Consider the following 52827-nt stretch of genomic DNA (forward strand, 5'->3'; position numbering starts at 1 on the left):
ATGCGAAACGCATCCCGGTACAAAGTTCGCCCTTCAAGGGTGCTTGCAACCAAGGACTGAGCAAATCGCTTGCTGACGCGAGCGACAGTGGTTCGATAGAAATCGCCGCCTCCTGCATTGCGCTCAGCCAAACTCCTCAAACGCGCCTCTTCATCCCGATAAGCCCGCCAGAACGCCGCTCTATCGAGATATCCCACGTCCCACATCCGTCGCAGAAGCACCAAGGTGCTTACCTTGAAATGTCGTGCCAGCCGCTTCAATGCGGCATCCAGCGGCTCATCGGCGCGAAGCGCATCAAGAAAGTCCGCCCGGGGAACAAGCAGTTCGGCTGCTACCTGGTTGCACCATACTTCCACGGCGTAATCGGAAACTTCCGATATCCGAGCATCCGACAAAGCCGACTGCCCCAGCCACAAATGCGCAAGTTCGTGCGCCAACGTAAACATCTGGGCAGCCTTGCTATCCGCCCCGTTGATGAACACCAAGGGTGCCAGCTTATCCGCAAGGGCAAAACCTCTAAATTCACGGGGGTTCAGCTGCCGGGTGTTGTTGTTCATCACCACCCCACTGACCATCACCATCACACCTGCTTGCTCGGCCTGCGCAATAAACAGGCGCAATGCCTCAGCCCACGTGGGACATTCAGAACGAGCCTCCACGCTGAACCCGAGCACCTCGCGGATTCGTTGCGCCACTTCCATCGGCGGCGTTTCCATCGTCACGCAGGCGACGAAGGGCAGTGGCTTCTCGCCGTTAACCAGGGCTTCGTCCCGATACCAAGTTTGTCGCGTTTGACAGGTGAAAATCACATCCAGCAGATCGGCAGTCAGGCGTGGCGAATCTCGGCCCATTGTCCGAAAATCGGGAATCGGCAAGTCCTCTCGCGGAGGCTCGGGAAGGAAGAAATACCCCAACGGCGCGTGCGTAGCCTGCGCGAACTGTTCGAGTTGGCGCAAAGTGGGCTGGATAGCGCCGGACTCCCACTCCATAAGGCGAGGAAAACGCGCCAGCAGCACAGCCTCATCCATCTGGGCGCGCTGGCGGGCCCAGATGAACATGATTGGTTGTATGGAGACGCGAGTCATGCCTGGAGTTTATATCGCAGCAATGTTTCGCACATCAATTGGCCGGTCACTGGAGTGTCCTGAAACGAAACACAAAAACGAACGACCACCAAAGGTGGCCGTCGAATTGTCTTGCTGGACGGTCGATGCGCCGTAAGTCAGCCGTGCCTCAAACGTCAATATTCCCCGCCATCAACGCATGCGTCTCGATGAACGCGCGGCGCGGCTCGACGTGGTCGCCCATCAGCGTCGTGAAGATCTCGTCCGCCGAAATCGCGTCCTCGATCTGCACCCGCAGCAGGCGGCGCACGGTGGGATCCATGGTGGTTTCCCACAGCTGCCCGGGGTTCATCTCGCCCAGGCCCTTGTAGCGCTGCTTGGACAGCGAGCGTTCCGCCTCGGCGCGCATCCATTGCATGGCTTCGCGGAAGTCGGCCACCGGCAGTTCCTTGCGCTTGTCGCCTTCGCCGCGCTCGATCTTCGCGCCCGGGCCGATCAGGCCCTGGAAGGTCTGGGCGGCGTTGCGCAGCACGCTGTAGTCGGGGCCGTCGACGAAATGCTGGTCGATCACGCTGACGCGGATATTGCCGTGGTGGTTGCGATGGATCTCCAGCCTGGACTGCTGGGTTTCCTCGTCCACCGAGACCTTGACCTGCACCACGCCGGGCATGGACGGGTCTTCCAGTTCGGCCTGCAGGCGCTGGCGCGACAGCTCGGCCTGGTCCACGGACGACAGGTCCGCCTCGAAGCCGCGCACGATGGCCGACAGCGTGGCAAGGTCCACGAAACGCGACAGGCGCTCGATCACGGCGTCGACCAGGTTGTACTGGCGCGCCAGTTCCTTCAACGCGTCGCCGGCGATGGGCTGGGCGTCGGCGGAGGGGAACAGCCGGGCATCCTTGAGCGAAAGCTCGAGCATGAAGGCGGCCTCTTCGGCGTCGTCCTTCAGGTAGCGCTCGTCGCGGCCGACCTTGACCTTGTACAGCGGCGGCTGGGCGATGTAGACATAGCCATGCTCGATCAGCTGCGGCATCTGGCGATAGAACAGTGTCAGCAGCAGCGTGCGGATGTGCGCGCCGTCCACGTCCGCGTCGGTCATGATGATGATGCGGTGGTAGCGCAGCTTGTCGATGTTGAAGTCGGGTCCGATGCTGGTGCCCAGCGCGGTGATCAGGGTGGCGATCTGCTCGCTGCTGATCAGCTTGTCGAAACGCGCCTTCTCGACGTTCAGCACCTTGCCGCGCAGCGGCAGGATGGCCTGGAACTTGCGGTCGCGGCCCTGCTTGGCCGAACCGCCGGCGGAATCGCCCTCGACGATGTAGATCTCGGACTTGGACGGATCCTTTTCCTGGCAGTCGGCCAGCTTGCCGGGCAGCCCGGCGCCTTCCAGCACGCCCTTGCGGCGCGTCATCTCGCGCGCCTTGCGCGCGGCCTCGCGGGCGCGGGCGGCCTCGACGATCTTGCCGCACAAGGCCTTGGCGTCGATGGGGTTCTCGAGCAGCCAGCTCTCCAGGCTGCGCGCCACGGCGTCTTCCACGGCGGGGCGCACTTCGCTGGATACCAGCTTGTCCTTGGTCTGGCTGCTGAACTTGGGCTCGGGCACCTTCACCGACAACACGCAGGTCAGGCCCTCGCGCATGTCGTCGCCGGTGGTCTCGACCTTGGCCTTCTTGGCCAGTTCGTTCTCGTCGATGTACTTGTTGATGATGCGCGTCATCGCCGCGCGCAGGCCGGTCAGGTGCGTGCCGCCGTCGCGCTGCGGGATGTTGTTGGTGAAGCACAGCACGCTTTCGGTGTAGCTGTCGTTCCACTGCATCGCCACTTCCACGCCCACCGGCACGCCGCCGGCCGACGACTCGGTGGCCACCGCGAAGACGTTGGGATGCAGCACGGTCTTGGCGCGGTTGATGTACTCGACGAAGCCCTTGACGCCGCCGCTGAAAGCGAAGTCTTCTTCCTTGCCCTGGCGCTCGTCCACCAGCTTGATGCGCACGCCGTTGTTCAGGAACGAGAGCTCGCGCAGCCGCTTGGACAGGATCTCGTAGTGGTATTCGACGTTGGTGAAGATTTGCGAATCCGCCAGGTACTGCACCCGGGTACCGCGCTTGTCGGTCTTGCCGGTGACCTTCAGCGGCTCGACGCGTTCACCGCGGCGGAACTCCATCTGGTGCAGCTCGCCGTTGCGCCGGATGCTGAGACGGAGCCATTCGGACAGCGCGTTCACGCAGGATACGCCCACGCCGTGCAGGCCGCCCGAGACCTTGTACGAGTTCTGGTCGAACTTGCCGCCCGCGTGCAGCTCGGTCATGACGATCTCCGCGGCGCTGCGCTGGAATTCGTCGTCCTTGTGCACGGCGGTCGGAATGCCCCGGCCGTTGTCGGACACCGAGATGGAGTTGTCGGCATGGATGGTGACGATGATCTCGTCGCAATAGCCGGCCAGCGCTTCGTCGATGGCGTTGTCCACGACCTCGAACACCATGTGGTGCAGGCCCGTGCCATCGGACGTATCGCCGATGTACATGCCCGGCCGCTTGCGCACGGCCTCCAGCCCCTTCAGCATCTTGATGGAGTCGGCGCCGTAGCTGTCCACCACAGGGGCAGCGGCCACCACGGGCGTCCCGTCAAGGCTGTTATCGATCTCGCCCGACTCGGGCGTAGTGTTCTGTTCGGTCATAGATATCCAACCATCCACTCTGCACAGGCAATACCCCACCCGCCAGAAAAAACAAAAGTGGGCGCCCACTCAGGCCACCCACGGTTGCCCCCCAAAGGAACAACCTAAAAAACCACCGCCCCACCCCAAGACATCCTCCCCAGACCCAGGGCACAGCGGATCCGGCTTTGCCGGTCCGCCAGTGCCGCCCCTGGGGGCGCGCGTAAGCGCGTAGGGGGGGCCTTAAATGCGCATAGGCATCACGACATACTTGAAGTCCGTGTCGTCGGGCAAGGTGATCAGCGCCGAGGAGTTGGCGTCGCCCACGCTCCACTGCACCGTCTCGGCCTTCAGGTTGCCCAGCACGTCCAGCAGGTAGCTGACGTTGAAACCGATGTCCAGGGGCTCGAAGCCGAAGTCGATCTCGAGTTCTTCCTGGGCCTCTTCCTGTTCCGCGTTGCTGGCGGAAATCTTCAGGACATGATCGGCCATCTGCATCCGCACACCCTTGAACTTGTCGGTGGTCAGGATGGCGGCGCGCTGCAAGCTGCGCTGCAGGGCTTCGCGGGCGATCGGGAAATGCTTGGTGTAGCCGTTCGGGATCACGCGCTGGTAGTCGGGGAACTTGCCTTCGACCAGCTTGGAGATCAGCTCGACGTCGCCGAAGCGGAAACGGATCTGATTGGCTGCCACCGAGATCTCGATGGGCTCCTCGCTGTCGTCCAGGAGGCGCAGCAGTTCCAGCACCGTCTTGCGCGGGACGATCACTTCCTGCTTGGGGGCATCGGCATCGATGGCGACCGCGCAATAGGCCAGGCGGTGGCCGTCGGTGGCGACGCAGCGCACGTTGTTGCCGTCCAGCACCAGCAGCATGCCGTTCAGGTAGTAGCGGATGTCCTGCTGCGCCATCGCGAAGTGCACCATGTTCATCAGGTGCTTGAACGACTTCTGCGTCATGGTCAGCGAAGCGTTCCACGAGGCCGGCTGGGCCACGGTGGGGAACTCCTCGGCCGCCAGGGTCTGCAGCGCGAAGCGGCTCTTGCCGGACTGGACCGACAGCTTCTTGTTGGCCAGGGAAAGGGACACGTCGCCGGTGTCGGGAAGGGCGCGCAGGATGTCGAGCAGCTTGCGGGCTGCCACCGTGGTGGACTCAGACGCATCACCCACGCCGAAATCGGCATGGGTGGTGATCTGAACCTCGATGTCGGTGGACACGAACGACACGCGGCTGCCTTCCTTGCGCAACAGGATGTTGGCCAGGATGGGCAGGGTGTGCCGCCGTTCCACGATGCCTGAAACGGTCGCGAGCGGCTTCAGCAATGCATCGCGTGAGGCTTTGACCAATTGCATATCCAATCCTTCTTTGGGTTGGTAGTTAATAGGACCCTGTGAATAACTGGAATTTCTTCAAAAAACTATTATAAATCAAGAACTTGTCCAGTTTTTAGCGAGTGGGGAACCGGCCTGGAGAATAGCGCACAACCATGAACAACTTTCGATCGAAAAAAACGGCGTCGGGTTGTCCAGAAATGCTCCACGGTTTTTCCACACTCCAACTCACAGGGTCCCGGATGGGGTTCGTCGCGGTTCGTCATCCTTTCAGGGTTTGTTCGAGCACGTGCAGCGAATGGTTCAGTTCCGCCTGCTTGGCCCGGGATTCCGAAATCTTGCGCACCGCGTGCAGCACCGTGGTGTGGTCGCGGCCCCCGAAGAGCTCGCCGATCTCGGGCAGGCTCTTCTGGGTGAGCTCCTTGGCCAGATACATGGCGATCTGGCGCGGCAGGGCAATGTTGGCGGGCCGCCGCTTGGAATACATGTCGGCGACCTTGATCTTGTAGAAGTCCGCCACGGTCTTCTGGATGTTCTCGACGGTGATCTGGCCGTTGGACACGGACAACAGATCCTTCAGGGCGTCCTTGCAGACGTCCACCGTGATGGCGCGGCCGTGGAACTTGGCGTAGGCCAGGACCTTGCGCAGCGCGCCCTCCAGCTCGCGCACGTTGCTGCGCAGGTGCTTGGCGATGAAGAAAGCCACTTCCTCGGGCAGGTGCACGCCCTCGGTCTCCGCCTTCTTCAGCAGGATCGCGACGCGCATTTCCAGCTCGGGCGGCTCGATGGCGCAGGTCAGGCCCGAGTCGAAACGCGAGATGAGCCGGTCGTCGATGCCGGACAGCTCCTTCGGGTAGGTATCGCTGGTGATGATGATCTGCTTGCGCAGCGCCACCAGGGCCTCGAAGGCGTAGAAGAACTCTTCCTGGGTGCGGTTCTTGCCCGAGAAGAACTGGATGTCGTCGATCAGCAGCAGGTCCAGCGAATGGTAGTAGCGCTTGAAATCGTCGAAGGCCTTGCGCTGGTAGGACTTGACCACGTCGGACACGAACTGCTCGGCGTGGATGTAGCGGACCCGCGCGGCGGCGTTCTCGGCCATCATGGAATTGCCGATGGCGTGGATCAGGTGGGTCTTGCCCAGGCCCACGCCGCCATACAGGAACAGCGGGTTGTACGAGGTGCCGGGGTTCTCGGCCACCTGCAGCGCGGCGGCGCGGGCCAACTGGTTGGCCTTGCCGGTGACGAAGTTCTCGAAGGTGAGCTCGACGTTCAGGCGCGACCGTTCGTAGATGCCCGTGGCTTCGCTGGCTTCGGCCTTGGCCGGAGCGGCGGGACGCGGCGCGGGACGAGGCGCCTCGGTTGCCCGCTGCGCCGCCCGGGCCGCCGCGGAATTGACCGCGGCGACCGGATCGCCGGGAAAGCCCAGCGGCGCCTGCGCAGCCTGGCGCGGCGCAGCCTGGCGCGGCGCGGCATGGCCGTTGCCGGCGTGGCCGTTCCCGTTGGCGGCAACGGCAGCGGGGCTGGGCGCGGGCGGCCGCAGTGGGGCCACCATGCGGGGGGTATCCAGTTCGAACTTGACTTGCACGGGGCGCTGGAACCACTGCGCCGCCAGAGATTCGATACGGCCGGAGAAATTGCTGCGCACCCAGTCGAGCTTGAAACGATTGGGCGCCGCGACCCGCAGCACCGCCTCGGCTTCATCGAAGGCGAGCGGGACGAGGGGACGTATCCAGGCGCTGTACTGCTGAGGAGTGAGTTCCTGCTCTAGCGTCTGGGCGCAGGTTTGCCAAAAATCTTCCATGAATCTCGCTAATAGGACCGGTGCGCCCACGCAGGACAGGGGGCGCGAAGGATGTTCTAGTGGCCGATCCCGAAACCTCCGATTCTACTCCTCCGGGCGGAAGTTATCCACAGGCGCGCCCGGTCCATCCCGGCTGCGCCGCGCCTAACTGATTGACAACATTGGATTTATTTGACACCATGGAGGGCTTTCCGAATTTCACGAAGAGATTCGGGCTGAATCCAAGACCCTGGGTTGGCAGTCTTTCCAAGGATGCATGCCGGGCTTCGCGCGCGCTTAACTTCAAGCTTTGCCGGGCCGCACGCAGGCCGGGACTGCGCAAGCTTCCGGGGCGGCTTTCATACCCATACCGGAACTCAGGAACTGTCATGAAACGTACTTACCAACCTTCCGTCACCCGCCGCAAGCGTACCCACGGTTTCCGCGTGCGCATGAAGACCCGTGGCGGCCGCGCCGTCATCAACGCCCGCCGCGCCAAGGGCCGCAAGCGCCTGGCCATCTGACGGCAGTGCCGGCCGTCGTACAGGCCGGCCACGCAGCGTTACAGCATTGAATCCGCGCGCGTCGTTTCCCGGCACCGCGCGGTTGCGCAGCCCGGCGGAATTCGCTCCTGCGCTGAAAGGGCGCCGCCTTGCAAGAGGGGCGCTTTTTGTTTTGAGCATGGCGCCGTCGGCCCAGCCCCGGCTGGGCCTGGTGGTGGGCAAGCGCTACGCCCCCCTGTCGGTCAGCCGCGCCGCCCTGAAACGCGTCGCGCGCGAGGCCTTCCGGCTGCGGCGCGCGGAACTGCCGGCCGGCGATTATGTCTTCAGATTGCACGCCCGCATTCCTTCGTGCTCGCTGACCGAACTCAAGCGCCAGGCCAGGCAGGAAATCGACGCCCACCTGGCCCGGGCAATGAAGGCGAACCGCCCCGGCTAGACCGGACGGACGGCCGAAGGCGGGCGTATTTCCCGCAACAGGGGCCCATCGTGACGGAAACCCATAGCAACGCGCTGCCCACCGGCTCGACGCTCCCGCGCCGCCTGCTGATCTGGCCCATCCGTTTCTACCGGTACTTCCTGAGCCCCTGGATCGGCCAGTCCTGCCGCTTCACCCCCACCTGCTCCGCCTACACGATGGAAGCCATCGACCGCCACGGCCCTATCCACGGCACCTATCTGGGCCTGCGCCGCATCTGCCGCTGCCACCCCTACGCCCAAGGAGGTCTGGACATGGTCCCCCCCCTACGCGCTGACGCGCCCCCCCCAGGGGGCGGCACTGGCGGACCAGCAAAGCCGGATCCGCTGTGCCCTGGGGTAAAACCAGGCTGGCGACGACTGGCGTTTTGGATAAGAGGAAACCGGTAGGAAGACACGAAACAGACCCAGGATGCGGTGGATCCGGCTTTGCCGGTCCACCCGCATCGCCCCCACGGGACCCGGCGCCGGGCCGCCCCAAGCCGGGTCCCGGCCCCCTCGGGGGGCTGCCGCGTAGCGGCTTGGGGGGCCCACCATTCGGGGCGCGCGTAAGCGCGTAGGGGGGGGCCTTGCTACACTAGCGGACTTTGCCGCGACGACGATTGGAACTATCCGTCCATGGACATGCAACGCACCATCCTCTGGATGATCTTCTCGCTATCCCTGCTTTTCCTGTGGGATGGCTGGCAGAAGTACAACGGACATCCCTCGATGTTCGGCTCCACCCCCGCCAAGACGGCGACCGCGCAGGCTCCGCAGGCCCAGCCCGACCAGGCCGGCGTGCCGTCCGCGACGCTGGCGGCCACGCCCGCGGCCGGCACAGACGCCGTTCCCGGTAGCGCGCCGCAGGCCCAGCAGCCCGCGCCCGCCGAGAAAATCGTCGTCACCACCGACGTGCTGCGCCTGACCTTCGACACCGTTGGCGCGCAGATCGTCAAGGCCGAACTGCTCAAGCACGCCGACATCGAAGACCACGAGCACCCCACCGTGCTGCTGGACGATTCCGCGCAGCGCGTCTACCTCGCGCAAAGCGGCGTGGTCGGCGCGGCCAACGGCGCGTCGTTCCCGACGCACCGCACGCCCTTCCACGTCACCACCCCGGCGCGCGAACTGGCCGGCGACAAGCTGGAGATCTCGTTCGAGGCCGAGAGCGGCGGCGTCAAGCTGATCAAGACCTTCACCCTGCACAAGGGCCAGTACGCCATCGACGTGCGCCACAACCTGGCCAACGTCGGTACCGAGCCCGTCTCGCCCTCGCTCTACTTCCAGCTGACCCGCGACGGCAACAAGCCGCCCGGCGAAAGCCATTTCTACAGCACCTTCACCGGCCCGGCCATCTATACCGCCGAGCACAAGTTCCAGAAGGTCACGTTCTCGGACATCGAGAAGGGCAAGGCATCGTTCAACAAGTCGGCCAACGATGGCTGGCTGGGCATGATCCAACACTACTTCGCCGTGGCCTGGGTGCCGCCCGAAGGCGTGGCCCGCACCTACGACATGTCCAAGGTCGGCAATAACCTGTACGCCGTGCGCGCCATCGAACCCGTCGGCACGCTGGCTCCCGGCACCGGCAACACCGTCGACGCCAAGCTGTGGATCGGCCCGCAGGACCAGTCCGCCATGGCCGCCGTGGCCCAGGGCCTGGACCTGGTGGTGGACTACGGCTGGCTGACCATCATCGCCAAGCCGCTGTTCCTGCTGATGACCTGGCTGCACAAGCTGCTGGGCAACTGGGGCTGGACCATCGTCGCGCTGACCGTCATCATCAAGGCGGTGTTCTTCCCGCTATCGGCCGCCGGCTACAAGTCCATGGCGCGGATGAAGAAGGTCGCCCCGCGCATGCAGGCGCTGAAAGAGAAGTTCGGCGACGACCGCCAGAAGCTCAACATGGCGATGATGGAGCTGTACCGCACCGAGAAGATCAACCCGGTGGGCGGCTGCCTGCCGATGATCGTCCAGGTGCCGGTGTTCATCGCGCTGTACTGGGTGCTGCTGGCCAGCGTGGAAATGCGCAGCGCGCCCTGGATCCTGTGGGTGCATGACCTGGCCTCGCCCGACCCGTGGTTCATCCTGCCGGCGCTGATGATGGCCACCATGTTCCTGCAGATGAAGCTCAACCCCACGCCGCCCGATCCCGTGCAGGCCAAGGTCATGATGATCATGCCCCTGGTGTTCGGCGGCATGATGTTCTTCTTCCCCGCAGGCCTGGTGCTGTACTGGGTGGTGAACAACTGCCTGTCGATCGCGCAGCAGTGGTTCATCACAAAACAAGCGGCTAGATAACCCCCCCTACGCGCTCACGCGCGCCCCCCAGGGGGCGGCACTGGCGGACCGGCAGGGAAGCCCACCCCCAAGCGGCCTTAGGCCGCTCCCCCTCAAGGGGGCGGCACTGGCGGACTGGCAAAGCCGGATCCGCGGTGCCCTGGGTCGAGTGCTGGCAGTAGGCCGTTCCGGGGAACCGGGGCGGCCTTTTGTTTTACAGTGCGGGGACGGGTTGCCCTGATGCGCTTCGCCGCCTTTTCCGAACTTCGCCCATGATTTCCGACCAGGATCCCATTGCCGCCATCGCCACCGCCGCCGGACGCGGCGGGATCGGTGTCGTGCGCGTGTCGGCGCGCCGGCCGCTCGATGGACTGATACAGGCGCTGCTGGGCCGCGCGCTGGTGCCGCGCCATGCGCACTACCTGCCTTTTCGCGATGCCGACGGCGGGATCATCGATGAAGGCATCGCGCTGTCCTTTCCCGCGCCGCATTCCTACACCGGCGAACACGTGCTGGAACTGCAGGGCCATGGCGGGCCGGTGGTGCTGCGGCGCCTGCTGGCGCGCTGTCTGCAGGCGGGCATGGAGATGGGCATGCGGCTGGCCGAGCCCGGCGAGTTCACCCGTCGCGCCTTCCTGAACGACCGCATGGACCTGGCCCAGGCCGAGGCCGTAGCCGACCTGATCGACGCGTCGTCCGAGGCAGCCGCCCGCAGCGCGGCGGCCTCGATGACGGGCGTGTTCTCGGCCGAGGTCAACGGCCTGGCCGACCGCATCGTGCACCTGCGCATGCTGGTCGAGGCCACGCTGGACTTCCCCGAGGAAGAGATCGAGTTCCTGGAGAAATACCAGGCCCGCGAAACCCTGGCCGCGATCCAGGCCGACCTGGCCCGGCTACTGTCGCAGGCGCGCCAGGGCGCCATCCTGCGCGAAGGGCTGCACGTCGTGCTGGCCGGCCAGCCCAACGTCGGCAAGTCCAGCCTGCTCAACGCGCTGGCCGGCTTCGACGCCGCCATCGTCACCCCCATCGCCGGCACCACGCGCGACAAGGTCGTGCAACAGATCGACATCGACGGCGTGCCCCTGCACGTGGTCGACACCGCCGGCCTGCGCGAGACCGAGGACACCGTCGAGCGCATCGGCATCGAACGCACCTGGGCCGAGATCGGCAAGGCCGACGTCATCGTGCACCTGCTCGATGCCACGCGCCCGGGCCCCGAACTCGACGCCGCCATCACCTCGCGGCTGCCGCCGCGCACCCCGGTGCTGGAAGTGGTGAACAAGATCGACCTGGTCGAGGACGGGCAGGTCGGACAGGCCCAGGCCGCGGGCGCCAAGCGGCTGCCCGTGTCGGCCAGGACCGGGCAGGGCCTGGGCGCATTGAAGCGCGAACTGCTGGCGATCGCCGGATGGAATCCCTCGGCAGAATCACCTTATCTGGCGCGCGAGCGGCATATCCATGCGCTGCTGACGACGGCGAATCATCTGGAACTGGCGGCCGGGCATGCGGCGCAAAGCGATCGGGTGCTGGATCTGTTCGCCGAGGAATTGCGGTTGGCGCACGAGGCGTTGACCTCGATTACCGGGGAGTTCAGCAGCGATGATCTGCTGGGCGTGATTTTTTCGCGGTTCTGCATCGGGAAGTGAGCGCCGCGGCTCAACGCAGCTCATACCAGGTTCCGCGACCAGCACCATGCTGCATCAGATGGCCCTGCTCCACCAGGGTCCTGAAGTGCTGCTTCAGCGTGTTGCGATTGCCGCTGGTCAGGCGGATCGCCTCGGCCATGGTGATGCGACCGTGCTCACGCACGAATTCGACGATCTGCAACGCCAGATCCGGCAGCCTGGCCAGCACCAGTTTCTCGCGCTCGACCTTGCGTTCCAGCCGGCGTACCTGCTGCGATAGCGCGCGCAGGAAGAACGCCAGCCAGGGATGCCAGTCGGGATTGTCGGTGCGGATGCTGCCCTGGGTCTGGCGCAGCGCGAGGTAATAGGTCTCCTTGTTCTGCTCGATGACGCTTTCGAGCGAGCTGTAGGGCACGTAGGCATAGCCGGCCCGCAACAGCAGCAGAGTGGTCAGCACCCGGCTCAAGCGGCCGTTGCCGTCCTGGAAGGGATGGATTTCCAGGAACACGACCACCCAGATACCGATGATTAGCAGGGGATGCAGGCGGCCGGCGCCGAGCTCCTCGTTGAACCAGGCGACCAGCTCGGCCGCCAGGCGCGGTGTGTCGAAAGGCGTGGCGGTTTCGAACACCACTCCCAACGGTTTGCCTTGTTCGTCGAACGCGGCCACGCTGTTGGTGGTTGTCTTGTAGTTGCCGCGATGCCAGGCGTCCTTGTCGCTGTAGGCCAGCAGGTCGCGGTGCAACTGCCGGATGTGATTCTCTGTCAGTGTGATGTCCTGCCAGGACGAGAACACCAGCTCCATGACCTCGGCATAGCCTGCCACTTCCTGCTCATCGCGGGTCTCGAACGACTTGATCTGCAGGTTAGAGAGCAGGCGTTCGACTTCGCGGTCGGACAGCTTGCTGCCCTCGATCCGGGTCGAGGAACCGATGCTTTCGATGGTCGCGACCCGTCGCAGCGCCGACAATCGGTCCGGCGCGAGCGTGCCCAGGGCGCGCCAAGCTCCCTTGAACTCATCGATGCCGGCGATCAGGCGAAGTATCTCCGGGGTGATCTGGAGGGTGTCGGTACGAATCATGGCATCCAATCCTACACCCATTTACACCCAATTATTGGTTTCTATCCCATTACCACACCCATTTACACCCGTTCTGCAGAAAATGCGATCATCCTGAATCACCTCGACACCAACGCCATCATGAATCCCCTCCGCATCTGGGTCGACGCCGACGCCTGCCCCGCCGTCGTCAAGGACATCCTGTTCCGCGCCGCCGACCGCTGCGCCGTCCAGGTCACGCTGGTCGCCAACCAGATGCTGCGCACGCCGCCGTCGCGCTGGGTGAACGCGGTCCAGGTGCCGCGCGGCTTCGACGTGGCCGATGCCTACATCGCCGGACAGGCGGCAGAGGGGGACCTCGTGATCACGGGCGACATTCCGCTGGCGGCCGAGGTGCTGAAAAAGGGCGCGGCGGTCCTGAACCCGCGCGGCGAGCGCTATACCGAGGCGACCATAGGCGAGCGCCTGGCCATGCGGGACATGCTGGAGGAACTGCGGTCCAGCGGCGTGGCGACCGGCGGGCCGGCGGCGTTCAGCCAGGCGGACCGGCGGGCGTTCGGCAATGCGCTGGACCGGTTCCTGCAAAACGCCGCGGCTGGCCGGCCTCGCGGGACACCGCCTTCAGCCTAACCCAAGCCGGACGGCGCCGCGGCCTTCGCCACCGCCCGCCGCATCCAGCGGAACTGCAACACGACGAGCGTCCCCAGCAGCGCCAGATTCGCCACATTGGACAGCACGCCCGTGAAGAACGCCGGATCGTACGACGCATACCGGTCGTACATGTAGCCCGCCAGCCACCCGCCCACCGCCATGCCGCATCCGCTCATCAGCATCAACGACGGTACGCGCCAATAGGCTTCCTTCGCGGGAAAGGCCTCGCGCACGGCCAGCACATAGGCCGGGATCAGCGCGCTGAAACCCAGCCCGAACGCGATGGAGACGGTGAAAAGGCCGAACTGTTCGGTCACGTACAGGTAGCCGGAAACGGCGGTGGCCTGCATCACGGAGCTGATCAGCGCCGTGCGCAACCCGCCGATGCGGTCGGCGACGAGCCCCCACGCCTGCCGGCTGATGAAGGCCGCGGCCAGCAGGACCGAGAGCATCGCGGCGCCCACGGCCGCCGGCAGGCCGCGGTCGGAGCACAGCGCGACGAGATGGCTTTGCGGCATGGCCATGGGAATGCAGCAGAGGAAGGCCGCGCCCGCCAGCATGGCGAAGGCGATGTTGGGACGCAGCCCGAATACGGTGGACCGTTCGCCGCCCTGGCGATCCGCCGCGCGGACGGCGGTGTCGGCGACGGGCCGCAGGAAGCGCGATGCCAGCATCAGGACGATGCCGGCCTCGAGCAGGCCGTATCCCATCATGGTCGCGCGCCAGCCCCAGGTGGCGATGGTGTGTTCGAACACCAGGGGCCAGACGACGCCGGCGATGTAGCTTCCGCTGGAGAGCAGGGCCAGCGCGGAGCCGCGCCGGCGTTCGAACCATTGGCTGACGTAGACGTACAGCGGCGCGTTCAGGCCGCCCATGCCGAGGAATCCGATGAAGACGCCGTGGCCGATGTACAGCAGCCAGGGTTCGCCCAATGTGGAGATGAACAGCCCCAGGCAGACCGACACGGAACCGGCCATCACGGTCCAGCGCACGCCGAAGCGATGCGCGAGCCGGCCCATCATCACGCCGCCCACGGCGGAGCCGAGCCAGGCCAGCGAGCCTCCCAGCGCGGGCACGGATCGGGCGCCTCCCATTTCGCCGGCGATGGCCTTGAGCCCGACCGTGGAGATGAGCGGAGCGCCGAAGGTCATGCCCAGGCAGCAGAGGGCGGCGGTAGCGATGATCCAGGACGCCCTGGAATCGACCAGTGGAGGGGAAGCCATATCGTCAGACACCCATGCTGGGCCCCGCGCATCAGGCGCGAGGACGACGGCCTGGCGGAAGGCCTGCGGTGGGCTTCCGTCGTCCGCCGGGCGCCAGGGTACCACGATGGGTCCGGGCGCCGCGCGGTAGAATTCGCATGATTTTGTCCCGCAATCGACCGATGTCCGACATCATCCCCGAACAGCCCACCCTCGATCCCCTTTTCATCGCGCTCGGCGAACGCTGTGCTGAAACCCACGAGCATTGCGGCCGCGTGGGCCGACTTGCCTGGATGCTGGGCAGCGCCTGCGGCCTGCCCGCGAACGAACTCGGACTATTGGCCGCGGCCGCGCGCTTCCACGACATAGGCAAGATCGGCATTCCCGACGCGGTCCTGCACAAGCCGGGCCGCCTGGATGCCGAAGAGCGCGAGCTGATGATGACTCATTCCGAGCGCGGCGAGCGCATCTTCGCCGCCGTTCGCTGCGGCGATGCGGGCGTGGTCGCCACGGCCATCCGCCATCACCACGAATGGTTCGACGGCGCGGGCTATCCCGACGGCCTGCATGGAGAGCAGATCCCGCTGCTGTCGCGCATCGTGAACCTGGCCGACAGCTATGACGCGATGGCCTCGACGCGGCCCTACCAGCGGCCGCGCACGCACGGGGACATCATGCGGATCATGCGCGAGGAACGGGGGCGCAAGAGCGATCCCCGGTTGTTCGACCTGTTCGAGCAGCTGACGCAGCAGCAGGCCTAGCTTCCTGCCGGCAAGAGCACGTCCTGCGCCAGCGGCCGCAGCCGGGGCGACGCCAGCAGATCGCTCGGCAACAGATAGCGTCCCGGCATCAGGGGCAGCGCCAGCGGAGTGAACCGTACCTCCAGGTCCAGCCCGGCATCGCGCCAGGCCTTCCAGACGAGCTCGGTGCAATAGGTCCCCGCCGGATCGGCGATGCGGAACGGACGTCCACGCATGGACAACGCCAGGCCGACGGCGCGCCGGCGCGCGTCGTCGCCGGCCTGGACGTGGTAGACCGCATGCCGCCTGGACCGCCGCGCGTCGGTGAAAAACGCCAGGGTATCGACCACGACGCCGTCGGGCCGGCCGCGCACTTCGGAGGGCGTGGCGTGCACGACCCGCCAGCTTCCCGGCTGGCCCACCAGCATGCCGACGTGGCTGTAGGCGCCACGGTCGACCGCCATGACGGCGGCGCTGACCGCCTCGGTGCCTTCGCGAAAGATCAGATCCCCCTCCCGGGCGCCGGGCGCCAGCGCGTCCGCCGCGTGCGCCGCCGCGCCCAGCAGCGCCAGCAGCAACGCGCCGCCCGACCGGCGCAGCGCGGCGCGGGCGGACGTCACTTGAGCAGGATCTTCCAGGTTCCGTCTTCGTTGACCAGCTTGTGGACCTGGGTCTGGTCCTTGCCGTTCTTGTATTTGATGCGGGCCCGCACCTGCGCGGTCTTGCCCGCCTCGTCGACGGTGACCTGGTCCATCTCGATCTTGTCCAGGCCGTCGTTGGCCTTGATGCGGTTCTGCATTTCGCCCACGATCATCTGGACCTTGCCCTTGGCCTGCACCATCTGCGCGGCGGGCACCTGGGCGAAGGAGATCTGCTCGGTGGCCGTTTCCACGTCGCCCTTGGCCGCCGCGCGATAGAAATCCTCGATGGCGGACTCGGGCTTGCCGCCGGAGCAGGCCGACAACAGCAGCGCGAACAGGGCGAGCAGGAAGATCGAATAGGGACGGGAGGCGAGGCGCATGGGGTTCCTTGTTCTTCGAGATGCCGCCGGACATCCGGCAAACCCCGCAATGATATCGCGCGATTACTGACAGTAACTACCCACTTTCAATGATCGTTCACCATCCGGGCGGCCTTCCTGGTCCTGATGGGCCGAAAACCGATATGCTGTCCGGGCCGGCGCGCGGGCCGGCCCCCACGAACCGGAACCGCTCATGAAGCTCGACCTTCCGAGTCTGTTCAACGTCCGCCGCGGCGAGATCCTTCACGTTTCGCTGGCCGTGGGCTTCTTCTTCTGCGTGCTGACCGCGCTGATGATGCTGCGCCCCGCCCGCGAAGCCCTGGGCATGCGCGGCGGCCTGGATGCCGTGCGCTGGCTGTTCGTGGGCACGGCCGTCGTCACGCTGCTGGTCAATCCGGTGTTCGGCCTGCTGGTCAGCCGGTTCCGGCGCATGCAGTTCATCGGCGCGACCTATCTGTTCTTCGCCGCCAGCCTGGCCGGCTTCTACCTGCTGCTGGCCTGGGCGCCGGCCGCCGTGGGCACGGCCAGCGGGCAGGTGTTCTACGTCTGGTTCAGCGTGTTCAACCTGTTCTCGACCATGGTGTTCTGGGCACTGATGGCCGACCGCTTCACGCTGGAGCAGGGCAAGCGCTTCTTCGGCCTGATCTCGGTGGGCGGTACGCTGGGCGCGATCTTCGGGCCATGGCTGGCGTCGGTGCTGGTGCGTGCCGTGGGGACGGCGGGCCTGCTGCTGGTGTCCGCGGGCTTCCTGCTGCTGGCGCTGGCGCTGGGCTGGGGCATCGTGCGCCAGCCGTCCGCCGCGGCCCCCGCCGGGCGGAAAGCCCATGACGCGGAGCGCATCGGCGGCGGCGCCTGGGAGGGCATCAAGGCCCTGGCGCGGTCGCGCTACCTGGCCGGCATCGCGGTCTACGTGGTCATCCTGGCGGTGATGGCGACCTTCCTGTATTTCACGCGGCTGCAGATGGTGGCCGCGCTGGGACACGAACTGGACGGACGCACCGCGCTGTTCGCGCGCATCGACATGCTGACCCAGACCGCCACGCTGGCGATCCAGCTCGTCCTGGCCGGACACCTGATGAAGCGGCTGGGCGTGGCCGTGACGCTGGCCCTGCTGCCGCTGACCACCGCGCTGGGCTTCGTCGGCCTGGCCCTGGTCGGGTCGCTGGCCGCGTTGATCGCCTTCGAGGCCGCGTTCCGCGCGGTGCAGCGGGCCATCATGCGGCCCGCCCGCGAAACGCTGTTCACCGTGCTCGACCGCGAGGACAAGTACAAGGCCAAGGCCTTCATCGACACCTTCGTCTATCGCTTCGGCGACGTGGCCGGCGCGCAGCTCGAAGGCGCGCTGGGCCGGCTGGCGATGGGGTTGTACGCGATCGCCGGCGTGGCCGTGCCGCTGGCCTTCGCCTGGATCGGCCTGGCGTTGTGGCTGGGCCGCGCCCAGCAGCGCATGGCGTCGGCCACTCCGGGCACGGAGCCAGCGGCTTCCACCGCCTTTCCCGTCTTGCAGAAAAGGACCGAACCATGATTACTCGCCGCGCATCGCTGAAACTCGCGCTGGCCGCCACCGCCGCGCCCGCGTGGTCCTGGGGGGCCGATGCCTCCGCGCCGGTCATCACCCGGCCCATCCCCCGCTCCGGCGAACGGCTGCCCGTGGTCGGCCTGGGCAGCTCGGCCACCTTTTCGAGCACCGCGGCGGGCGACGAGAAACAGCGGCTGCGCGAGGTCTTCGCCGCCATGATCGAGCAGGGCGGCACGGTGTTCGACACCGCCCCGGCCTACGGCGCCTCGGAAGAAGTGGCCGGGCAGATCGTGCGCGAGAACGACATGGCCGGCAAGCTGTTCTGGGCCACCAAGCTGAACGTGGCCCGGGGCGGACGGGCCGACCTGGAGCAGGCACGGGCGCAGGTCGAGGCCTCGTTCCAGCGGGTCGGCAAGCCGGTGATCGACCTGATCCAGGTCCACAACATGGGCGACGTCGCGACGCAATTCGGCCTGCTCAGGGAATTGCGCGACCACAAGCGCATCCGCTATGCCGGCGTCACCACCACCTTTCCCCGGCAGTACGACATGCTGGAGCAGGCCATGCGGCACGAACCGCTGGACTTCATCGGCGTGGACTACGCCATCGACAACCGCGTGATGGAAGAACGCGTCCTGCCGCTGGCAGCCGACCGCGGCATCGCGGTGCTGGCCTACGCGCCGTTCGGCCGCACGCGGCTGTGGGACAAGGTGCGCGGCCACGACGTGCCGCCCTGGGCGGCCGAGATCGGCATACGGTCGTGGGCGCAATTCTTCCTGAAGTTCGTGATCGCCCATCCCGCCATCACCTGCGCCACCCCTGCCACCAGCCGCGCCTCCAACGCCATCGACAACCTGGGCGCGGCGCGCGGCGAATTGCCGGATCGCGCGATGCGCGAGCGGATGGCCGCGCACATCGGCAAGCTTTAGCGCGGCCGCTGTCCCGCTCCCGCCGGGAAGGATGGTGGACCAACCCGGCGTCAACGGGATCAGCCCGACATCCGGTGTATCGTTCACTCCCACGCCCGCCCCGGCGCTGGCCATGGCCGCGGGCGAGATCCAGCCCATACAGCCCGAACCCAGAAAGGAAGCCCCGAGATGGACCAGCACGCCGCGCCGCCACGAAGCGACCTTCGCCTGCTACGCCCGATGGGCGGACCGTATCCTGCGCCCGTTCCGACATCGCGGGGGGCCTGACCGTGGCTCCCGCTTCCTTCGAACTGCCCGCCGCGCGGGCCCGCGCGATCTGGCTGCGCGCGCAGCGGCTGGATGCAACGGCACCCTTCGGCGCCGGCCCCGGGGCTGTGGGCCGGGCCATCGAACATCTCGGCTACGTGCAGATCGACACCATCAACGTGATCGAACGCTGCCACCATCACATCCTGTATTCCCGCATTCCCGGCTATCGCCGCGCCGACCTCGAGCAGGCGCAATCGGCGGACAAGAGCGTGTTCGAATACTGGACCCATGCGCTGGCCTACGTGCCGACGGCCGACTACCGGCAATTCGTCGCCGCCATGGACGCGCGCCGCGCGCGGCCCGGGCCCTGGATCGCCGGCGTGGACGAGACGGACTACGCGGCGCTGCTGCGGCGCATCCGCGATGAAGGCGCCCTGTCCATCCGCGACATCGACGAAGCCCTGGTCGAGAAGACCCATCCCTGGGGCAGCCGCAAGCCCTCCAAGCGCGCGCTGCGGCTGGGGTTCTTCGTGGGCGACCTGACGGTCAGCAAGCGCACGGGCATGCTCAAGACCTACGAGTTGTCCAGGCGCCACTTCGGCTGGACACGCCGCCCCCGGCCGGTGGGCGAGGCGAAGTATGCCGAATACCTGCTGCGGCGGGCGCTGCGCTCGCAGGGCATGGTCGGGCTGGACTCGATCTGCTATGGCGACGCCGGCGCCAAACCCGCGGTGCGCGCGCTGATCGACACCCTGGTCAAGAAGAAGGCATTGGTCCCCGTGCACATCGCGGGCCAGGCCAGGACCCAACACTGGATCGAGCCCGCCGCGCTGGACACGCCGGCGCCACCGGCCACCGCCACGCATATCCTGTCGCCCTTCGATCCCCTGGTCATCCAACGCAAGCGGCTGCATGCCTTCTTCGACTACGAACACCGCTTCGAGGCCTACGTGCCGCCCGAGAAGCGCGTGCTGGGCTATTTCGCGCTGCCGGTGCTGGTGGGCGACCAGGTCGTGGCGGCGCTGGACCTGAAGATGGACCGCCAGGCAGGCCGGCTGCTGGTGCAGAAATGGACCTGGATCGCGGCGCAGCGGCCAGCGTGGAAGACGGCCATCGACGAGGCGCTGCACGGGTTCGAGCGTTTCCAGCGCGGGTAACGCTGCCCGGCGGGCCGTCTGCCGTCACTGCGCCAGCTTCACCTGCCCGCTTTCGATCATCGCGCCATAGCGCTTGGACGCCTCCTGCACCACATTGCGGAAATACGCGGGCGTGCTGCCCACCGGCTCGTAGCCCATGGACGCGAAGGATGCGCGCACGGACGGCGACTGGATGGTCTTGACCAGCGCCGCGTTCAACCGCTCCAGCACCGCCGGGGGGATGCCCGCCGGGGCGATGAATCCGACCCAGCCGTCGGTGGTGAAATCCATGCCCGCCTCCTTGAAGGTCGGCACGTCGGGGTAGGCCTCGACCCGCTTCTTGGCCGCGACCGCCAGCGCGCGCACCTTCCCGGTGTCGACGAAGGTCTTGGCGCCCTGGCCGGCCAGCATGTAGTCGATCTGCCCGCCCGCCAGGTCGGCCAGCGCGCCGCTTTCCCCCTTGTAGGGCACGTGCACGGTCTGGATGCCGGCCAGGTTGGCGAAATAGACGTTGTTGAAGTGGAAGCTGGTACCGGCCCCCGGCGTGCCGTAGTTCAACTGGCCCGGCCGGCTCTTGGCCAGGGCGATGAACTCCTTCAGTCCGCCCGACGGCAGCAGCTTCTTGCTGGCGACCAGCACCATGAACGTATCGACGGCGATGGTGACGGGCGCGAATTCCTTCAGCGGCTCGATGCCGTAGCCGGGATCGGTCAGCGGCAGGGTCACCATGGTGGCGGGCACGGCCAGTCCTATCGTGTAGCCGTCCTTGGGCGCCCGCCGCAGCTGGTCCATGCCGATCTTGCCGCCCGCGCCGGGCTTGTTCTCGACCACCACCGGCTGGCCGAGTTCGCGCGCGGCGCCCTCGGCGACGGTGCGCGCCACCGCATCGGTCAGCCCGCCGGGTGCATAGGGAACGACGATGGTGATCGGCCGGGTGGGCCAGTCCGCCCGCGCCGGGCCGGCGGCGGCCACGGCAAGCGCGGCGATGAGCATGGCGGTGCGTATCATGTATGGGTCTCCTTCCCGCGGGTCAGGCTGCGGTGCCTGCCTCGCTTCCATGGACGAGGATTCTTGGTCACCGGCGGCGGGTTGACGACAGCAACCCGGCCCCGTTCCGGCATGCGGATCTGGCATGATTCCATGCGCAGGCCGGACACGGTTGCGCGTTGTGTAGTCGGAGCCTTCATGGCCATCATTCCCGATATGCGGAAATCCTCTCCCGGCAAGACCCGGACCGCCGGCATCGATGGCCGGCGCGGCGACTTCATGACCTCGCTGGCCAAGGGGCTGGAGATCCTGGCCGCCTTCGAGGTCGGCCATCCCCTGGGCAACCAGGAACTGGTGGCCATCACGGGCCTGCCCAAGACCACGGTCTCGCGCATCACCGGCACGCTGGCATCGCTGGGCTACCTGCGCCTGGACGAACAGAGCCGCAAATACGCCATGGGTGCCCGGGTACTGGGACTGGGCGCCAGCGTACAACGTCACATCGGCCTGCTACGCACGGCCCGTCCCCACATGCAGCGCCTGGCGGACGAACTGGACATCGCCGTGGTGCTGGGGGCGCGCGACCGCACGGGCCTGGTATTCCTGGAAGTGATCCATCCGCCGCGCAACGCGCTGACGATCAACACCGACTCCGGCTCGGTGGTGCCCATCGAGCGTACGTCCATCGGGCTGGCATACCTGGTGGCCGCTCCCGTGACCGAGCGCGTGCACATGCTGCAGGCGCTGCGCGACGCGCATCCCGACGACTGGGAAGACATACGCGGCGTGGTCGAGCGGGCCCACAAGGATTACCGCGAGCGCGGCTTCGTGGTGTCCCAGCGCGGCCGGGGCGGACTGATCAGCGGCGTGGGCGTACCGATGGTGCTGGGCCCGAACGGCGTCTTCTCCTTCGCCTGCGTGGGGCCGTCCATCCAGCTGTCCGAAGTCCGCCTGGTCCAGGTGCTGGGGCCGCGCCTGGTGGAAACGGTGGCCGCCATCGGGCAGGCCATGCGGGCGGCGGACCGCGGATAGGACGCACCGCCCGCCATTCCGATCCGGATTGCGGAACTCGGCCGATGCGGCCGTTTCCCCCGTGGCGGCCGCTGCCTAGAGTTCGAAGCGTACTGATTTCCCCAACGAGCGCTTCGATGAACAGATACCGCCTGCCCGATCACGCCGTCAGCGGCGACTCCGACACCACCGTGTTCCTGCTGCATGGCGCCTACGGCTCCAAGGACTATTTCCGGGACCTGACCGCCACCCTGGTGCAGGCCGGCTATCGCGTCGTGGCCTGGGACGCGCCGGGCTACGGACTGAGTCCGCTGCCCGCGAACGGGCTGTCGATCGAGCGCCTGGCCGAGGCCGCGGCCCGCCTGATCGAGCACACCGGCGGCCGGCGCAATGTCGTCATGGGACACAGCATGGGCGGCATCACGGCGCCGCTGGTCACGCGCCTGGCGGGCGACCGGGTGCACGGGCTGGTGATATCCGCCACGCTGGGCTCTTTCGCCCGCAAGTCGGCCGAGGACAAGGTGACCTTCCTGAAAGAACGCATCGAACCGCTCAAACGCGGCGTGCCTTTCCGCACGGCGGCCGAGGCGGTGGTGCGGTCGATGTTCGCGCCCGGCTCGGCCGGTCCGCTGGTGGACCAGGTGCGCGAGGTCGCCCTGTCGATGTCGGCCGACACCTTCTGCGCGGCCATCGAAGCCATCGTGAACTACGACGGCCTGCAGACGATGCGGGAAGTCAGCGTGCCCGCGCTGCTGATCGCCGGCGCGCAGGACAAGGTCGGCCGGCCCGACGGCATGCGCGAGCTCACCGCCGTCATCCCCGGCGCGCGCTTCGTCTGCATCGAGGGCGCCGGCCACTATTCCTTCGCCGAACAGCCCGGGGCCTTCAACGCCGCGCTGCTGTCCTTCCTGGACGGCCTGCCGCAACGCGCCGCCGCCTGAGCGGCCTCCATTCCTCCCGGTGCCTACCGCCATGACGATACAGACCCTGCCCGGCGGCGTGATGTCCACGCTGCAGCCCACCGACCATCCGTTCCTGAACGGCCCGTTCCGGCCGATGTTCAACGAGTACATCGCCGACACCCGCAGCCTGCAGGTCATCGGCGAGATCCCCCGCGACCTGGACGGCATCTTCATCCGCAACACGCACAACCAGATCCACCAGCCGCTGGGCATGTTCCATCCCTTCGACGGCGACGGCATGCTGCATGCCGTGCACTTCCACGACGGCCACGCGACCTACCGCAACCGCTTCGTGCAGACCACGGGCTTCCTGGCCGAGCAGGCCGCCCGCCGGTCGCTGTGGTCGGGCCTGCTGGAACCCGAAAAGGCGTCCCGGCGCGGGTCCGGCGCCATGGGCGCGATGAAGGACAACGCCGGCACCGACATCATCTGCCACGCGGGGCTGCTGCTGGCCACGATGTCGCAGGGCAGCGAACCGTGGCGCCTGGATCCCGTCACGCTGGACACGCTGGGGCCCGACATCAACTGGGCACGCAAGATCCCCGACGGCATCAGCTCGCACTACAAGGTCGATCCGGAAACCGGCGAGATGATGTTCTTCAACTACCCGGAACACTGGCCATACATGCACTACGGCGTCATCGACCGGAACAACCGCCTGGTGCATTACGTGCCGGTGGAGCTGCCGGGCGCCCGCTGGCCGCACGACCTGGGCATCACCAGGAACTATTCCATCCTGCACGACACGCCGCACTTCTTCGATCCCGAGCTGCTCAAGCGCGGGCAGCACAAGATGACCTTCCATCCCGAGATGCCCGCGCGCTTCGGCGTGATCCCGCGCCACGGCGACGGCTCGCAGGTGCGATGGTTCGAGGCCAAGGCCTGCCACATCCTGCACCTGGCCAATTGCTACGAGGACGGCGACGAGATCGTGATGGACGGCTGCATCATGCCCGAGCCCAAGCTGCACCCGGTGGGCGCGACCGACGGCAAGGACATCTACGCCCGCATCAAGGCGCGGCTGGACAAGCACAACAACCCCACCATGATGCACCGCTGGCGCTTCAACCTGCGCACCGGCGCCACCACCGAGCAGTACCTGGACGACGAGATCACCGAGTTCCCGGTCGTCAGCAACGACTACGTGGGCCGGCCCTACCGCTACAGCTACAACGTGCTCTACCAGCCGGGCGAGTGGCTGTTCCGCGGCCTGAAGCGCTTCGACCTGCACACCGGCGCCGTGCAGCGCTACGAATACGGTCCCGGCCGCTACGGCAGCGAACCACAGGTAGCGCGCCGCCTGGGCGCGCGCGGCGAGGACGACGGCTACGTGACCGTGTTCGTCACCGACATGAACCAGGACCGGTCCGAATGCCTGGTGCTGGACGCCCGCGACATCTCGCGCGGGCCGCTGGCCACCATCGTGCTGCCGGAGCGCATCCCCGTGGGCACCCATGCCTGCTGGGTGGAAGGCGACCGCATTCACGGCGAACATCGCGATCCGGCGGCCTGGGCATGACGCCGGCCGAGCTGGTCCTGCTGCCGGGGCTGAACAATACGGCGGCCGTGTTCGATGACGTGAAGGCGGCGCTTCCGGACACCCTGCGCGCGCACTGTCCCGACTTGCCCGCGCTGGACACGGTGGAGGATCTGGCCGACCACGTGTTGCGTGACGCCCCCCCGCGCTTCTGGCTGGGCGGCTTCTCGTTCGGCGGCTACGTCGCGATGGCGGTGCTGGATCGGGCGCCCGAACGGATCCAGGGCATCGCGCTGATCTGTTCCGGGCCGGCGGCCGACACGCCGGTCCAGGCGGCCAAACGGCGCGAAGCCATCGCCGGCGCGCGCCAGGGAAGCTACCTGGAGACGGCCGCCGCCTCGACCGCCCCCTTCCATCCGGACAGCCTGGCCCGTCCCGATCTGCTGGCCCGGCGCCGGGCCATCGTGCAGGCCTATGGTGCGCAGCGCTATATCGCGCATTGCCTGGCTTGCATTGCCAGGCCGGATCGCACCGGGCTGCTGGACGGCCGCCACCCGACCCTGCTGGTGACCACCACCCACGACCGCGTCGTCGCGCCGGAGAACCTGGCGCGCCTGGCGGCCGACGTGCCGGGCAGCCGGCTGGAGATAGTGGCGGATGCCGGGCACCTCGTGCCGCTGGAACAACCCCGCGCGCTGGCCGGGGTCCTGGCGCGATGGATCGCGCATGGAGACGCATCATGATGCCGCTTCCCCTGCAGGGACTGCGCGTCTTCGACCTGAGCCAGGGCGTGGCCGGCCCTTACTGCACCATGCTGCTGGCCGCGCAAGGCGCCGATGTGGTGAAGGTCGAACCCTTCGAAGGCGACTGGATACGGTCGGGGCGTAACCAGCATCGCGGGCACACGCCGGCCTCCATCACCGTCAATCTCGGCAAGCGCAGCATCGCGCTCGACCTGAAACATCCCGACGGCCCGGACGTGGCGCGCCGCATCGCCGCCGGCTGCGACATCGTGATCGAAAGCTTCCGTCCCGGCGTGGCCGCGCGGCTGGGCCTGGACGATGCCACGCTGCGCGCCGGCCGGCCGGACCTGATCTACGCCTCGGTCTCGGGCTTCGGCCAGGACGGGCCGCTGAGCCGGCGCGGCGTCGTGGACCAGATCATGCAGGCATTCTGCGGCTGGATGACCCTGAACGCCGATGCCGCGGGCCAGCCCCAGCGCACGCGCAACGTCGTGCTGGCCGACCAGGTCACCGGACTCTACGCGTACCAGGCCGTCGGCGGCGCCCTGATCGGCAAGCTGCGCCACGGCAACGGCGCGCGCCTGGACATCTCGCTGATGGGCGCCATGGCAGCCTTTCTCGCGCCGCGGCTGGTGGCCGCCGGCACCGGCGGCGGCGAGGCCGGACAGGTCTATTTCGCCGCCCCCACCGGCGAATACCCCACGCGCGCCGGCACGTTGATGCTGGCCGCCCGCAAGCCCGCGGAGTACCAGCGCTTCTGCGAGGCCATCGGCCGTCCCGACCTGCATACGGACGAACGCTACGCCACGCAGGAAGCGCGCAACCGCAACGCCGCCGGGCTCGACCGCGAGATCGCCGCCAGCCTGTCCACGCGCACCGCCGAGGAATGGGAGACCCTGCTGAACGAGCGCGGCGTCATGGCCAGCGTCGTGCGCAGCGTCGGCCAGTTCATGGCGTCCGAACAGATGCGGTTCGCCGGGCTGGTGGAAACGGTGGACGTGGCGGGCGTGGGCGAGTGCCCGCTCGTGCGGCTACCCGGCGCGCCCGCCTGGTCGGCGCGGGCGCGTGTACCCGCCGTGCCCGCGATCGGACAGCACGGCGGCGACATCCTGCGCGAAGCCGGCCTGGCCGAGCGCGACATCCGGCAACTGGCCGCCGCCCGGTGCGTGCGCCTGCCCACAACGCAAGAAGAAGTGCCCTCCCATGTCTCGTGAACTCCTGCGCGGCCTGCGCCTGCCCGTCGTCTCGGCTCCCATGTTCCTGCTGTCCGGGCCGGAACTCGTGCTTGCCGCATGCAAGGCCGGCATCGTGGGCGCCTTCCCCACCCCCAACGCGCGTCCGATCGACGTGCTGGACCAATGGATGCGCGCCATCACCGAAGGCCTGGAAGCGGCGCGCGCCGCAGATCCTCACGCGCGGCTCGGCCCCTGGGCGGCGAACCTGGTCACCCATTCCTCGAACTCCCGGCTGCCCGAGGACCTGGCGCTGGTCGCCCGCTACCGGCCGCCCATCGTCATCACCGCGCTGGGCAGCCCGCGGCCCGCCATCGACATCGTGCACGGCTACGGCGGCATCGTGCTGGCCGACGTGATCGACCTGCGGCTGGCCCGCAAGGCCATCGCCGCCGGCGCCGACGGACTGGCCTGCGTCAGCGCCGGGGCGGGCGGCCATACCGGCAGCCTGTCGCCCTTCGCCTTCATCAGCGCCGTGCGGCAGTTCTTCGACGGCATCATCGCGGTCGGCGGTGGCATCGCCGACGGCTGGGGCGCGGCCGGCGCGATCGCCGCCGGGGCGGACCTGGTCTACATGGGCACCCGCTTCCTGGCGACCCGGGAAAGCCGGGCGACCGAAGCCTACAAGCAGATGGTGGTCGAGTGCGACACCGAACAGTTGATCGTCAGCAGCGGCATCACCGGCACGCCGGCGAGCTGGCTCAAGCCGTCGCTGGCGGCCAACGGCATCGATCCCGATACGCTGGCCGCCAGCAGCACCCGGCACTACGACAGCAACACGCCCTTCGCGAAGAAACGCTGGCTGGACGTGTGGGCCGCGGGGCAGGGGTTGGGGGTGATAGGGGACGTACCGGACGTGGCGGAACTGGTGGATCGGCTGGAGCGGGAGTACCGGCAGGCGGGCGAGCGGTTCGATTTGCTGCGCGGCGCGGCGGAGCCGCTCTTCGGCGCGCATCGGAAGTCTGGTTCGGCCGGGCGTTGACAGCCACTCACACCGCGATGATAATGCGAACCATTCCTATCTTCTAGACGCGACAGGTCAGCCGTCTGTTTCCAACGCCGCCGGTCGATGGGACGCCCATCCCATGGTCCTGGACGCTTCGTGGTTGCCCACTACTACAGAGAACTGCTGAATTTCTGTGCCCGAGCGGTCAACAACCGCGATGCGGCGGCCGACATCGTGCAGGAATGCTATGCGCGCTTCCTGGCCATCCAGCGCAGGCAGCCGATCGCGGAGCCCCGGGCGTTGCTGTACCAGACGGCGCGCCATATCATGGTGGACCAGCATCGGCGCGAGCTCGTGCGCGGCCACGAAAGCATCGACTTGCTGGCCGAGGCCGAGCATCCGGCGATACCGTCCCAGTCGCAGCCTGATGCGATCCTGTCATCGACTCAACGAGTACGAGCCTATGTCTCCGCCATCGAGGCGCTGCCGCCCCGTTGCCGCGAGGCCTTCGTCCTGCACGTGTTCGACGGCCTGTCGCACACCCAGATCGCCCAGCGCATGAATACCTCGGTCAGCATGGTGGAAAAGCACGTGGCCCGCGGCCGGCTGGCTTGCCGCGCCTGCGAAAAACGATTGCAGGGACAGGATGCTCCGCAAGCCGGGGCAGACGTACCGGGCGTCAGGATTCCATGAAGCCGAACGACGCCGATCTGCGCGAGTTGGACGGGTACGTTCAGACTCAGGACGAAGTGGAACTGCAGGCCGCCTTGTGGGTGTCGCGCGGGAAGGACGGCATGGATGAAGCCTCCGCGAGCCGGCTCCAGGCATGGCTGGCCGCGGATCCCGCTCATGTCGAGGCCTATCGTGCCATGGAAGAAAGCTCCCAGCGGGTCAGCGCGCTTCCGGAACATGCCATTGAATCGATCAGGACGGGCCTGAACCGGCGCGGCCCGCCGGCCGCCATGGCCGGAGCTGGGACGGCCCGGCGGTCTCGCCCATCTCTGTCAGCTCGCCTGGTGCCCCGCCTGGGCTGGGCATGGCCGTGGGCGGCCACGGCCGTCGCGACGGTGGTGTTGATGGCGGGCTGGGCCGGTTTGGAGCACTGGCGCAGCGAACCCGTTTTCACCGGCGACTACGTCACGGCCCGAGGCCAGCGCCTCGATGTCGAGCTGCCCGATGGCAGCATGCTGCAGTTGGACACCGCCACGCGGGTCCAGGTGCACCTGTATCGGCATCGGCGCGATGCAAAGCTGCTGGACGGTCAAGCCATGTTCGCGGTCAGCGCCGATCCGACCCGCCCCTTCGACGTCGCGGCAGGCGCCGCGCGAGTCACCGTCGTGGGCACGCGCTTCTCGGTGCGGTATACGCATGACGGCCTCGACGCGGGCAAGGCTATCGTCGCGGTCGAGTCGGGACAGGTGCGGGTAACCGGCGTCCCAAGACAGGAAGAACGGAAGACGGCGGCCGGCGACCGTGTCGAGCTGCATGCGGGGCAGAGCGTCACGGCCAACGAAGCTGGCCGGCTGGAGGCGATCGTCGATCTGCCCGTGCAAGCCGTGGGCGCCTGGCGCGCGGATCGGGTGACCTTCGGCGATACGCCGCTGGCCCTGGCGCTGGCCGAGTTCGAGCGCTATGCCGACACCGGTCTGGTAGTCCGGGATCCCGCGGTAGCCGACCTGCGCCTCGGGGGCAGCTTCGACCTGAGACAGGCCGGGGCTTTCGCGCAGGCGCTGCCACGACTGTTGCCGGTACGGCTGGAGCGGCGCGGCGGCACGACCGAGATCGTCGGCCTGCGCTGACAAACGACCCGGGTCCCGGCACCCGGAAAAAACTTCCAGTCCTCTGTTTCGCCACACATGCGGGTTTTGCCGCCTCGTACGACTACATCAGTAGTGCTTCTCGTTTCCATTACTGTTCGGAGTCGACAACCATGCGGCCGTTGCGCCCTATCCTCGTTCCCCTGGCTTGCGTCGCCATGCTGGTGGCCGGCCTTCCTGCCGCCGCCCAATCGGTCCCTGCCGCCCTGGACGTCTCGCTTGCCAGCCAGCCGCTTGGACAGGCGCTCAACGAATTGGCGCGCCAGGCCGGGCTACAGCTCTTGTTCTCTCCCGAACTGGTGGCGGGCAAGGTGGCGCCGGCCGTATCCGGCCGCATGACCCCCAGGCAGGCGCTGGACCGGCTCCTGGCCGCAACCGGACTGGAAGCGGTCAGCGAAGGCAATACCGTGATCGTGAGGGCCGCTTCGCACTCGGGTCCGGCCACGATGCTGGCACCGGTCGTCGTCACCGCCAATCTCGAAAGGGAGAATGCCTACGGACCGGTCTCTGGCTACGTAGCCAGGCGCAGCTCGACCGGCAGCAAGACGGATTCGCCGATCATCGAAACTCCGCAGTCGATTTCGGTGATCACCGCCGACCGCATCCAGGCGATCGGCGCCACGACACTCAAGGACGCGTTGAGCTACACCCCCGGCGTCGGCATCTCGCCCTACGGCATCGACTCTCGTTTCGACTGGATCACCGTGCGGGGCTTCGACGCCTACAGCCCCGGGTTCTATATGGACGGCCTGCCCCTGCGCAACAACGGGAACTTCGGCCTCTGGAAGATCGAGAACTACGGCGCGGAACGCATCGAGATCTTGCGGGGGCCGGCTTCCGTGCTCTACGGACAGGGCAACCCGGGTGGCGTCGTCAATGTCATCAGCAAGCGTCCCACGGCGGAACCCGTGCGGGAACTGCAGGTACAGATGGGCGACCATCGGCGCAAGCAGGTCGCCGCCGACTTCTCGGGCCCGCTGGACGCCGACGGCAAGCTGCTGTATCGCATCACGGGCGTGGTTCGCGATGGGGAGCTCGGCCAAGGCGGCATGCGGGACGACCATACCTATATCGCGCCCTCGTTGACCTGGAAGCCCTCGAGCGATACGTCGCTGACACTGCTGTCGCAATTGGGCCGCATTCGCGCGGGTGCGCTGACCCGCGTAGCGCCTGAATACGGATCTCTCGTGCCCACCCCCATCGGCACCCGGATACCCGATTCATTGTTCATCGGCGATCGCAATTTCGATCGCCTGAACCAGGACCAGCAAATGGTCGGATACCAATTCGAACATCGCTTCGACGACACCTGGACCGTGCGCCAGAATGCCCGCTACGCACATCTCGATGTCGACTACCGGCAACTGAGCGGCCCGCGTTTCGTTACGGTGAACGACAACGACGCGCTCGATCCGGCCAACTTCCGGCTGCTGTCGCGTACGCCCTTCAGCAGCAAGGAGAAGATGACGGCCTTGGCCATCGACAATCAACTGCAAGCCGATGTTCGAGCCGGGGACTGGCAGCACAAGCTGTTGTTCGGGCTGGACCACCAGCGCACCCGGATAGACCAGGTCAGCCGCAGCAGCGGCACCGCGCCCGTGCTGGACATCTACGCGCCCGTCTATGGCGGCGCGGTGGAACTCGCCGATCCCTACACCGACGGCATCACCCGGCTGTCGCAGACCGGCGCCTACGTCCAGGACCAGATCAAATGGCGCGAAAAATGGGTCTTCACGCTGGGAGGCCGTTACGACAGCGCCGAAGCCAAGACCTTCAGCCGTGCCGATGGCACGACGACGATCATGAAGGACCACAAGTTCACCGCCCGCGGCGGGGTCGTGTACCTGGCGCCCGGCGGCTGGGCTCCTTACCTGAGCTATGCGCAGTCGTTCATCCCTACGCTCGCGCTCGATCCGGCGACGGGCGAGGCCTTCAAGCCCGAGACCGCCCGCCAGTACGAAGCCGGCGTCCGCTATCTGCCCCCGGGGCGCAAGGAGAGCTACAGCGCGGCGGTCTTCGACCTGCGGCGCCAGAACTACGTCACCTACGACGTGAATTTCCAGCCCCGCCAGACCGGCGAGGTGTCGGTGCGCGGGATTGAACTCGAGGCCACGGCCGCACTGGCGCCCCAATTGAACGTGACGGCTTCCTACAGCTTCACGCCCCGGGCCATCGTCACGGGCAGCGCCAATCCCGACGAGATCGGCAAACAGGCAACCGCCGTGCCCCGCCACAGGCTGTCGATATGGGGCGACTATCGCTTCGCGAGCGGCGTAAAGGTGGGCCTGGGCATGCGCTATACCGGCACGACCCGGGGCGAGAACGAAACGGCGTCCGCGAAGATTCCGGCCGTCACGATCTTCGATGCCATGCTTGGCTACGACATCGACCGCTGGAGCCTGGCCTTGAACCTGCGCAATCTTGCCGGCAAGACCTACATCGCCAACTGCGGATTCGGCAACTGCTACTACGGACCGGCGCGCTCCGTGGTAGCCACCGCCACCTATCGCTGGTAGCCACCAGGGGGGACTGGCGAACACCAGGCGGAACCGGCGCTCCGCCCTTGCCGCATGTGGCCGCTTCAGACCGTCGCCGCGCCTCCCAGAATGACCGTGCTCTGGCTGGACAAGGTCCCGCCGTTGCCATGCGCGATGGCCGTCTCGCAGCCCGCCACCTGGCGCCTGCCCGCTTCGCCGCGCACTTGGCGCACGGCCTCCATCAGCACGAACACCCCATACATGCCGGGATGGCAGTACGACAACCCGCCGCCGTTGGTATTGACGGGCAGGCTGCCGCCCGGCGCAATCGCCCCGTCCGCCACGAAGCGGCCGCCCTCGCCCTTGGGGCAGAAGCCCAGGTCTTCCAGGAACAGCAGCGTGGTGATGGTGAAGGCGTCGTACACCTGGACCGCGTCGATGTCGCGCGGACCGAGGCCGGCCATGGCGTAGGCCGCCGCGCCCGACTGCGCGGCGCCGGTGACCGTGAGGTCAGGCATGCTGGTGATGTGATAGTGGCTGAGGTGTTCGCCCACGCCCAATATGTAGGCGGGCGGCTTGCGCAGGGTGGCCGCCCGTGCGGCCGAGGTCACGATGAGCGCGCCGCCGCCGTCGGTGACCAGGCAGCAGTCGCGCACGGTCAGGGGATGGCTGAGCATGCGCGCGCCCAGGACTTCGTCCACGGTCAGCGGGGTCTTCTCCCACGCAACGGGGTTGAGCAGGGCCCATTGCCGCGCGGCCACCGCGACCTGCGCCAGCTGTTCGCGCGTGGTGCCGTACTGGTGCATGTGGCGCGAGGCCGCCAGCGCGTACGAGCTGGCGGTGTAGATGGGCCGGTAGGGGGCCTCGTAGGGATTGACGTCGGGCGCGGCCACGTTGCTGCGGCCGGCGCTGCGCTGGGTGCTGCCATAGGCGATCAGCGCGACCTCGCACAGGCCGGCCTGGATCGCCAGCTGCGCGTGCGCCACCATGGACATGAAGCTGCATCCGCCTATGTTCGTGCCGTCGTGGTAGCGCGGCGCGATGCCCAGGTATTCGCACAGCGCCAGGGTAGGCATGCGGCTTTGCGAGGTGGTGGCGAACACGCCATCGACGTCGCGCAGCGATAGGCCGCAGTCGCGCAGGGCGCGGGAAGTCGCCTGGCCCATGAGATCCAGCGGCGACAACCCGGCCGCGACTTCGCCCAGGTCCGACTCCGCCACGCCGACGATGGCGCAGGCGCCGCGCTTCAATGCTTGGGAGTTCATGCGGCCTCCGGGCGAAAGACCGGATAGGGAGGCTGCCCATCCTGCGGCTGGTGTACCTGCATGCGCACGCGCAGTCCGATGCGGACCTCTTCGGGCGCCAAGCCTTCGACCCGGCTCATCAGGCGAAAGCCTTCGTCCATGTCGACCAGCACGACGTTGTAGGGCGCTTCGCCGCGAGGACTGATGACCGTGACGGCATGGATGGTGCCCTTGCCCGTGCTGACGCGCCATTGCAGGTCGTCATTGCCGGTGCCCGGGCCGATGACGCGCGGATGGAACACGGGCCGGCCGCTGGCCGGGTCGTACTGATAGGCCAGTTCGCCGCGGGAAAGGTGGTCGCGGAAGATGGCCAGCGGCGAGGCCGGCGCTGCGGAGGCGGAGGTACGGGAATCCATGGTCTCAATGGAAAGCGGGATGTCGGGGCGCGGGCATCACACGATGCCATCGCGGCGGTAGGCGGCGATGTCTTTTTCGCTGCAGCCCAGAAGCTCCCGCAGCACGGCGTCGGTGGAGTCGCCCAGCACGGGCGGCGGCCGGTCGTAGGCCGGCGGGGTGCCGCGCAGCCGCAGCGGGCTGGCGATGGTCGACACGATGCCGCCGTCGGCCTTGGGCATGTCCACGCGCAGCCCGCGATGCCGCACCTGGGCGTCCTCGAACACCTGGGCGTAGTCGTTGATCGGGCCGCAGGGCACGCCGTGGGCCTCCAGCCGCGCGATCCATTCGTCGCGCGGCCGGGCCAGCATGGTGCGGGCCAGCTCGGGCACCAGTTCCTGCCGGCCGACGATGCGGCCGGTCACCTTCTTCCAGCGTTCGTTGCCGGCCAGGTCCGGGCGTTCGATGGCGGCGCAGTATTGCTGCCACTGCTTGTCGTTGCCCACCGCGACCACGATCTCGCCGTCGGCCACCGCGAACACCTGGTAGGGCACGAGGCTGGCGTGGGCGTTGCCGTAACGGTGCGGGACCTTGCCGTTGGCGAAGTAGCCCGTGACCTGGTTGCCCCCCAGGGCCACGATGCAGTCCAGCAGCGCCATGTCGATGTACTGGCCGCGGTCCGATACGGTGCGATGCTGCAAGGCGGACAGGATGGCGATGGTGGCGTACATGCCGGTCATCACGTCGGCGATCGCGACGCCGACCTTCTGCGGCCCGCCGCCCGGCAGTTGGTCGTTCTCGCCGGTAATGCTCATCAGGCCGCCCTGCGCCTGGAACACGAAATCGTAGCCCGGCTTGTGGGCGCTGGGGCCGTCCTGCCCGTAGCCCGTGATGGAGCAATAGACCAGGCGCGGGTTGATGCGCGACAGGCTGTCGTAGTCCAGCCCGTAGCGTTTCAGGTCGCCGATCTTGTAGTTCTCGACCACCACGTCGGACCGCTCCGCCAGCCGCCGCACCAGCGCCTGCCCCTCGGGCCGCGCGATGTCCACGGTGATGGATTTCTTGCCGCGGTTGGCGGCGGCGTAGTAGGTGGAGTCGGTGGTGTCCGCGCCCTGGGCGTCGCGCACCCACGGCGGCCCCCAGGCGCGGGTGTCGTCGCCGGTGCCGGGGCGTTCCACCTTGATGACTTCGGCGCCCATGTCGGCCAGGTTCTGCGTGCACCAGGGTCCGGCCAGGATGCGCGACAGGTCCAGGACGCGAATGTGCGACAGCGCGCCGGTCTGGCCGCCCATGGCGGCCCGTGTGGTTTCGGAAGACATGTCGGAATCAGTCGATCTTGATGTTGGCGTCGGCGATGACCTTGGACCATTTGCTGAGCTCGGCGTCGACGAACGCGGCGAACTCGGGCTGCGTCATGGTGCCCGGCTCGGCGCCCTGCGCCGCGAACTCCTTGCGCACCGCGGCGCTGGACAAGGCCTTGCGCACGTCGGCCGACAGCCGGTTCGCCAGCTCGGGCGACATGCGGCCGGGACCGTACAGGCCGAACCAGGCGGTGGCCTCGAAACCCTTCACGCCCGCCTCGTCGATGGTGGGGACGTCCGGCAGCGCCGGCGAACGCTTGAGCGAGGTCACGCCCAGGGCCCGCAGGCGGCCGGACTTGATGTGCTGGATCACGCCCGGCACCGAGTCGAACATCACGGGGATCTGTCCGCCCAAGAGGTCGTTCAGCGCCGGCGCCGCGCCCTTGTAGGGGATGTGCGTCATCTGGATGCCGGTCATGGACTTGAACAGCTCGCCCGACAGGTGATTGGCGCCGCCGGTGCCGGCCGAACCGAAGTCCACCTTGCCGGGATGCTGCCTGGCGTAGGCGATCAGCTCCTGCACCGTGCGCACCGGGAAGGCGTGGTTCACCACCAGCACGTTGGGCACGGCCGCGACCTGGGCGATGGGCGTGAAGTCCGTGCGCGTGTTGTAGCGCAGGTTCTTGTACAGGCCGGGATTGATGACGTGGTGCGTGGCCGTCAGCATCAGCGTGTAGCCGTCGGGCTGCATGCCCGCCAGTTGCTCCGAGAAGATGGTGCCGCTGGCGCCCGCGCGGTTCTCCACCACGACCGGCTGGCCCCAGTTCTTCTGCAGCTCGGCCGCCAATTGGCGGGCCAGGATGTCGGTGGTGCCGCCCGGGGGGAACGGCACGACGATCCTGACCGGCTGGGTGGGAAAGTTCTGGGCGTGGGCCAGGGCGGGCAGTGCCATGCCCGCCGCGCTGGCCAGCACGGCAAGGGCACGCTGGATGCGCATCGTCATGTCGTCTCCTTTCTTCTATCGTTCGGAAGCGCTCAGGCCGCGCCCAGTTCGTGCGGGAACTCGACCATGGCCTCGCCCGCGGCGACGATCTCGCCGCGCTGGTTCGCCACCTGCACCTCCAGCGTGGCCCAGCGGCTTTTCTTCGTGGCCTGCACGGCCGACACCTTGGCGGTGGGCGTGATGGTGTCGCCCGGCTTGACGGGAATCTTCCAGCGCGTCTCGAGCCGGCGCTGCATGCCGCCCAGCGGATAGAGCCAGTCGGTCAGCATCTTCGTGATGACGCCGAAGTTGTTCATGCCGTGCATGATGATTCCGCCGAAGTTGGTGCGGCCGAAATCACCCTTCATGTATTCGTCGTCCCAGTGCAGCGGGTTGTAGTCCAGCGAGGCCTCGCAGAAATCGCGGATGGTTTCGCGGGTAGGGGAGAAAGGCGTGCCCTCGATGGTCAGGCCGGGCTTCAGGGTGTCGAATGCGTTGCTCATGATTGACCTTCAGAAGGGGCGGATGGTCCAGCCGCGGCCGGAACAGATGACTTCGTCGCGCTGGTTGAAGAACACGTTGTCGTGCACGACGAACAGGCGGTTCTTCCGGATGAACTTGTCCAGCGCGCGCGCCTCGAGCCGGATGACGTCGCCGGGCCGCGCCGGCTGGTTGTAGCTCCACGACTGGCCGGCGTTGACGGTGCCGGGGCTGCGCATCCAGTCGTCGGTGGGCGTGCACGCGAACATCAGCAGGATGTGGATGGCCGGGGGGGCGATCAGGCCCTTGTAGGGGCTGTTGCGCGCATACTCCTCGTCGAAGTAGAGCGGGTGCATGTCGCCGACCACGCGGCAGTATTTCTGGATCGCTTCCAGCGTCAGCGTGTAGGGCAGGGTCTTGCGCGGTTCGCCGGGGACGATGTCGTCCCAGGTCTTGCGCAATTGCTCGTCTTTCCAGAAATCGGTCTCGAAGCTTGTCTCGGTTGCCATGGAAGTCCATTGAGAGGTGTTGACCTGCGGCCTGGATCTGCTAGAATGACCGCTTAGCGGATATAAGTATCCGCTCTATGACCATTATTTGGATTCCGGCCTGCGCTGTCAAGGCCGTGGAGGACCCATGGCGACCCCAGAAAGCGAATCGTTCGTCCGCACCTTCGCCCGCGGCCTGGCCGTGATCGAGGCCATGGGCCACGGCGCGCATCGGAAAAACCTGGCGGAAATCGCCGAAGAAGTGGACCTGCCGCGCACCGCGGTGCGGCGTTTCCTGCTGACCCTGATCGAGCTCGGCTTCGTGCAGACCGACGGCAAGCGCTACTGGTTGACGCCGCGCGTGCTGCGCCTGGGCCTGTCCTACCTGAACAGCCTGCCCTACTGGCGCCAGGCCCAGCTCAGCCTGGAAGAACTGTGCGGGCGCATCAAGCAATCGTGCGCGCTGTCGGTGCTCGATGGCGAACACATCGTCTACATCCAGCGCCAGCACTCCAAGCGCATCCTGACCATGAGCCCGTCGCTGGGCAGCCGCCTGCCCGCGCACGCGGTGTCGATGGGGCGCATCCTGCTGGCCGGCCTTCCAGACGACGCGCTGGAACAGTATCTGCGAACCGCCACGTTCAAGCGGCTGACCGGCGCCACCGTGGTCGATCCCGACACGCTGCGCGAGCGCATCCTGGCGGCGCGCAAGCAGGGCTACGTCTGGATAGACGGGGAACTGGACGAGGCCATCTGCGGCCTGGCCGTGCCGGTGCGCGACCAGGACGGCAACACCATCGCCGCGATCAACGTCAGCCTGCCGACCGGGCAGGTCACGCAGGAAGAAGCCCTGAAGCTGTACCTGGCCGAGTTGCGGCAGGCCGCCTCGCAGATCCGGGCGGCCACGATGTAGGGCGACGCGGGCTCAGGTCCGCGCCACGCTCCACGACGGCCGTTCGTTCAGCGTCGCGACGTCGAAACCCGCCAGTTGGCGGTACGACTGCTCCACCCGCTCCAGTTCGGCCGCCGCCGAGGCATGGTCGCTGGCGCGCGCCAGGGTGCTGACCCGCTTCATCACATCGCCCGCCATACTGCGGTTGGCCCGCTGCACGGCGGCCACGGCCTCGCGGCGCGCCTGTTCGTAGGCCGACAGCGCGGCGTCCGGACCGGGCTGCATGGCCAGGTGGTAGGCCAGGACCCGCGCGTCGATGATGGCCTGCGATGCGCCATTGGAACCGAAGGGATACATGGCATGGGCCGCGTCGCCCAGCAGCGTGGCCCGCCCGGCCGTCCAGCGCGGCAAGGGATCGATGTCCGCCATCGGATACTCGTAGGCCGCGTCCGTCCGGCGCACCAGCGCCGGGATGTCCAGCCAGTCGAAGTCCCAGTGGGCGACGTGGGCGGCCACCGCCTCGGGAGCGATGGGGCGGTTCCAGTTGCCGAGTTCGCCCGCGGCGCCCGGCTCGGTGGGCCGCACGATCAGCCAGTTCAGCACGCCCGGGCCGATGGGATAGACCACGCAGCGCAGATGCTCGTCGCCCACGATCACCATCGAGCGTCCACCGCGGAAGGCCGGCCCCGGCGCCGCGCCGCGAAACATGGTCCAGCCGTTGGTGGCCAGCGGCGATCCGTGCCCATGCAGCGCGGCGCGCACGGCCGAGCGTATGCCGTCGGCGCCCACCAGCACGTCGGCCTCGAAGACAGCCGTGCCGCCGGCGGCAGGCGACGCCGTCACCCGCACGCCTCCGGCCTCCTGGGCCACGTCCTGCACGCGCTGCCCGGCCATGACCGCCTCCGGGCCCAGGCGCTCGATCACCGCGGCCAGCAGCAGCTCCTGGAGCTTGCCCCGGTGCACCGAATACTGCGGCCACCGGTAGCCGGCCGCGAGGCCCCGCGCCTCGGCGTTGATCAGCCGGCCGCCGCTGTCCACGTAGGCCAGCTCGGACGTGGGGATGCCGAAGGACGCCAGCCGCTCGCCCAGTCCCAGCTCGTCCAGCTCGCGCACGGCGTGCGGCGGCAGGTTGATGCCCACGCCCAATTGCTGGATCCGCCGGGCGGCCTCCAGCACCGTCACGTCGGAGATGCCCGCGGCATGCAGGCTGAGCGCGGCGGTCAACCCGCCTATGCCCGCGCCCGCGATCACGATCTTCATGGTGCCATTCCTCCTGGCGCGGTCAGGGCTGGCGCATCAGCTTGGCATGCTCGACCAGCTTGCGTTCCGAGACGTAGTAGCTGGCGGCGAACTTGCCATAGTCGGCGGGCGGACTGAACCAGTAGGTCTGCCCGAGCTTCTCCAGCAGCTTGGCGTACTCCGGGTCGTCCACCGCCGCCTTGAAGGCGGCCGCCAGTTTCTGCACCACGTCCGGCGGCATGCCCTTGGGCCCGATCAATCCATAGGGCGCGGAATTGGCGATGTCGTAGCCCAGGCTGCGGGCGGTAGGCAGGTCCGACAGCAGCGGCGTCGGCTCCGCGTCGAACGACATCAGCAGCCGCAGCGCGCCCGACTGCACGTGCGGCAGCAGGCTGCCCACCGCGTCCACCGCCGCCACCGTCTGGCCGCCCAGCAGGCTGACGGCGGCTTCGCTGCTGCTCTTGTAGCCGACGTGGGTCAGCTCGACGCCGGCAGCGGCGGCGAAGGCCTCGGTCAGCAGATGCATGCTGGTGCCCGCGCCGGCGGTCGCCACCGACACTTTGCCCGGATTGGCCTTGGCGTACCGCACCAGGTCGGCCGCCGTCCGGTACGGGGAATCCGCCTTCACCGCCAGCACGAAGGTATAGCCGCCCAGCCCCGCGATCCAGGTGAAGTCGCGGATCGGGTCCCAGTCCACCTTCTGCATGTACGGGACGCGGAACATGCCGGCCGTGGCCGAGGCGATGGTATAGCCGTCGGGCTTGTCCTGCCTGGCCATGGTGGAGGCGGCCAGCGTGGCGCCGACGCCCGGCTTGTTCTCGACGATGATGGGCTGGCCGAGATGGCGCGCCGCCAGTTCGGCCAGCTTGCGGAAGGTCAGGTCGGTGGGGCCGCCCGGACCGAAGCCGACCAGCAGGCGTATCGGCCGGTTCGGATAGTCCTGCTGGGCGGCCGCTGCGGGCTGGGGCGCGGCGGGTAGCAGCAGGGCCAGGGCGAGCGCCCAGGTCCCGCGGAAAAAGCATTTCATCGATGGTCTCCTTTGTTATCCGCTTAGCGGTTATTAATGACCGCTTATCGACCATAGTGCGGCAAAGGAAGAAACCGTGTCAAGAAATGGCGGTGGCGCCCGGTCGTCCACCGGCGGGTGGGCCCGAGTCCGATTCCATTTAAGTATACGTATAACTGTACTTATTATTAATTCCTTAAAAATCATCGTCTTATAAATTATATTGATTTGATATTTCCGTATTGATATAGTCGCTCCACGTTTTCATGACATGGGCCCCAACGGTCCGCACATCGTTCAGGGGCCCTCTCATGCGTTGCCTTCGCCGTCTTGCCCTCGCCGCCGCCACCGCGGCCTGTCTGCTGCCCTGGGCGGCCCACGCCCAGGGCGAGGCCTGGCCCAGCCGGCCCTTGACCTTGATCGTCTCGTCGGGCCCCGGCGCCGGCGTCGATACCTTCGCCCGCGTCCTGGCCGAGCGCCTGCAGCCCCGCCTGGGGCAGAGCGTCATCGTCGAGAACCGGCCCGGCGCCTCCGGCATGATCGCGGCGCGCCAGGCGGCGCGGTCCGCGCCCGACGGCTACACGCTGTTCCTGATGCCCAACACGCTGGTCATCGCGCCCTATGTGCTGGCGCAGAACGCCGCCACGGTCGACGTCACGAAGGAACTGGCGCCGGTGGTGATGCCGGTCTCGACCATGATGGTCATGGCGGTCAACGGCAAGTTCGCCGACAGCCACGGCATCAGGACGGTGAAGGATTTCATCGCCGTGGCGAAGAAAGATCCCGGCTTCGCCTACTCCGGCGGCGACAACGGCTCGCCGATGAACGTGATGGGCGAGCAGTTCCGCAAGGAGTCCGGGCTGGAACTGACCAGCGTCCCGTACGGCGGCGTGGCCAAAATGGTGACGGCGCTGCTGGGCGGACAGGTCAACATGGCCTGGATGCCCACCTCGGGCAACACCCAGTACTTCCGCGACGGCATGCTGCGCGCCCTGGCCACGTCCTCGCCCCGGCGCTCGCCGCAGATGCCCGACGTGCCGGCGATGGCCGAGCTCGGCTATCGCGACGTACAGGCCACCGCATGGTTCGGCATCCTGGCGCCGCTGGGCACGCCGGCGCCCGTCATTGCCCGGCTCAACCAGGAAATCAATGCCGTGCTGAAGGAGCCGGCGATGCGCGCCCGGCTCGACCAGCTCGGCTACCAGCCCGAAGGCGGCGCGCCGGAGGCCTTGAGCCGGCAGATGCGCGAGGACGACGAGCGTTATCGCCGACTGACCGCCGACCTGAAGATCCGCGCCAACTGATCGCGCCTCGCCGCAAGGAGCAACCGTTGTCCGCGCCTCCCTTGAAACTCAGCATGACCTGCGGTCCCTACGACCGCGCCCAGGCCCTGATCGACGGCACCGTGCGTCCGCGGGGCATCGAACTCGACATCACCGTCAACGACGACGACGTCAGCCGCCAGTCGCAAAGCGCGCGCGGCCTGTTCGACGTCGCGGAGTTCTTCACCGGCACCTACATCGCCGACCTGCCGCGCCGCAGCCTGGGCTTCACCGCGCTGCCGATCTTCGTCAAGCGCATGTTCCGGCACTCGTACATCTACATCAACCGGCGCAGCGGCATCACCCAGCCTTCCGACCTGAACGGCCGCCGCGTGGGCGTGCAGACCTGGGCCACCAGCGCCGCGCTGTGGGCCAAGGGCATCCTGGAAGAAGACTACGGCGTCGACCTGTCGTCCATCACCTGGGTGGCCTGGCAACCGGTGCGGCTGCCGGACTGGACGCCACCGCCGTGGCTGAAGATGGAGATCGCGCCGGCCGGGTCCTCGCAGTACGACCTGCTGGCCTCGAACGCGATCGACGCGGGTATCACCACCGAGGTGTGGGCACCGAACGTCCATCCCGACATCGATTTCCTGTTCCCCGACCACGGCGCCGAGGAACGCGCCTATTTCGCCCGCACGCGCTGCTTTCCCATCATGCACACGCTGCTGGTGCGCACCAGCATTCTCGAAGCCCATCCGTGGGTGGCGCAAAGCCTGTACGACGCCTGGGAAGCATCCAAGCAGGCCTGCTACCGCAAGCAGGAGGAATGGGCGCGCATCCACACCACCTCGCTGTGGTATCGCGCGCTGTGGGAAGAGGAACGCCGCGCGGCGGGGCCCGACATCTACCCGTGGGGCTTCGCCAGGACCCGCCACGAAGTGGACCGCATGCTGGCCTACGCCCACAGGCAGGGCCTGACGCCGCGCAAGTACGAGCCGGAAGAGATGTTCTGGCCCTCGATGCTGCAGACCTGAGGCCGGCGCCTCAGTCCGCCGTGATGCCGGCGCTGCGGACGATGGGCGCGTAGGTGTCCAGGTCTCGCTTGACCACCTTGGCCAGCGTTGCCGGCGGCCCGCCGACCAGGATCTGGCTGGCGCCTTCCAGCCGCTGTTTGACGTCGGGCAGGGCCAGGATCGCGTTGATCTCGCGGTTGAGCCTGTCGACGACGGGAGCCGGCGTGCCGCGCGGCGCGAACAGCCCCGTCCACACCCCCACCACCATGCGCGGATAGCCTTGCTCGCGCAACGGCACGACCTCGGGCGCCGAGGCCAGCCGTTCCTCGTCCAGGCCGCCCAGCACGGTCAGCGCGCCGGCCTTCACGTGCTGGGCGACGTTGCCGTAGGGCACGAAGATCAGGTCGACGTGTCCCCCCAGCGTGTCGTTCAGCGCCGGGGCCAGCCCCTTGTACGACACGAAGGACATGTCGATGCCGGCCATCTGCTTGAGCATTTCGCCGGCCACGTGCTGCGGCGAGCCATTGGCCGAACCGGTGTAGGTCAGGCCGGGATGGGCCTTGGCATAGGTGACCAGCTCGGGCAGGTTCTTCACGCCCAGGCGCGGATGCGCCGCCAGCACCATCAGCGTCTTGGCCGGCAGTATCACCGGCGCGAAGTCGGCCTGCACGTCGAAGGTCACGACCCCCTTGGGCAGCACCAGCGGCGACAGCACGAAGGTATTCGGCGTCATCATCAGCGTATGGCCGTCGGGCGCCGCGCGGGCAACGTGCGCGGCGCCTATGGTGCCGCTCGCGCCGGGGCGGTTCTCGACCACGACGGTCTGGCCCAGGCGCTGGCCCAGCTTGTCGCCGATCACGCGGGCCAGCATGTCCGGGCTGCCGCCGGGCGGGAAGGGAACGACGATGGTGATGGGCCGCGACGGATAGTCGGCGTCGGCCGCATGGGCGGCCGCCATCGGCAGGCAGGCGGCGCAGGACAGCAGGAGTGCGGCAAGGGTCTTCATACGGAACATCCTGAACGAGAGTGGAAACGCCGCGCTAGGCGACGCGCGTACCGCTGGCCGACACCCCGCCGTCCACGGGCAGCACGGCACCCGTGATGAACGAGGCTTCGTCGGAAGCCAGCCACAACACCGGCGCCGCGATCTCGGCCGGTTCGCCCCAGCGGGCGATGGGCGCGGGCACGAAGCCGCGGTCCTTCAATTCGGCCTCGGACAGGCCGCGCGCGGCCGCGCGGCCCAGCGTGAATCCGGTCAGCACCGATCCCGGGCACACGGCGTTCGCGCGTACGCCGTACCGGGCTTCCTCGATGGCCAGCACGCGGGTGGCCGCGACCATCGCCGCCTTGGTGACGTCGTACTGGCCCATGCCGGCCCGGCCGCAGATGCCGAAGGTGGAGGCGACGTTGACCACCGCGCCGCGCCCCGACCTGCGCAGCCAGGGCAGGGCGAGCGCGGTGACCAGGCCGGCGCCGATCACGTTGACGGCCAGGATGCGCTGCCAGGATGCGGCGTCGGCATCGGCCAGGCGATGGTATTCGCGCGTGGCGGCATTGTTGACCAGGATGTCGAGCGCGTCGCCGTGCGCGCGGATGGCGTCGCCCAGGCGCGCCACCCGGGCCTCATCGGCGATGTCGCACGTCGCGGTGGCGATGCGGTCCCGCCCCAGGCGGGCCACGCCCGCCGCGAGCGCGTCGGCGTCGCGATCCACCAGGAGCACGCGCGCGCCTTCGTCCGCGAACAGCGAGGCTATGGCCTGGCCGATGCCGCCCGCGCCGCCGGTAATCAATGCCGTCTTGCCTTCGAGCCGGTGGCCCATGCTGACTCCTAGACGGGATAGGCCAGCGAACCGGCCGGGTTGTCGATGCGTTCGCCGTGCTCGGCCTGCGACACGAAGGCGGTGCGCAGCAAGCGGCGCACCTTGATCACGTCTTCGTCGGGGGCCAGCAGGTATTCGCGCGAGCGCGCCTCGATCAGGTCGCCTTGCGCCTCGGCGGCGAAGGCATCCTCGGTATTGACGAGCTCCAGCCGCGGCAGCGCCACCTCGTTGAACAGGCGCGTGGCGGCGGCGCGTTCGGCCTCGGTCCGGGCGCGCCAGGACAGGAAGCGGACCACCGTCGTGTGCTGGGCGTCCTGCGGGAATTGCCACAGCCGCGACGCGTAGGGCGCGGCGCCCGGCGCCGGCACGATGGGATTGGTGGTCAGACAGGGCAGGCAGAAACGCTGGCCCTTGACGTCGACCGTGAAGTGGCCGTGATTGATCGGCTTGCCTTCCAGGTCGACCGACACGCCGCGCACACCGTGCGAGGTACGGATGATCTTGATGCGGCGGTCTTCCAGCGGCACCTCGTTACTGCCCGGCTTGCGCTCGGCGCGGTGCACGGCCTGCGAATCGGTGTGCAGCACGACGGCGTGGAAACCGTCGCTGCCGTCGATGGCCAGCAGCCAGTTGGCGTTCCAGGTGGAGGTGGGCAGCCGGAAGCAGATGAACTCATCGGGCTTGAGCAGTTCCTCGGGAACCTGGGTCTCGAGCGGCGGCGGCGGAAAGCGGACCGGGTCGCCCAGGTAGGCCCAGATATAGCCTCCCAGTTCCCGCGCCGGATACGCGGGCACGGCCAGCCGGTCGTGGTGGGGAGTGTGCGCGGTCTCCCAGGGGATGAGCGTGCAGCGGCCTTCGCCATCGAAGCGCAGCCCGTGCATCAGGCACTGCAGGTCTCCATCCATGACGCGGCCGACCGACAGGCGGATGCTGCGATGCGGGCAACGGTCGCGCACGACGTTCGGCCGGCCGTCGGCGCCGCGCCACGCGGCAAGTTTTTCGCCCAGCACCTTCAGGCCCACCGGCTTGTCGGCGGGCAACTCTTCCGATTGCAGGATCGGATACCAGTAATTGCGCAGCCCGGAAGGCAAGCCCTCCGGAATCAGCTGGACCAGTTCCTTGACCACGGTGCCACTCATTTCCATCCCCTTGGGTTCCAAGCATGCGGACACTATAAGAAGATGGAAATATCATGTCAAATATCGATGCTTATAAAATACAATGCATTGTTTTTAAATCATTTTTTTATTTGTGTACATATAAGCACACATATAATCAGGCCAACTCATCCGACCGGTGTGGTAACGTTGCCGCCGAGGAGATTCCATGCAGCCCGAACCCGACCACGAACTGCCGGCCCAGGCCGGCTCTACGCGCGACGAGCCCGATCCGCTGCTGGTCATGTACAGCATGCCGGGGCACCTGATCCGGCGCGCCAAGCAGAAGACCACGCTGGCCTTCGCGCCCATCACCCGGCGCTTCAACCTCACGCCCATCCAGTACGTCGTGCTCAAGACGATCTCGATCCGGCCTGGCGTGGATCAGGCCGAACTGGGCGACATCGTGGGACTCGATACCTCGACCACCGGACAGGTGGCCGCCCGGCTGGAGCAACGCTCGCTGATCGTGCGCCGGCCCGACGGCCGGCGCCAGCGCGTCGAGGCCTCGGCCGAAGGCCTGGCGCTGCTCGAACAGCTGGGCCCCATGCTCGAGGACATCCAGGACGAAATCGTCCAGCCGCTGACGGCCAAGGAAAGACAGCAGCTGCTGCGGCTGCTGTCCAAGATGCTGGGCGTGGCCACCCTGTACTACCAGCCCAGGCCACGCGGACGGCGGCGCGCGCCGCGCGATCCGGACCCGGCCGGCTGACGCGCCGCGATGGCCCCGCCCCGGGTCATCGCATGGCGGTCACTCTATCGTCACGCCCGTCCGGGCGATGATGTCCTTCCAGGCCCTGGCCTCGTTCCGCATGCGGTCGGCGAACTGCGCAGGCGAATTCGCCACCGGCAGCGTGCCCTGCTCAACGAACTTGCGCTGCACGTCCGGATCCCCCACCGCCGCGCGAAAGGCGCCGGCCAGCCGCTCGACGATGGCCGGATCGGTGCCGCGCGGCGCCGCGATGCCCCACCAGTTGGCCAGGATGACGCCCGGCGGCAGGCCGACCTCGGCCGTGGTCGGCACCTGCGGCAGGGCCGGCAGCCGCTGGTCGGCGGCCACCGCCACGGCGCGGATGCGCCCCGCCGCGATCTGCCCGGCGACGATGCCGTAGCTGGCGATCAGCAATTGCACGTCATTGGCGACCAGCGCCTGCACCCCGGGCTGCGAACCCTTGTAGGGTACGTGGACCATGCGCGCGTCCAACTGATCGGACAGCATCAGCGCGGACACGTGCGGCACGGTACCCGCGCCTGGCGATCCGTAGTTCAGCTTGCCCGGGTGGGCCTTGGCATAGTCGGCGAAACCGGCGTAGTCGCGGGCCGGCAATGCGCCCGTGATCGTGACCAGATAGGGCTGCTCGACCAGCAGGCTGACCGGCGTCAGCGCCGCCAGAGGATCGAAGCCCATCTTCGGGAACAGGAACTGGTTGATGACGAAGTTGTTCGTCGGCCCCATCAGCAGCGTATAGCCATCGGGCGCGGCGTTGACCACGTCCAGCGTGCCGATGTTGCCCGCCGCGCCGGCCTTGTAGTCGATGATGACGGGCTGCCCGAGCTGCTTCTCCAGGGCCTGCTGCAGGTTGCGCAGCACCAGGTCTCCGCCGCCGCCGGGCGGATAGGGCAGGACGATCTTGACCGGCCGCTCGGGATAGGCGGAGAAGGCGGCGGCGGCGAACGACAGGCTGGCGATGGCCAGGACCACACGGCATCCACTGCATGGCTTGCTCATAAGAACTCCCATGAACGTAAGGAAACCCTGGCCGGCCGGAACCTAGGCCAGGTCGAAGCGCTGTCCCCGGTTCTGCTTGTCGGCGCGCCGGTAGATGTCCCACGCCAGCGCCACGTCTATGCTGCCTATGCCGGTCATGAAAGCCATGACCCGATCCGTCGCGGCGGCCCGTCCCGGGGCGCGGCCGCTCACGATGTCCTGCATGCCGATGCCGCGGGCATCGTCGATGGCCAGCCCCGGCCGGTAGCGCTCGAAGGCGCGCGCCAGGTTGTCCCGGTGGTCGCACACCACGCGGTCGGCCCGTCCATACGTGGCGTCGTCCCACGAGCCCGTGATGTCGAGCGGGATCAGCACCGTGCCCGGCGACCACCACTCGGCCGCGATGGGGTGCGTCTGGAGCTTGGGTACGGAAGACACCACGATGTCCATGTCCTGCACGGCCTGCCGGATCTCGTCCACCGGCGTCAGCGTCCACGGCCCCCGGCCCGCCATGCGCGCGCAGAAGTCCGCCCGCGAGGCGGGGCGCTGCGAAGCCACGAACACTTCCGCGATCGAGGGAAACAGCGCCGCCAGGCAGCGCAGGGACCACTCGCCCAGGCCGCCGCAGCCCACCAGGCCGACGCGGCGCGGCGCCGGGTTCGCGCAATACCTGGCCGCCAGCGCGGCGCAGGCGCCGGTGCGGGCGTAGGTGATCCACATCCCTTCCATGATGGCCACCGGCACGCCGGTGACCGGATCGTTCAGCACGATCAGCGCGCTGGAGTCCGGCGCGCCATGCCGGGCATTGCCCGGAAAGAACGACACCCACTTCATGCCCAGCGCCTGCTGCCCCGCCACCCAGGCGGGCATGGCGTGCAGGAAGCTGGACGGCCCGTGCGGATGCAGCGCGACCTTGGCCGGCACCTCGACCTCGCCTGCCGCGTCGCGGCGGTAGGTGTCCTCGACGACACGGATGACATCGGCCAGCGGCGGCGCACAGCGCGCGACGTCGGCGGCGGACAGCAGGAGCGGTCGTATGGCGGCGGGCATGTCGGTCTCCATCGAAGCCTGTGGGTTCGCTAGGAAATGACGTGCAGCCGCCAGTCCAGGGAGCCCGAGATGATCTCGCACCCCCGCGCGCGCACGATCACGTGCTCTTCGGCGTTCAGCAGCCCTTCCTGCGTCTCGATCTTGGGTTCCGGCGTGATGCTCATGCCTTCCTGGAACACGTGCGCATCGAACGCGTTGATGTAGGGCGGCTCGTTGACCAGCCCGATGCCGTGGCCGATGCGCTTGGCGGGGTGGTCCGAGTAGTTGGTCCAGCCGGTCCGGGCCAGCAGCGACTGCGAGTACTCGAACACCGACGCGGTCGTGACGCCGGGCCGGATCTTCTCCATCACCTGGAAAAGGATTTCCCACATGCCGTCATGCTCGCCCTGCTGGCGCGCGCTGGGCGCGCCGAACACCGCGCGCCGCGTGATGTCCATCTTGTAGCCGTTCACGCTGCAGCCGCCGTCCAGGTAAAGAATGTCCCCGCGCCGGAAGGCGCCGCCGGGACCCGTGGCGCCCAGCGCCACCGGCGGCCCGGAATCCAGGTCCGCGCCCAGTTCGGCGTACAGGGCCATGATGCGCTGCTGGACCGCGCGCTGCGTCACGCCCTCGTTCAAGGATCCCAGGCATTGCGCCCAGGCCCGCGATCCGATCGCGCATGCCTGTCGCAGCTGCTCGATCTCCCATTCGGACTTGATCATGCGGCAGGCCCAGATCACCGGCGAGGAATCAACCCAGCGTATGCCGGGCAATTCGCCGCGCAGGCGGTCGAGGTCCGCCAGCCCCAGGCCCAGCCGGGGTTCGTTGCCCAGCTCGATGCCCAGCCGCGCGGCGTGCAGCCCGCGTTCGGCCAGGATGTCGCGCAGTCCCCAGTCGGTGGCCGGCTCACGGTCGAACGGCATCTCGGGGTAGATGCGCCGGTCGGCCACGCAGGGATGGCCCGGCCGGCGATACAGGCGCGCGAACATGTCCGGACCGCTCCAGTTCACCAGGGCCGGTTCGCCCTCGGCCGGCAGCACGAAGGCCGCCGGGCGGCCGGGGCTGGCCTTCTCGCCGGTGAAGTAATAGAAACCCACGGGGTCGGTAACCACCAGCCCGTCCATGCCGGCGCGCGCCATTTCCGCCCGCGCGCGGGCCATCCTCGCTTCGAACTCCTGCCGTGGCACGCTCACTGTTCGCTCCTCCTGTCGCCGCGCCGCGTCCCTTGGAAGCGTGCGACGCGGTAGTCAAAAGCCGACGGCCGCGCCGTCCTTGCGATGGTCCGATCCCGCCACGTAGCCGTCGCTGCCGCGCAGGATCAATTGCGCGCCGCCGAACGCGAAGGCCGCCTGCGGCGATTCCTGCCGCACTTCGTGGCCAAGCGCCAGCAGGCCCGCCACGCTGGATTCCGGCATGCCGGCCTCGACCAGCACCTTGCGTCCCGACACCACCTGCCAGCGCGGCGCGTCGGACGCGGCCTGCGGATTCTGGCCGTACAGCTGCGTACGCACGGCCAGTTGCAGATGCCCTTGCGCCTGCATCGGCCCCCCCATCACGCCGAAGCTCATCGCGGGCTGGCCCGCGCGCATCGCGAAGCCGGGGATGATGGTGTGCAGCGGCAGCCGCCGCGACCCCACCAGGTTGGGATGCCCGGGCCGCAGCGAGAAGCCCATGCCGCGGTTCTGCAGGCTGATGCCGGTGCCGGGCACGACCACGCCCGAACCGAAGCCCTCGTAGTTGGACTGGATGAACGAGACCATCATGCCCGCCGCGTCGGCGGCGGCCAGATAAACCGTGCCGCCCTGGCGCGGCGCGCCCGCGCCGAAATCGCCGGCGCGCGCCGGATCGATCAGCGCCGCGCGCGCATCCAGATAGTCATCCGCCAGCAGGGACTTCGGGTCGACCTGCATACCGGCCGGATCGCCGACGAAGGCCTCGACGTCGGCGAACGCCAGCTTCATCGCCTCGATCTGCAGGTGCATGGCCTCGATGCTGTCGACCGCGTGGCGACGCAGGTCGTGGCGCGCCAGGATGCCCAGCGCGATCAGCGTGGCGATGCCCTGCGTATTGGGCGGAATCTCGTGCACGTCGACGTCGCCGATGCGCTGCGACAGCGTGCCGCACCAGTGCGCCTCGTGCGCGGCCAGGTCGTCGCGCGTCATCGCGCCGCCATGGCGCGCGGCATGCGCGACCAGGGCCTCGGCCAGCGCGCCCCGGTAGAAAGCCTCGCCGCCGGTGGCGGCGATGGCCTCCAGCGTGCCGGCCAGCGGCGCATTGCGAAAGGTCTCGCCGGCGGCAGGCGCGCGCCCGCCGGGCAGGAAGGCTTCGGCAAAGCCCGGCTGGTCGGCGTAGTTGGGCGCGATGCGCTGCCACAACGCGGCGATGAGCGGACTGACCGCGAACCCTCGCCGGGCGTAGTCCACGGCCGGCTCGAACAAGCGCTCGAACGGCAGCGCGCCGAAGCGCCGGCTCAGCGCCACCCACGACGACACCGCGCCCGGCACCGTGACGCTGTCCCAGCCACGGCGCGGCATGGTCTCGCGCCCGGCGAAACGCGCCGCATCCCAGGCGGCCGGCGCGCGCCCGCTGGCGTTCAGGCCGTGCAGGCTCGCGCCGTCCCAGACAATCGCGAAGGCATCGCTGCCCACGCCGTTGGCGGTGGGCTCGACCACCGTGGACGCGATGGCGGCCGCGACCGCCGCATCGACGGCGTTGCCGCCTTGCAGCAGCATGCGCAGCCCGGCCTGCGCCGCCAGCGGCTGCGAGGCGCACACCACGTTGCGCGCCAGCACCGGCGAACGCTGCGACGAATAGGGCAATGCGTAGTCGAGATCCATGGCGCTCAGGCGGGCACGCCGGCCACCGGGGTCACCCAATGCGCGTAGCGTTCGTCGCGTCCGCGCACGGCATCGAAATACAGCGACTGCAGCCGCCGCGTCACCGGCCCGGGCACGCCCTGGCCGATGGGCCGGTCGTCCAGCGCCACCACTGGCGTGACCTCGGCCCCGGTGCCCACGAAGAAAGCCTCGTCGGCGATGTACATGGCGTCGCGGGTGAAGAACTCCTCGCGCACCACCAGGCCCGCGCCACGCGCGAGCTGGATGATGGAGTCGCGGGTGATGCCGTCCAGGATATAGGTCAGCGGCGGCGTGATCAGTTGCCCGTCGCGCACGATGAAGACGTTCTCGACCGAGCCCTCGGCCACGTGCCCCTCGGCGTCCAGCAGCAGCGCCTCGTCGTAGCCGCCGCGCAGCGCATCGGTGCGCGCCATCTGGAACAGCATGTAGTTGCCGCAGGCCTTGGCCTTGGACATGTTCGAATTGATGTGATGCCGCGTATAGGACGAAGTCTTGACCCGCGTGCCCTGCTCCAGCTTGCCCTGGCCCAGGTATTCGCCCCAGAACCAGACCGCGATGCCCACGCTGACCTTGCACCCCGTGTAGTTCAGCCCCATGCCGCCGTAGCCGATGTAGGCCACCGGCCGCAGATAGCACTGCGAGTGGCCGCTGGCCGCGACGGTTTCGCGGCAGGCCTCGACGATGGTTTCCCGGGTGTAGGGAATGTCCAGCCCGATGATCTTGGCCGACTTGAACAATCGGTCGATGTGGGCGTCGAGCCGGAATATGGACGTGCCCTGCTCGCCGTCATAGGCGCGTATGCCTTCGAAGACCCCGAACCCATACTGGAAACTGTTGCTGACGAAATGGACGGACGCATCCGCCCAATCCACCAGCTTGCCATCGATCCAGATGGGTGAACCCTGCTCTTCCATGACCGCCTCCTTCCAGGAAAGGCCGACTGCAAGAACTGCTTGAAGGGATTGCCGCTTACTTGATGGGAGAAATCTTCAGGTTGCGCAGCATGCGCTGCAGCGTGGTGCGCAGGATCTCCAGGTCCGCCGGCGGCACGTCGTGCACCGACCACTCGTACTGCGCCGACACCGCCGGCAGCATCGCGTCGAGCAGGTCGCGCCCGGCCTGGGTGATCGAAACGATGACCGCGCGGCCGTCGTCATCGTCCTGCTCGACGGTGACCAGCTCCTGCGCCTCCATCCGGCCGATGGTGCGGCTGAGCGTGGAGGACTCGATCAGCGTCAGCTCGATCAGGTCGCGCATGCGGGCATGGTCGCGGCGGGTAAGCGCGATCAACACCCGGTAGACGCTGGCGGTCTGGTTGAAGGGGCGCAGCGCCTCGGTCAGGCTGATGGCCAGCCGTTCGGACACCTGCCGCAGCAGGTAGGCCGTCTTCTTTTCGCTGCGCTGGTCCGAGAAGGCATCCGGCTCGTCATCGACCGGATCGACCGGCTTGCGGCGGGAGGAACGCGTCGAGCTGGAGGCCATGGCGAAGGAACCGTGATGGTTGCGATGGCCTATTTACTCACAAATAAACTTGCATATGCAAGTTCTTTTACAAGAATATTTTCATTTGATATCGCATAAAAACGGGAGGCCCACAGCCTCCCGCTCCTGCTAGCCCCCCACGCGCGCCATCCTCACCCCCAACGCCCCCAGCGCCGTCGCGGTGGCCAGCCCCACCACGCCCAGCCAGCCCGCATGCGCCCACACCAGGCTGCCCAGCCCCGCGCCGGCGGCCATGCCGATGAACATCCCGGCCACCAGCAGGGCGTTCAGGCGGCTGCGCGCCGCGGGCTCCAGGCCGTAGACCTGGGTCTGGCTGGCAACCAGCGAGGCCTGCACGCCGAAGTCGAAGCCGATGGCGCTGGCCACCAGCAAGGCGAGCTGCGCCTGTGCCGGCAGCACCTCGGTCAGCGCCAGGCTGGCGAACGAGACGGCCGCGATGATGGTGGCGATGCGGGCCACGCCGTCGGAGCCGCGGCGATCGGCCAGCCGGCCCGCGAAGGGCGCGGCCAGGGCGCCCGCCGCGCCGGCCAGGCCGAAGGCGCCGGCGGCCGTGCTGCCCAGGTGGAAGCGGTCGTGCAGCATCACGGCCAGCGTGCA

General features: G+C 67.8%; 50 protein-coding genes (1 of these 50 only partly in view). 23 read left to right on the top strand and 27 right to left on the bottom strand.

All coding sequences use genetic code 11. The features are described 5' to 3' along the window. The 4 genes from CDO46_RS13840 to dnaA form a co-directional block, all read right to left on the bottom strand. Positions 1-1085: the 5' portion of an ImmA/IrrE family metallo-endopeptidase gene (locus tag CDO46_RS13840; protein WP_087839043.1), read on the bottom strand. Its footprint begins 64 nt before the window's first position; only the first 1085 of its 1149 coding nucleotides appear in the window; the start codon lies at positions 1083-1085; the stop codon falls past the left edge of the window. Between the two features lie 148 nt (positions 1086-1233). After that, positions 1234-3741, bottom strand: a complete 2508-nt coding sequence (gyrB, locus tag CDO46_RS13845; protein ID WP_087839044.1) for a DNA topoisomerase (ATP-hydrolyzing) subunit B — start codon at positions 3739-3741, stop codon at positions 1234-1236. Between the two features lie 222 nt (positions 3742-3963). Then, entirely contained in the window at positions 3964-5070 is a 1107-nt protein-coding gene (dnaN, locus tag CDO46_RS13850) for a DNA polymerase III subunit beta (RefSeq protein WP_087839045.1), read from the bottom strand. A 241-nt stretch (positions 5071-5311) separates the two neighbouring features. Further along, entirely contained in the window at positions 5312-6850 is a 1539-nt protein-coding gene (dnaA, locus tag CDO46_RS13855; RefSeq protein ID WP_087839046.1) for a chromosomal replication initiator protein DnaA, read from the bottom strand. 368 nt (positions 6851-7218) lie between these two features. Here dnaA and rpmH point away from each other — a divergent pair, with 368 nt between their 5' ends. The 5 genes from rpmH to mnmE all read left to right on the top strand — a co-directional run bounded on the left by rpmH (position 7219) and on the right by mnmE (position 11714). Beyond that, the gene (gene rpmH, locus CDO46_RS13860) at positions 7219-7353 is read left to right on the top strand and encodes a 50S ribosomal protein L34 (protein ID WP_008650850.1); all 135 of its coding nucleotides are present in this window, start codon (positions 7219-7221) and stop codon (positions 7351-7353) included. 46 nt (positions 7354-7399) lie between these two features. Beyond that, entirely contained in the window at positions 7400-7768 is a 369-nt protein-coding gene (locus tag CDO46_RS13865; RefSeq protein ID WP_087839047.1) for a ribonuclease P protein component, read from the top strand. Between the two features lie 74 nt (positions 7769-7842). After that, positions 7843-8196, top strand: a complete 354-nt coding sequence (gene yidD, locus CDO46_RS13870) for a membrane protein insertion efficiency factor YidD (RefSeq protein WP_087839115.1) — start codon at positions 7843-7845, stop codon at positions 8194-8196. 228 nt (positions 8197-8424) lie between these two features. Beyond that, positions 8425-10089 carry a membrane protein insertase YidC gene (gene yidC / locus CDO46_RS13875; protein WP_087839048.1) on the top strand — a complete coding sequence of 555 codons (1665 nt, stop codon included), beginning with the start codon at positions 8425-8427 and terminating at the stop codon, positions 10087-10089. A gap of 254 nt (positions 10090-10343) precedes the next feature. Then, positions 10344-11714, top strand: a complete 1371-nt coding sequence (gene mnmE / locus CDO46_RS13880; protein WP_087839116.1) for a tRNA uridine-5-carboxymethylaminomethyl(34) synthesis GTPase MnmE — start codon at positions 10344-10346, stop codon at positions 11712-11714. Between the two features lie 10 nt (positions 11715-11724). Here the strand turns inward: mnmE and CDO46_RS13885 are convergent, their stop codons facing one another. Further along, positions 11725-12774, bottom strand: coding sequence for a Fic family protein (locus CDO46_RS13885; protein WP_087839049.1), 1050 nt, complete (start codon positions 12772-12774; stop codon positions 11725-11727). Between the two features lie 120 nt (positions 12775-12894). On the opposite strand from CDO46_RS13885, the gene CDO46_RS13890 reads away from it, so the two are divergent. After that, on the top strand, positions 12895-13383 hold the full coding sequence (locus CDO46_RS13890) for a YaiI/YqxD family protein (RefSeq protein WP_087839050.1): 489 nt from the start codon (positions 12895-12897) through the stop codon (positions 13381-13383). On the opposite strand, the gene CDO46_RS13895 is transcribed toward CDO46_RS13890, so the two are convergent. Next, the gene (locus tag CDO46_RS13895) at positions 13380-14627 is read right to left on the bottom strand and encodes an MFS transporter (protein ID WP_087839051.1); all 1248 of its coding nucleotides are present in this window, start codon (positions 14625-14627) and stop codon (positions 13380-13382) included. The genes CDO46_RS13890 and CDO46_RS13895 overlap by 4 nt on opposite strands. Positions 14628-14788: 161 nt before the next feature. Here CDO46_RS13895 and CDO46_RS13900 point away from each other — a divergent pair, with 161 nt between their 5' ends. Continuing rightward, complete coding sequence (locus CDO46_RS13900) at positions 14789-15367, top strand: HD-GYP domain-containing protein (RefSeq protein WP_207958674.1); 579 nt, start codon at positions 14789-14791, stop codon at positions 15365-15367. On the opposite strand, the gene CDO46_RS13905 is transcribed toward CDO46_RS13900, so the two are convergent. After that, positions 15364-15966 carry a YiiX/YebB-like N1pC/P60 family cysteine hydrolase gene (locus CDO46_RS13905; protein WP_176400744.1) on the bottom strand — a complete coding sequence of 201 codons (603 nt, stop codon included), beginning with the start codon at positions 15964-15966 and terminating at the stop codon, positions 15364-15366. The two genes, CDO46_RS13900 and CDO46_RS13905, sit on opposite strands and share 4 nt — an antisense overlap. Further along, on the bottom strand, positions 15963-16367 hold the full coding sequence (locus CDO46_RS13910; RefSeq protein WP_087839053.1) for a DUF4878 domain-containing protein: 405 nt from the start codon (positions 16365-16367) through the stop codon (positions 15963-15965). The genes CDO46_RS13905 and CDO46_RS13910 overlap by 4 nt, the downstream gene beginning before the upstream one ends. Positions 16368-16560: 193 nt before the next feature. Between CDO46_RS13910 and CDO46_RS13915 the strand changes: the two genes are divergently transcribed. From CDO46_RS13915 to CDO46_RS13925, 3 genes are all read left to right on the top strand, one after another. Then, the gene (locus CDO46_RS13915) at positions 16561-17892 is read left to right on the top strand and encodes an NTP/NDP exchange transporter (RefSeq protein ID WP_087839054.1); all 1332 of its coding nucleotides are present in this window, start codon (positions 16561-16563) and stop codon (positions 17890-17892) included. Beyond that, a complete protein-coding gene (locus CDO46_RS13920) occupies positions 17889-18815 on the top strand; it encodes an aldo/keto reductase (RefSeq protein ID WP_087839055.1) in 927 nt (308 codons plus the stop codon). The genes CDO46_RS13915 and CDO46_RS13920 overlap by 4 nt, the downstream gene beginning before the upstream one ends. Positions 18816-19084: 269 nt before the next feature. Beyond that, a complete protein-coding gene (locus CDO46_RS13925; RefSeq protein WP_176400745.1) occupies positions 19085-20221 on the top strand; it encodes a winged helix-turn-helix domain-containing protein in 1137 nt (378 codons plus the stop codon). Positions 20222-20245: 24 nt separating this feature from the next. Here the strand turns inward: CDO46_RS13925 and CDO46_RS13930 are convergent, their stop codons facing one another. Further along, on the bottom strand, positions 20246-21208 hold the full coding sequence (locus tag CDO46_RS13930; RefSeq protein WP_087839056.1) for a tripartite tricarboxylate transporter substrate binding protein: 963 nt from the start codon (positions 21206-21208) through the stop codon (positions 20246-20248). A 177-nt stretch (positions 21209-21385) separates the two neighbouring features. Here CDO46_RS13930 and CDO46_RS13935 point away from each other — a divergent pair, with 177 nt between their 5' ends. The 9 genes from CDO46_RS13935 (at position 21386) to CDO46_RS13975 (ending at position 31891) form a co-directional block, all read left to right on the top strand. Next, positions 21386-22219, top strand: coding sequence for an IclR family transcriptional regulator (locus tag CDO46_RS13935; RefSeq protein ID WP_176400746.1), 834 nt, complete (start codon positions 21386-21388; stop codon positions 22217-22219). A 116-nt stretch (positions 22220-22335) separates the two neighbouring features. Continuing rightward, positions 22336-23139 (top strand): alpha/beta fold hydrolase, encoded by an 804-nt coding sequence (locus tag CDO46_RS13940; protein WP_087839058.1) that lies wholly within the window; start codon positions 22336-22338, stop codon positions 23137-23139. A gap of 31 nt (positions 23140-23170) precedes the next feature. Beyond that, the gene (locus CDO46_RS13945) at positions 23171-24679 is read left to right on the top strand and encodes a carotenoid oxygenase family protein (protein WP_087839059.1); all 1509 of its coding nucleotides are present in this window, start codon (positions 23171-23173) and stop codon (positions 24677-24679) included. Then, on the top strand, positions 24676-25380 hold the full coding sequence (locus CDO46_RS13950; RefSeq protein WP_087839060.1) for an alpha/beta fold hydrolase: 705 nt from the start codon (positions 24676-24678) through the stop codon (positions 25378-25380). The genes CDO46_RS13945 and CDO46_RS13950 overlap by 4 nt, the downstream gene beginning before the upstream one ends. Then, positions 25377-26594 (top strand): CaiB/BaiF CoA-transferase family protein, encoded by a 1218-nt coding sequence (locus CDO46_RS13955; RefSeq protein ID WP_176400747.1) that lies wholly within the window; start codon positions 25377-25379, stop codon positions 26592-26594. Before CDO46_RS13950 ends, CDO46_RS13955 begins: the two co-directional genes overlap by 4 nt. Further along, positions 26584-27594 carry a nitronate monooxygenase family protein gene (locus tag CDO46_RS13960; RefSeq protein ID WP_087839062.1) on the top strand — a complete coding sequence of 337 codons (1011 nt, stop codon included), beginning with the start codon at positions 26584-26586 and terminating at the stop codon, positions 27592-27594. Before CDO46_RS13955 ends, CDO46_RS13960 begins: the two co-directional genes overlap by 11 nt. 120 nt (positions 27595-27714) lie before the next feature. Further along, positions 27715-28251, top strand: coding sequence for a sigma-70 family RNA polymerase sigma factor (locus CDO46_RS13965; RefSeq protein WP_176400748.1), 537 nt, complete (start codon positions 27715-27717; stop codon positions 28249-28251). Positions 28252-28307: 56 nt separating this feature from the next. After that, positions 28308-29357: a FecR domain-containing protein gene (locus CDO46_RS13970; RefSeq protein WP_254914605.1), complete on the top strand. Its 1050-nt coding sequence runs from the start codon at positions 28308-28310 to the stop codon at positions 29355-29357. 131 nt (positions 29358-29488) lie between these two features. Continuing rightward, a complete protein-coding gene (locus CDO46_RS13975) occupies positions 29489-31891 on the top strand; it encodes a TonB-dependent siderophore receptor (protein WP_254914603.1) in 2403 nt (800 codons plus the stop codon). Positions 31892-31956: 65 nt separating this feature from the next. Here the strand turns inward: CDO46_RS13975 and CDO46_RS13980 are convergent, their stop codons facing one another. From CDO46_RS13980 to CDO46_RS14005, 6 genes are read right to left on the bottom strand one after another with little or no spacing between them, the layout of a single operon-like run. Continuing rightward, positions 31957-33117 carry an acetyl-CoA acetyltransferase gene (locus CDO46_RS13980; RefSeq protein WP_087839066.1) on the bottom strand — a complete coding sequence of 387 codons (1161 nt, stop codon included), beginning with the start codon at positions 33115-33117 and terminating at the stop codon, positions 31957-31959. After that, positions 33114-33512, bottom strand: a complete 399-nt coding sequence (locus CDO46_RS13985; RefSeq protein ID WP_087839067.1) for a Zn-ribbon domain-containing OB-fold protein — start codon at positions 33510-33512, stop codon at positions 33114-33116. Before CDO46_RS13985 ends, CDO46_RS13980 begins: the two co-directional genes overlap by 4 nt. A gap of 36 nt (positions 33513-33548) precedes the next feature. Continuing rightward, positions 33549-34808: a CaiB/BaiF CoA-transferase family protein gene (locus tag CDO46_RS13990; protein WP_254914604.1), complete on the bottom strand. Its 1260-nt coding sequence runs from the start codon at positions 34806-34808 to the stop codon at positions 33549-33551. Between the two features lie 7 nt (positions 34809-34815). Continuing rightward, on the bottom strand, positions 34816-35793 hold the full coding sequence (locus tag CDO46_RS13995) for a tripartite tricarboxylate transporter substrate binding protein (RefSeq protein ID WP_217896311.1): 978 nt from the start codon (positions 35791-35793) through the stop codon (positions 34816-34818). Between the two features lie 32 nt (positions 35794-35825). Continuing rightward, the gene (locus tag CDO46_RS14000) at positions 35826-36275 is read right to left on the bottom strand and encodes a MaoC family dehydratase (protein WP_087839068.1); all 450 of its coding nucleotides are present in this window, start codon (positions 36273-36275) and stop codon (positions 35826-35828) included. 9 nt (positions 36276-36284) lie between these two features. Further along, positions 36285-36761: a MaoC family dehydratase gene (locus CDO46_RS14005; protein ID WP_087839069.1), complete on the bottom strand. Its 477-nt coding sequence runs from the start codon at positions 36759-36761 to the stop codon at positions 36285-36287. A gap of 127 nt (positions 36762-36888) precedes the next feature. On the opposite strand from CDO46_RS14005, the gene CDO46_RS14010 reads away from it, so the two are divergent. Beyond that, positions 36889-37653, top strand: a complete 765-nt coding sequence (locus tag CDO46_RS14010; protein ID WP_087839070.1) for an IclR family transcriptional regulator C-terminal domain-containing protein — start codon at positions 36889-36891, stop codon at positions 37651-37653. Positions 37654-37665: 12 nt separating this feature from the next. Here the strand turns inward: CDO46_RS14010 and CDO46_RS14015 are convergent, their stop codons facing one another. Together CDO46_RS14015 and CDO46_RS14020 are read right to left on the bottom strand one after the other, a co-directional pair. Continuing rightward, positions 37666-38892, bottom strand: coding sequence for an FAD-dependent monooxygenase (locus CDO46_RS14015; RefSeq protein ID WP_087839071.1), 1227 nt, complete (start codon positions 38890-38892; stop codon positions 37666-37668). Positions 38893-38914: 22 nt separating this feature from the next. After that, complete coding sequence (locus CDO46_RS14020) at positions 38915-39898, bottom strand: tripartite tricarboxylate transporter substrate binding protein (RefSeq protein WP_087839072.1); 984 nt, start codon at positions 39896-39898, stop codon at positions 38915-38917. A gap of 290 nt (positions 39899-40188) precedes the next feature. On the opposite strand from CDO46_RS14020, the gene CDO46_RS14025 reads away from it, so the two are divergent. Beyond that, positions 40189-41181 carry a tripartite tricarboxylate transporter substrate binding protein gene (locus CDO46_RS14025; protein ID WP_176400749.1) on the top strand — a complete coding sequence of 331 codons (993 nt, stop codon included), beginning with the start codon at positions 40189-40191 and terminating at the stop codon, positions 41179-41181. A 26-nt stretch (positions 41182-41207) separates the two neighbouring features. Beyond that, entirely contained in the window at positions 41208-42176 is a 969-nt protein-coding gene (locus tag CDO46_RS14030) for a hypothetical protein (RefSeq protein ID WP_140416864.1), read from the top strand. 10 nt (positions 42177-42186) lie between these two features. On the opposite strand, the gene CDO46_RS14035 is transcribed toward CDO46_RS14030, so the two are convergent. Genes CDO46_RS14035 through CDO46_RS14045 form a run of 3 tightly spaced genes read right to left on the bottom strand, consistent with a single transcriptional unit; the run spans position 42187 to position 45114 of the window. Further along, complete coding sequence (locus CDO46_RS14035) at positions 42187-43161, bottom strand: tripartite tricarboxylate transporter substrate binding protein (RefSeq protein ID WP_176400750.1); 975 nt, start codon at positions 43159-43161, stop codon at positions 42187-42189. Positions 43162-43195: 34 nt separating this feature from the next. After that, entirely contained in the window at positions 43196-43975 is a 780-nt protein-coding gene (locus CDO46_RS14040) for an SDR family NAD(P)-dependent oxidoreductase (RefSeq protein WP_087839076.1), read from the bottom strand. Between the two features lie 8 nt (positions 43976-43983). Continuing rightward, complete coding sequence (locus tag CDO46_RS14045; protein WP_176400751.1) at positions 43984-45114, bottom strand: Rieske 2Fe-2S domain-containing protein; 1131 nt, start codon at positions 45112-45114, stop codon at positions 43984-43986. A 187-nt stretch (positions 45115-45301) separates the two neighbouring features. Between CDO46_RS14045 and CDO46_RS14050 the strand changes: the two genes are divergently transcribed. Then, a complete protein-coding gene (locus CDO46_RS14050; RefSeq protein WP_087839078.1) occupies positions 45302-45844 on the top strand; it encodes a MarR family winged helix-turn-helix transcriptional regulator in 543 nt (180 codons plus the stop codon). A 39-nt stretch (positions 45845-45883) separates the two neighbouring features. Here the strand turns inward: CDO46_RS14050 and CDO46_RS14055 are convergent, their stop codons facing one another. The 7 genes from CDO46_RS14055 to CDO46_RS14085 all read right to left on the bottom strand — a co-directional run. Further along, on the bottom strand, positions 45884-46861 hold the full coding sequence (locus CDO46_RS14055; protein WP_087839079.1) for a tripartite tricarboxylate transporter substrate binding protein: 978 nt from the start codon (positions 46859-46861) through the stop codon (positions 45884-45886). A gap of 42 nt (positions 46862-46903) precedes the next feature. After that, positions 46904-47890, bottom strand: a complete 987-nt coding sequence (locus CDO46_RS14060) for an ornithine cyclodeaminase family protein (RefSeq protein ID WP_176400752.1) — start codon at positions 47888-47890, stop codon at positions 46904-46906. Positions 47891-47919: 29 nt separating this feature from the next. Continuing rightward, positions 47920-49062 carry a Xaa-Pro peptidase family protein gene (locus CDO46_RS14065; protein WP_132980185.1) on the bottom strand — a complete coding sequence of 381 codons (1143 nt, stop codon included), beginning with the start codon at positions 49060-49062 and terminating at the stop codon, positions 47920-47922. A 54-nt stretch (positions 49063-49116) separates the two neighbouring features. Next, on the bottom strand, positions 49117-50706 hold the full coding sequence (locus CDO46_RS14070) for a gamma-glutamyltransferase family protein (RefSeq protein ID WP_087839082.1): 1590 nt from the start codon (positions 50704-50706) through the stop codon (positions 49117-49119). A gap of 5 nt (positions 50707-50711) precedes the next feature. Then, positions 50712-51641 (bottom strand): branched-chain amino acid transaminase, encoded by a 930-nt coding sequence (locus CDO46_RS14075; RefSeq protein WP_087839083.1) that lies wholly within the window; start codon positions 51639-51641, stop codon positions 50712-50714. 55 nt (positions 51642-51696) lie between these two features. Beyond that, entirely contained in the window at positions 51697-52209 is a 513-nt protein-coding gene (locus tag CDO46_RS14080) for a MarR family winged helix-turn-helix transcriptional regulator (protein ID WP_087839084.1), read from the bottom strand. Positions 52210-52338: 129 nt separating this feature from the next. Continuing rightward, a partial coding sequence (locus CDO46_RS14085) for an MFS transporter (RefSeq protein WP_140416865.1) occupies positions 52339-52827 on the bottom strand: 489 nt, incomplete at its 5' end.

It is taken from the genome of Pigmentiphaga sp. NML030171 (assembly GCF_002188635.1).
GTDB lineage: Bacteria > Pseudomonadota > Gammaproteobacteria > Burkholderiales > Burkholderiaceae_B > Pigmentiphaga > Pigmentiphaga daeguensis.

Coding starts and splice junctions, on each gene's coding strand:
- CDO46_RS13955 (WP_176400747.1), top strand. CDS start 25,377: ATGATGCCGCTTCCCCTGCAGGGACTGCGCGTCTTCGACCTGAGCCAG.
- CDO46_RS14055 (WP_087839079.1), bottom strand. CDS start 46,861: ATGAGCAAGCCATGCAGTGGATGCCGTGTGGTCCTGGCCATCGCCAGC.
- CDO46_RS13960 (WP_087839062.1), top strand. CDS start 26,584: ATGTCTCGTGAACTCCTGCGCGGCCTGCGCCTGCCCGTCGTCTCGGCT.
- CDO46_RS13975 (WP_254914603.1), top strand. CDS start 29,489: ATGCGGCCGTTGCGCCCTATCCTCGTTCCCCTGGCTTGCGTCGCCATG.
- dnaN (WP_087839045.1), bottom strand. CDS start 5,070: ATGCAATTGGTCAAAGCCTCACGCGATGCATTGCTGAAGCCGCTCGCG.
- yidC (WP_087839048.1), top strand. CDS start 8,425: ATGGACATGCAACGCACCATCCTCTGGATGATCTTCTCGCTATCCCTG.
- CDO46_RS14035 (WP_176400750.1), bottom strand. CDS start 43,161: ATGAAGACCCTTGCCGCACTCCTGCTGTCCTGCGCCGCCTGCCTGCCG.
- CDO46_RS14020 (WP_087839072.1), bottom strand. CDS start 39,898: ATGAAATGCTTTTTCCGCGGGACCTGGGCGCTCGCCCTGGCCCTGCTG.
- CDO46_RS14080 (WP_087839084.1), bottom strand. CDS start 52,209: ATGGCCTCCAGCTCGACGCGTTCCTCCCGCCGCAAGCCGGTCGATCCG.
- CDO46_RS14010 (WP_087839070.1), top strand. CDS start 36,889: ATGGCGACCCCAGAAAGCGAATCGTTCGTCCGCACCTTCGCCCGCGGC.
- gyrB (WP_087839044.1), bottom strand. CDS start 3,741: ATGACCGAACAGAACACTACGCCCGAGTCGGGCGAGATCGATAACAGC.
- CDO46_RS13980 (WP_087839066.1), bottom strand. CDS start 33,117: ATGAACTCCCAAGCATTGAAGCGCGGCGCCTGCGCCATCGTCGGCGTG.
- CDO46_RS13885 (WP_087839049.1), bottom strand. CDS start 12,774: ATGATTCGTACCGACACCCTCCAGATCACCCCGGAGATACTTCGCCTG.
- CDO46_RS14050 (WP_087839078.1), top strand. CDS start 45,302: ATGCAGCCCGAACCCGACCACGAACTGCCGGCCCAGGCCGGCTCTACG.
- CDO46_RS13895 (WP_087839051.1), bottom strand. CDS start 14,627: ATGGCTTCCCCTCCACTGGTCGATTCCAGGGCGTCCTGGATCATCGCT.
- dnaA (WP_087839046.1), bottom strand. CDS start 6,850: ATGGAAGATTTTTGGCAAACCTGCGCCCAGACGCTAGAGCAGGAACTC.
- CDO46_RS14045 (WP_176400751.1), bottom strand. CDS start 45,114: ATGAGTGGCACCGTGGTCAAGGAACTGGTCCAGCTGATTCCGGAGGGC.
- CDO46_RS14070 (WP_087839082.1), bottom strand. CDS start 50,706: ATGGATCTCGACTACGCATTGCCCTATTCGTCGCAGCGTTCGCCGGTG.
- CDO46_RS13915 (WP_087839054.1), top strand. CDS start 16,561: ATGAAGCTCGACCTTCCGAGTCTGTTCAACGTCCGCCGCGGCGAGATC.
- rpmH (WP_008650850.1), top strand. CDS start 7,219: ATGAAACGTACTTACCAACCTTCCGTCACCCGCCGCAAGCGTACCCAC.
- CDO46_RS13900 (WP_207958674.1), top strand. CDS start 14,789: ATGTCCGACATCATCCCCGAACAGCCCACCCTCGATCCCCTTTTCATC.
- CDO46_RS13910 (WP_087839053.1), bottom strand. CDS start 16,367: ATGCGCCTCGCCTCCCGTCCCTATTCGATCTTCCTGCTCGCCCTGTTC.
- CDO46_RS13945 (WP_087839059.1), top strand. CDS start 23,171: ATGACGATACAGACCCTGCCCGGCGGCGTGATGTCCACGCTGCAGCCC.
- CDO46_RS14005 (WP_087839069.1), bottom strand. CDS start 36,761: ATGGCAACCGAGACAAGCTTCGAGACCGATTTCTGGAAAGACGAGCAA.
- CDO46_RS13995 (WP_217896311.1), bottom strand. CDS start 35,793: ATGACGATGCGCATCCAGCGTGCCCTTGCCGTGCTGGCCAGCGCGGCG.
- CDO46_RS14075 (WP_087839083.1), bottom strand. CDS start 51,641: ATGGAAGAGCAGGGTTCACCCATCTGGATCGATGGCAAGCTGGTGGAT.
- CDO46_RS14000 (WP_087839068.1), bottom strand. CDS start 36,275: ATGAGCAACGCATTCGACACCCTGAAGCCCGGCCTGACCATCGAGGGC.
- CDO46_RS13950 (WP_087839060.1), top strand. CDS start 24,676: ATGACGCCGGCCGAGCTGGTCCTGCTGCCGGGGCTGAACAATACGGCG.
- CDO46_RS14015 (WP_087839071.1), bottom strand. CDS start 38,892: ATGAAGATCGTGATCGCGGGCGCGGGCATAGGCGGGTTGACCGCCGCG.
- CDO46_RS14060 (WP_176400752.1), bottom strand. CDS start 47,890: ATGCCCGCCGCCATACGACCGCTCCTGCTGTCCGCCGCCGACGTCGCG.
- CDO46_RS13930 (WP_087839056.1), bottom strand. CDS start 21,208: ATGATACGCACCGCCATGCTCATCGCCGCGCTTGCCGTGGCCGCCGCC.
- CDO46_RS13940 (WP_087839058.1), top strand. CDS start 22,336: ATGAACAGATACCGCCTGCCCGATCACGCCGTCAGCGGCGACTCCGAC.
- CDO46_RS14025 (WP_176400749.1), top strand. CDS start 40,189: ATGCGTTGCCTTCGCCGTCTTGCCCTCGCCGCCGCCACCGCGGCCTGT.
- CDO46_RS13920 (WP_087839055.1), top strand. CDS start 17,889: ATGATTACTCGCCGCGCATCGCTGAAACTCGCGCTGGCCGCCACCGCC.
- CDO46_RS13935 (WP_176400746.1), top strand. CDS start 21,386: ATGGCCATCATTCCCGATATGCGGAAATCCTCTCCCGGCAAGACCCGG.
- CDO46_RS14040 (WP_087839076.1), bottom strand. CDS start 43,975: ATGGGCCACCGGCTCGAAGGCAAGACGGCATTGATTACCGGCGGCGCG.
- CDO46_RS13990 (WP_254914604.1), bottom strand. CDS start 34,808: ATGTCTTCCGAAACCACACGGGCCGCCATGGGCGGCCAGACCGGCGCG.
- CDO46_RS13985 (WP_087839067.1), bottom strand. CDS start 33,512: ATGGATTCCCGTACCTCCGCCTCCGCAGCGCCGGCCTCGCCGCTGGCC.
- CDO46_RS13890 (WP_087839050.1), top strand. CDS start 12,895: ATGAATCCCCTCCGCATCTGGGTCGACGCCGACGCCTGCCCCGCCGTC.